General features: G+C 57.8%; 51 protein-coding genes (2 of these 51 running past the window's edge). 27 read left to right on the top strand and 24 right to left on the bottom strand.

Translation table 11 applies throughout. From position 1 onward, the window contains the following. From grpE to exaC, 4 genes are all read left to right on the top strand, one after another. Positions 1–583, top strand: the 3' portion of a protein-coding gene (grpE, locus tag O146_RS0108830) for a nucleotide exchange factor GrpE (RefSeq protein ID WP_023018453.1). The gene continues 140 nt to the left of window position 1, outside the view; only the last 583 of its 723 coding nucleotides appear in the window; its start codon lies off the left edge, out of view; it ends in the stop codon at positions 581–583. A 25-nt stretch (positions 584–608) separates the two neighbouring features. Next, a complete protein-coding gene (gene dnaJ, locus O146_RS0108825; RefSeq protein ID WP_021351977.1) occupies positions 609–1,799 on the top strand; it encodes a molecular chaperone DnaJ in 1,191 nt (396 codons plus the stop codon). Between the two features lie 30 nt (positions 1,800–1,829). Further along, positions 1,830–2,291, top strand: coding sequence for a heat shock protein transcriptional repressor HspR (locus O146_RS0108820; RefSeq protein WP_027018236.1), 462 nt, complete (start codon positions 1,830–1,832; stop codon positions 2,289–2,291). A gap of 233 nt (positions 2,292–2,524) precedes the next feature. Next, a complete protein-coding gene (gene exaC, locus O146_RS0108815; RefSeq protein WP_027018235.1) occupies positions 2,525–4,039 on the top strand; it encodes an acetaldehyde dehydrogenase ExaC in 1,515 nt (504 codons plus the stop codon). A gap of 6 nt (positions 4,040–4,045) precedes the next feature. On the opposite strand, the gene O146_RS0108810 is transcribed toward exaC, so the two are convergent. Then, positions 4,046–5,326, bottom strand: coding sequence for an alpha/beta hydrolase (locus tag O146_RS0108810; protein ID WP_027018234.1), 1,281 nt, complete (start codon positions 5,324–5,326; stop codon positions 4,046–4,048). Between the two features lie 2 nt (positions 5,327–5,328). Beyond that, the gene (locus O146_RS0108805; RefSeq protein WP_027018233.1) at positions 5,329–5,649 is read right to left on the bottom strand and encodes a hypothetical protein; all 321 of its coding nucleotides are present in this window, start codon (positions 5,647–5,649) and stop codon (positions 5,329–5,331) included. A gap of 112 nt (positions 5,650–5,761) precedes the next feature. On the opposite strand from O146_RS0108805, the gene O146_RS0108800 reads away from it, so the two are divergent. Next, positions 5,762–6,589, top strand: coding sequence for a nitrilase-related carbon-nitrogen hydrolase (locus tag O146_RS0108800; protein WP_027018232.1), 828 nt, complete (start codon positions 5,762–5,764; stop codon positions 6,587–6,589). 24 nt (positions 6,590–6,613) lie between these two features. On the opposite strand, the gene O146_RS0108795 is transcribed toward O146_RS0108800, so the two are convergent. Both O146_RS0108795 and O146_RS0108790 read right to left on the bottom strand, forming a co-directional pair. Continuing rightward, positions 6,614–7,258: an ABC transporter ATP-binding protein gene (locus O146_RS0108795; RefSeq protein WP_027018231.1), complete on the bottom strand. Its 645-nt coding sequence runs from the start codon at positions 7,256–7,258 to the stop codon at positions 6,614–6,616. An 81-nt stretch (positions 7,259–7,339) separates the two neighbouring features. Next, on the bottom strand, positions 7,340–9,379 hold the full coding sequence (locus O146_RS0108790) for a hypothetical protein (protein ID WP_027018230.1): 2,040 nt from the start codon (positions 9,377–9,379) through the stop codon (positions 7,340–7,342). Between the two features lie 378 nt (positions 9,380–9,757). On the opposite strand from O146_RS0108790, the gene O146_RS0108780 reads away from it, so the two are divergent. Continuing rightward, positions 9,758–10,372, top strand: coding sequence for a hypothetical protein (locus tag O146_RS0108780; protein WP_035000729.1), 615 nt, complete (start codon positions 9,758–9,760; stop codon positions 10,370–10,372). A 302-nt stretch (positions 10,373–10,674) separates the two neighbouring features. On the opposite strand, the gene O146_RS12240 is transcribed toward O146_RS0108780, so the two are convergent. Continuing rightward, on the bottom strand, positions 10,675–11,910 hold the full coding sequence (locus O146_RS12240) for a hypothetical protein (RefSeq protein WP_051619366.1): 1,236 nt from the start codon (positions 11,908–11,910) through the stop codon (positions 10,675–10,677). 300 nt (positions 11,911–12,210) lie between these two features. Here O146_RS12240 and O146_RS0108765 point away from each other — a divergent pair, with 300 nt between their 5' ends. The 9 genes from O146_RS0108765 to O146_RS0108725 all read left to right on the top strand — a co-directional run bounded on the left by O146_RS0108765 (position 12,211) and on the right by O146_RS0108725 (position 24,001). Further along, complete coding sequence (locus tag O146_RS0108765) at positions 12,211–13,608, top strand: sodium/glutamate symporter (protein WP_027018227.1); 1,398 nt, start codon at positions 12,211–12,213, stop codon at positions 13,606–13,608. A 227-nt stretch (positions 13,609–13,835) separates the two neighbouring features. Then, complete coding sequence (gene clpB, locus O146_RS0108760) at positions 13,836–16,394, top strand: ATP-dependent chaperone ClpB (protein ID WP_027018226.1); 2,559 nt, start codon at positions 13,836–13,838, stop codon at positions 16,392–16,394. 57 nt (positions 16,395–16,451) lie between these two features. Next, a complete protein-coding gene (locus tag O146_RS0108755) occupies positions 16,452–17,282 on the top strand; it encodes a sulfurtransferase (protein ID WP_021351988.1) in 831 nt (276 codons plus the stop codon). A 9-nt stretch (positions 17,283–17,291) separates the two neighbouring features. Next, entirely contained in the window at positions 17,292–19,043 is a 1,752-nt protein-coding gene (locus O146_RS13040; protein WP_244266832.1) for a type III secretion system chaperone family protein, read from the top strand. Positions 19,044–19,060: 17 nt separating this feature from the next. Beyond that, positions 19,061–19,618 carry an orotate phosphoribosyltransferase gene (gene pyrE, locus O146_RS0108745; protein WP_021351990.1) on the top strand — a complete coding sequence of 186 codons (558 nt, stop codon included), beginning with the start codon at positions 19,061–19,063 and terminating at the stop codon, positions 19,616–19,618. Beyond that, positions 19,618–20,319 carry a TrmH family RNA methyltransferase gene (locus tag O146_RS0108740; protein ID WP_021351991.1) on the top strand — a complete coding sequence of 234 codons (702 nt, stop codon included), beginning with the start codon at positions 19,618–19,620 and terminating at the stop codon, positions 20,317–20,319. The genes pyrE and O146_RS0108740 overlap by 1 nt, the downstream gene beginning before the upstream one ends. Positions 20,320–20,430: 111 nt before the next feature. After that, complete coding sequence (locus O146_RS0108735; protein ID WP_027018224.1) at positions 20,431–21,636, top strand: glycoside hydrolase family 76 protein; 1,206 nt, start codon at positions 20,431–20,433, stop codon at positions 21,634–21,636. A gap of 58 nt (positions 21,637–21,694) precedes the next feature. Further along, the gene (fbaA, locus tag O146_RS0108730; RefSeq protein WP_027018223.1) at positions 21,695–22,729 is read left to right on the top strand and encodes a class II fructose-bisphosphate aldolase; all 1,035 of its coding nucleotides are present in this window, start codon (positions 21,695–21,697) and stop codon (positions 22,727–22,729) included. Positions 22,730–22,771: 42 nt separating this feature from the next. Next, positions 22,772–24,001 (top strand): FUSC family protein, encoded by a 1,230-nt coding sequence (locus O146_RS0108725; RefSeq protein WP_021351994.1) that lies wholly within the window; start codon positions 22,772–22,774, stop codon positions 23,999–24,001. Between the two features lie 40 nt (positions 24,002–24,041). On the opposite strand, the gene O146_RS0108720 is transcribed toward O146_RS0108725, so the two are convergent. Continuing rightward, on the bottom strand, positions 24,042–25,010 hold the full coding sequence (locus O146_RS0108720; RefSeq protein ID WP_027018222.1) for a hypothetical protein: 969 nt from the start codon (positions 25,008–25,010) through the stop codon (positions 24,042–24,044). Between the two features lie 106 nt (positions 25,011–25,116). Between O146_RS0108720 and O146_RS0108715 the strand changes: the two genes are divergently transcribed. Then, a complete protein-coding gene (locus O146_RS0108715; RefSeq protein ID WP_021351996.1) occupies positions 25,117–26,409 on the top strand; it encodes an adenylosuccinate synthase in 1,293 nt (430 codons plus the stop codon). 6 nt (positions 26,410–26,415) lie between these two features. Further along, positions 26,416–27,936 (top strand): formate-dependent phosphoribosylglycinamide formyltransferase, encoded by a 1,521-nt coding sequence (purT, locus tag O146_RS11730; protein WP_081820624.1) that lies wholly within the window; start codon positions 26,416–26,418, stop codon positions 27,934–27,936. Here the strand turns inward: purT and O146_RS11725 are convergent. The 3 genes from O146_RS11725 to O146_RS0108695 are packed head-to-tail and all read right to left on the bottom strand — an operon-like array spanning position 27,933 to position 33,034. Beyond that, positions 27,933–30,404, bottom strand: a complete 2,472-nt coding sequence (locus O146_RS11725; RefSeq protein WP_425265835.1) for a serine/threonine protein kinase — start codon at positions 30,402–30,404, stop codon at positions 27,933–27,935. The two genes, purT and O146_RS11725, sit on opposite strands and share 4 nt — an antisense overlap. Beyond that, on the bottom strand, positions 30,405–31,511 hold the full coding sequence (locus O146_RS0108700) for a glutamate ABC transporter substrate-binding protein (protein ID WP_081820623.1): 1,107 nt from the start codon (positions 31,509–31,511) through the stop codon (positions 30,405–30,407). After that, positions 31,508–33,034 (bottom strand): hypothetical protein, encoded by a 1,527-nt coding sequence (locus O146_RS0108695; RefSeq protein ID WP_155896259.1) that lies wholly within the window; start codon positions 33,032–33,034, stop codon positions 31,508–31,510. Before O146_RS0108695 ends, O146_RS0108700 begins: the two co-directional genes overlap by 4 nt. Positions 33,035–33,084: 50 nt before the next feature. On the opposite strand from O146_RS0108695, the gene O146_RS0108690 reads away from it, so the two are divergent. Then, positions 33,085–33,594, top strand: a complete 510-nt coding sequence (locus O146_RS0108690) for an NUDIX domain-containing protein (RefSeq protein ID WP_021352002.1) — start codon at positions 33,085–33,087, stop codon at positions 33,592–33,594. Positions 33,595–33,698: 104 nt separating this feature from the next. On the opposite strand, the gene O146_RS0108685 is transcribed toward O146_RS0108690, so the two are convergent. From O146_RS0108685 to O146_RS0108670, 4 genes are read right to left on the bottom strand one after another with little or no spacing between them, the layout of a single operon-like run. Next, on the bottom strand, positions 33,699–35,261 hold the full coding sequence (locus O146_RS0108685) for a phospholipase D-like domain-containing protein (RefSeq protein WP_027018218.1): 1,563 nt from the start codon (positions 35,259–35,261) through the stop codon (positions 33,699–33,701). Between the two features lie 3 nt (positions 35,262–35,264). Beyond that, on the bottom strand, positions 35,265–36,089 hold the full coding sequence (locus O146_RS0108680) for an exodeoxyribonuclease III (protein ID WP_027018217.1): 825 nt from the start codon (positions 36,087–36,089) through the stop codon (positions 35,265–35,267). A 35-nt stretch (positions 36,090–36,124) separates the two neighbouring features. Continuing rightward, entirely contained in the window at positions 36,125–37,195 is a 1,071-nt protein-coding gene (locus O146_RS0108675) for an N-acetylglutamate synthase, CG3035 family (protein WP_027018216.1), read from the bottom strand. Between the two features lie 9 nt (positions 37,196–37,204). Further along, positions 37,205–37,822: a peptide deformylase gene (locus O146_RS0108670; protein WP_021352007.1), complete on the bottom strand. Its 618-nt coding sequence runs from the start codon at positions 37,820–37,822 to the stop codon at positions 37,205–37,207. 16 nt (positions 37,823–37,838) lie between these two features. On the opposite strand from O146_RS0108670, the gene O146_RS0108665 reads away from it, so the two are divergent. Genes O146_RS0108665 through O146_RS0108655 form a run of 3 tightly spaced genes read left to right on the top strand, consistent with a single transcriptional unit; the run spans position 37,839 to position 40,214 of the window. Further along, complete coding sequence (locus O146_RS0108665; protein ID WP_027018215.1) at positions 37,839–38,108, top strand: DUF3263 domain-containing protein; 270 nt, start codon at positions 37,839–37,841, stop codon at positions 38,106–38,108. A gap of 10 nt (positions 38,109–38,118) precedes the next feature. After that, positions 38,119–38,970, top strand: coding sequence for a LytR C-terminal domain-containing protein (locus O146_RS13120; protein ID WP_155896258.1), 852 nt, complete (start codon positions 38,119–38,121; stop codon positions 38,968–38,970). Beyond that, positions 38,970–40,214: a glutamate--cysteine ligase gene (locus tag O146_RS0108655; RefSeq protein WP_027018213.1), complete on the top strand. Its 1,245-nt coding sequence runs from the start codon at positions 38,970–38,972 to the stop codon at positions 40,212–40,214. The genes O146_RS13120 and O146_RS0108655 overlap by 1 nt, the downstream gene beginning before the upstream one ends. An 8-nt stretch (positions 40,215–40,222) precedes the next feature. On the opposite strand, the gene O146_RS0108650 is transcribed toward O146_RS0108655, so the two are convergent. Genes O146_RS0108650 through O146_RS11710 form a run of 8 tightly spaced genes read right to left on the bottom strand, consistent with a single transcriptional unit; the run spans position 40,223 to position 49,777 of the window. Continuing rightward, on the bottom strand, positions 40,223–40,621 hold the full coding sequence (locus O146_RS0108650) for a monovalent cation/H(+) antiporter subunit G (protein WP_021352011.1): 399 nt from the start codon (positions 40,619–40,621) through the stop codon (positions 40,223–40,225). 2 nt (positions 40,622–40,623) lie between these two features. After that, entirely contained in the window at positions 40,624–40,899 is a 276-nt protein-coding gene (locus O146_RS0108645) for a monovalent cation/H+ antiporter complex subunit F (protein ID WP_021352012.1), read from the bottom strand. Between the two features lie 3 nt (positions 40,900–40,902). After that, a complete protein-coding gene (locus O146_RS11720; protein WP_279625089.1) occupies positions 40,903–41,484 on the bottom strand; it encodes a Na+/H+ antiporter subunit E in 582 nt (193 codons plus the stop codon). Continuing rightward, a complete protein-coding gene (locus tag O146_RS11715) occupies positions 41,477–43,255 on the bottom strand; it encodes a Na+/H+ antiporter subunit D (RefSeq protein WP_023018428.1) in 1,779 nt (592 codons plus the stop codon). Before O146_RS11715 ends, O146_RS11720 begins: the two co-directional genes overlap by 8 nt. Beyond that, the gene (locus O146_RS0108630; protein ID WP_021352015.1) at positions 43,248–43,754 is read right to left on the bottom strand and encodes a Na(+)/H(+) antiporter subunit C; all 507 of its coding nucleotides are present in this window, start codon (positions 43,752–43,754) and stop codon (positions 43,248–43,250) included. The genes O146_RS11715 and O146_RS0108630 overlap by 8 nt, the downstream gene beginning before the upstream one ends. Further along, positions 43,754–46,813, bottom strand: a complete 3,060-nt coding sequence (locus tag O146_RS0108625) for a Na+/H+ antiporter subunit A (RefSeq protein WP_027018212.1) — start codon at positions 46,811–46,813, stop codon at positions 43,754–43,756. The genes O146_RS0108630 and O146_RS0108625 overlap by 1 nt, the downstream gene beginning before the upstream one ends. A 50-nt stretch (positions 46,814–46,863) precedes the next feature. Continuing rightward, entirely contained in the window at positions 46,864–48,261 is a 1,398-nt protein-coding gene (locus O146_RS0108620) for a M20/M25/M40 family metallo-hydrolase (protein WP_244266830.1), read from the bottom strand. Positions 48,262–48,286: 25 nt separating this feature from the next. Next, complete coding sequence (locus O146_RS11710; protein ID WP_051619363.1) at positions 48,287–49,777, bottom strand: M20/M25/M40 family metallo-hydrolase; 1,491 nt, start codon at positions 49,775–49,777, stop codon at positions 48,287–48,289. 356 nt (positions 49,778–50,133) lie between these two features. Here O146_RS11710 and groL point away from each other — a divergent pair, with 356 nt between their 5' ends. The 4 genes from groL to ppk2 all read left to right on the top strand — a co-directional run bounded on the left by groL (position 50,134) and on the right by ppk2 (position 53,838). Next, complete coding sequence (gene groL, locus O146_RS0108610; RefSeq protein WP_021352019.1) at positions 50,134–51,780, top strand: chaperonin GroEL; 1,647 nt, start codon at positions 50,134–50,136, stop codon at positions 51,778–51,780. A gap of 595 nt (positions 51,781–52,375) precedes the next feature. Then, positions 52,376–52,573, top strand: a complete 198-nt coding sequence (locus O146_RS0108605; protein ID WP_023018423.1) for a hypothetical protein — start codon at positions 52,376–52,378, stop codon at positions 52,571–52,573. Positions 52,574–52,658: 85 nt separating this feature from the next. After that, positions 52,659–52,781 (top strand): hypothetical protein, encoded by a 123-nt coding sequence (locus tag O146_RS13115; protein ID WP_023018422.1) that lies wholly within the window; start codon positions 52,659–52,661, stop codon positions 52,779–52,781. Positions 52,782–52,938: 157 nt separating this feature from the next. After that, entirely contained in the window at positions 52,939–53,838 is a 900-nt protein-coding gene (gene ppk2, locus O146_RS0108595) for a polyphosphate kinase 2 (RefSeq protein WP_021352022.1), read from the top strand. A gap of 9 nt (positions 53,839–53,847) precedes the next feature. Here the strand turns inward: ppk2 and O146_RS0108590 are convergent, their stop codons facing one another. The 3 genes from O146_RS0108590 to O146_RS0108580 all read right to left on the bottom strand — a co-directional run bounded on the left by O146_RS0108590 (position 53,848) and on the right by O146_RS0108580 (position 55,848). Then, positions 53,848–54,174, bottom strand: a complete 327-nt coding sequence (locus tag O146_RS0108590; RefSeq protein ID WP_051619362.1) for a rhodanese-like domain-containing protein — start codon at positions 54,172–54,174, stop codon at positions 53,848–53,850. Positions 54,175–54,344: 170 nt separating this feature from the next. Next, on the bottom strand, positions 54,345–55,040 hold the full coding sequence (locus tag O146_RS0108585; protein ID WP_244266829.1) for a hypothetical protein: 696 nt from the start codon (positions 55,038–55,040) through the stop codon (positions 54,345–54,347). A gap of 331 nt (positions 55,041–55,371) precedes the next feature. Beyond that, entirely contained in the window at positions 55,372–55,848 is a 477-nt protein-coding gene (locus O146_RS0108580) for an inorganic diphosphatase (RefSeq protein ID WP_018120783.1), read from the bottom strand. 174 nt (positions 55,849–56,022) lie between these two features. On the opposite strand from O146_RS0108580, the gene O146_RS0108575 reads away from it, so the two are divergent. Both O146_RS0108575 and tilS read left to right on the top strand, forming a co-directional pair. After that, positions 56,023–57,360 (top strand): D-alanyl-D-alanine carboxypeptidase/D-alanyl-D-alanine-endopeptidase, encoded by a 1,338-nt coding sequence (locus tag O146_RS0108575; RefSeq protein WP_021352025.1) that lies wholly within the window; start codon positions 56,023–56,025, stop codon positions 57,358–57,360. Between the two features lie 162 nt (positions 57,361–57,522). Further along, positions 57,523–57,671: the start of a tRNA lysidine(34) synthetase TilS gene (gene tilS, locus O146_RS11705; protein ID WP_244266828.1), read on the top strand. It continues 949 nt past the right edge of the window; 149 of the gene's 1,098 nt are visible here — the first part of the coding sequence; it begins with the start codon at positions 57,523–57,525; its stop codon lies off the right edge, out of view.

Raw genomic sequence — 57,671 nt, 5'->3', positions numbered from 1 at the left:
AGCCGGTGCGGAAGGTCTGGCCGATGACGTCGCTGTGGAACCAGAGGTTGATGAAGTCGAAGAGCCAATCAGCACTGCTGAAGACGAAGCAGCAGAAGCCGAAACTCCTGAACAGGCACTGCAGCGAGAGTTGGACGAACGCACTGATGACCTCAAGCGGCTGAATGCGGAATATACCAACTACCGCCGCCGCAGCGACCGGGAGCGCCAGAGCGTTTCTGAGTCCGCGAAGGCTTCGGTACTGTCCGCACTGCTGCCAATCCTGGATGATCTGGAACTGGCCAAGCAACACGGTGACCTGGAAAAAGGATCCCCACTGGAGAAATTCGGATCTAAATTCCGCGAAACCTTGAAGGGCCAGAACCTGGTGACCTTCGGCGAACCAGGTGAGGCTTTTGACCCGGAGATCCACGAGGCTGTGCAGGATCTCTCCAGCGGTGGCGAACAAGTCGTCGGCACGGTTCTGCGTAAGGGCTACAAGGTGGGAGACCGCCTAGTGCGCAACGCCATGGTGATCATCGCTGATCCAGAAGGCGCACAGTCTAGTGCGGACGAGTCCGCGCAGGCAGACGACAATCAGTAAACAATGAGGAAGGAGGGGACGAACCATGTCCCAGAGTGAATGGGCCGATAAGGATTATTACGGGGACCTAGGCGTTTCCTCCGATGCCTCAAAAGCTGAAATCCGTAGCGCCTACCGTAAAATTGCCCGGGAAAACCACCCAGATACCAACCCGGACGACGAGCAGAAACTCGCCAAGTTCAAGGCGGCAGCGTCTGCCTACGACGTGCTTGGCGACGAGAAGAAGCGCAAGGAATACGACGAGTTCAAAGCGATGCTGCGTGCCGGGGGCGGCAGGTTTGGAGGCGCCGGCTTTCCCGGCGGGTTTCGCCGCTCGTCGCAAAGCCAAGACGGCTTCTTCTCGGGAGGGGCGCCCGGGGCTGGCGGATTTGGAGGAGCATTTGAAGACGGCGGTCTGGGTGACATCTTCGGCGGCCTCTTTAACCGCGGCGGTGCTGGTGGGCACCAAGCTCGGCCGACGCGGGGCGCCGACGTCGAGACCTCCATTACGCTCGACTTTCGAGAAGCTGCGAAAGGCACGACGATCCCGCTAGAGTTGCGGGGCAACGCGCCGTGCACTACCTGCCACGGCTCCGGATCAAAATCCGGTAAGCAAGCCACCTGCGGACAGTGCAACGGCACCGGTTACACCAGTGAAAACCGGGGAGCATTCGGCTTCTCCCAGCCATGCTCGAATTGCGACGGCACTGGTTCCAAGATCCCCGACCCCTGTGAGACCTGCTCGGGAAGCGGAACCGTGAACCGGACCCGTTCGATTACCGTGCGGATCCCGGCCGGTGTCGTCGACGGGCAAAAGGTGCGTTTGGCAGGCCAGGGCGAAGCTGGGCCGCAAGGCAAACCATCCGGCGACCTGTTTGTGTCCGTGAGCGTGCGGGAAGACAAGGTCTTTTCCCGCGAAGGCGATGACCTGCTGATCACGGTGCCAGTGTCCTTTGCGGAGCTAGCACTCGGCGATACGATCACGGTGCCGACCCTGGATGCCCCGGTTCGGGTGAAAATCCCGGCAGGTACTGCTGACGGCCGCACCCTGCGGGTTCGTGGGCGCGGCATACCGAAATCTTCGGGAAAACACGGTGATTTGCACGTGAAAGTACAGGTCACGGTGCCGACGAATTTGGATGATGCTGCAAAATCCAGCTTGCGCACCTACGCACAAGCAGAAAAAGATTCCGGTTTCGATGCCCGCGCCGGTTGGGCCGGGAACCCGAATAAATAACGACAAGCGACCACAGGAGGTGACAACACCATGGCGAACGATTCGCACGAGGAGTTCCGTGAAGAATATCGCGAGGTCTTCGTTATCTCCGTGGCTGCTGAATTATCCGGCATGCACGCGCAAACTCTGCGCACGTATGACCGGATGGGGCTGGTCTCACCCGCGCGCACCCGTGGTGGTGGGCGCCGGTATTCGCAGCGTGACATCGCGATGCTGCGCAAGATCCAGCAATTATCCCAAGATGATGGCGTTAACTTGGCCGGAATTAAAGCCATCATTGAACTGACCGAACAACGTGATGCGCTCGCCGAAGAGCGTGACGCGTTGGCGGCAGAAGTGGAAGAATTGCGCGGACAGCTGCGCGCTGTCTCCGCAGCAAACCGTGCTCCCGCGAACGCAAGCAAAGGCGAGTTGGTGCACGTCCCGCGGTCTTCTGCCGTGGTGATGTGGGAACCGCGCTCGTCCCGCCGCGGGCGTGGACGCCGGAATTAGCCCAGCCAACGTGCCCCCTGATAACCCCGCAGAAACCTGGTGAATTTCCACCCTCTGGTTTCTGTGGGGATATTTTATTCTGCAAAACCTTTCTTTGTGCCCCAGATCACGCTATGATGTCTTAGTACATCGGCACGCCGTTGTGACCGCATTCATAATGTGCGGGGCAAATGTGCAATACACCGCGCATTAGCTGCAACGGCTGCACCATCTGGAAGAAAGGTGTCACCCTCATGACCGTGTACGCAAGCCCGGGCGAAGAAGGCTCCATCGTCGACTTCAAAAAACGCTATGACCACTTCATCGGTGGCGAATGGGTAGCGCCCGCAGAAGGCCAATATCTGGAAAATATCTCACCGGTCAACGGCAAAGTTTTCTGTGAATTCGGCCGCGGTACCAAAGCAGACATCGAACGTGCATTGGATGCCGCGCACAAGGCAGCGCCAGCTTGGGGGAAAACCTCAGCGGCAGAGCGCTCCAATATTTTGCTACAGATTGCCCAGCGTATTGAGGACAACCTGGAAGAACTCGCGGTAGCAGAAACCTGGGAAAACGGTAAGGCTGTACGCGAAACCCTGGCGGCGGATCTCCCGCTGGCCGTAGACCACTTCCGCTACTTTGCCTCTGCTATCCGCACCCAAGAAGGCCGCCTTTCACAAATCGACGACGACACCGTCGCCTACCACTTCCACGAGCCACTCGGCGTCGTCGGCCAGATCATTCCGTGGAACTTCCCGATCCTGATGGCAGCCTGGAAACTGGCCCCGGCCCTGGCCAGCGGTAACGCCATCGTATTGAAGCCAGCAGAACAAACCCCGGTCTCTATCCTGTACTTGGTGGACAAGATCGCGGATCTGCTGCCACCTGGTGTGCTCAACATCGTCAACGGCCTCGGCGACGAAGCCGGTGTGGCGTTGACGTCGTCGGACCGCATCGCGAAGATCGCGTTTACGGGATCCACACCCGTCGGCAAGATGATCAACAAAGCTTCGGCAGAAAAAATCATCCCAGTTACCCTGGAGCTTGGCGGAAAATCGCCGTCGGTGTTCTTCCCGGACATCATGGACAAAGACGACGAATTCCTGGACAAATGCCTCGAAGGGTTTACCATGTTCGCGCTGAACCAGGGCGAGGTGTGTACCTGCCCATCGCGCGCATTGATCCACGAAGATATTGCCGATGCTTTCCTGGAACGTGCACTTGAGCGGGTCAAGCAGATCAAGATCGGTAACCCGTTGGATACCGAGACCATGATGGGAGCCCAGGCATCCCAGGAACAGATGGACAAGATTGTCTCCTACCTGAAGTCCGGACCAGAAGAAGGCGCAGAAACCCTGATCGGTGGCAACGTCAACGAGGTCATCGGCGGCGGCTTCTATATCGAACCAACCGTGTTCAAAGGCACCAACGATATGAAGATTTTCCGCGAAGAAATCTTCGGGCCGGTGCTGTCCGTGGCCACATTCAAGGACTACGATGAGGCCATCAGGATCTCCAACGACACTGACTTCGGTCTGGGCAGTGGTGTGTGGACGCGCAACGGCAATATCGCTTACCGTGCCGGACGTGATATCCAAGCCGGTCGTGTGTGGGTGAACCAATATCACAACTACCCAGCGCACTCGGCATTCGGCGGCTATAAGCAGTCTGGTTTGGGCCGGGAAAACCACCTGATGATGCTCGGACACTACCAAGAAACCAAGAATGTGCTGGTCTCTTATGCCGAAAACCCCGTCGGTCTGTTCTAAATCTGGTCACTCTGGGCCTGCCAAGCCCCGGCGGCGCGCGAGTTCTGTAAAACCGTCGAGGTAGGCTTCATCATCGAAAAACCCGCTGTGATCGCGCATCCCGTTCCCCGGCCAGGGCTGGGCACCAAAGGTGGGTGCGGCTGGGTTTACCCCAAATAACCCGCCATTGGAATAAGCCATCCCGCTGACTGGATCTAGTGCGCGCCGGGCAGCATGAACCTGCGGATTATCACCCCGCAGGTTCATTTCTTCTGTGCTGGCCAGACCCGTGCCAGGCGAACCAACGAATAACACGTCGTCGGCACGCATCGGTGCTGGGCCACCAGCCGCGTTGCCGACCACCACCGATCCATAGGAATAGCTGACGACCGTGACGTGGTGGTTCGGGTAGCGCTGGTCGACGTCGGCAAGAAACTCCCGTAACTGCGGCCCCGCGGTTTTTGCTGCGCCTGTAGACGTACCGCTGAGCAGTTGATCTGGGGCATCGTAGCCGTAGACCACACCCGTGCCACCCATCGCCGCTGCTTGGGTGCGGGCGCGATCAATTTGTCCACCGATGCTGTCATTACCGTCCGAGCCCACGCCGGGAACGAATACCACCAGGTTATCGGTCTCCTCCGGAGGTGGGCCGACCATGCCTGCCCAGTGCTTATCGGATACTTCCAGCAAGCGCAGATCGGGGTGATCCAAGGTTTGCGCTAAGAGCGGATCGGGCGCACGGCAGGCTTGGATGGTGTGAATATCATCAACGTCCAGGTCGACGGCACCGTCAGGTCGGGAACCGCCAAGTGCGGAGGGCAAAAAATCTCCCAAACGGTGCGGTAGGTGCTGCGAGCCGAAGCAAGCGGCCTCAATAGATAAGGCACATGCGGCGTCGATGCTTTTGCCGATGAGCTGGATGGCCTGCAGTACTTGTGATATCGCCGGGCCAGCAGGTAACGCATTCACGGTTGCGGTCGCGATGCGTTCCAGGCGCTCGGCCCATTCCATGTGCCCGGCGAAGGTTTCAACGATCCCGGCGATGGTGCGCATATTGCGAGTTGCCGTGGTGATGGTGTCGATGATCTCACGGGCACGATCAATACCAGCTCTGGCTGCATCGCCGTCGAATTCTAAGCCCAACATACTGGTGATTTCACCGGAGAGTTGCTGTTGATCGTGCTCGAGGGTGCTGGCACGGGAGCGGATTCCGGCGGCAGCAGCGAACATTTCTTGCGCGGTAGTGATGCCGCTGGGCTGCGCAGCGCTGGATTGTGCGGTGCTGGGCTGTGCGGTGTTTAGAGCCATGATCAGTTTCCTTTCGATGCCGACAGCGTGTGGTTGAGGTGATGCGCCATGGCCTCGTCGTCTTCCGCGAGTGCGCAGAAGGTTCCGCGCATCTCTGTGAGGTGGGCCTGGAGCCGACTATCGATGTCCACGGCGGTGTCATACCAGCTGCCTTCCGCATGACGCAGCGCAGCCAGGGTTGGGGTGGAAGCCGCAGTGTTGGCGGGGTGTGTCGTGCTGGTGGACCCCATGCCAGTCGCATCTGCGATACGCGGGGCGAATCGATGCCGGGCGTGCGTGGCGAGTAGGTCAAGAGCAGAATCGGTGAATCGCAGAAAGTTCATGGGTGCGAGTTTGCGCGGGACAGCGCTGTGGGGCCAGCCGGTGCGAGCAATGCCTGTGGATAAATGAAGTTATCCACAACACAGCGCGGTGGCGCGCGATTAGACTGGCATCATGAAGATCGCACTAGTACAGCTGACCTCTGGACCCGACGTGCAAGCGAACCTGGCGCTGGCCAAAGATAAAATTACCGAGGCCGCAGACAGCGACGCGCAGCTGGTTGTGCTGCCGGAAGCGACGTTTCAAGCCTTCGACTCCGGGCGCCTGGACGGTAACGCCAACGAATACGCCGAGTATTTCACGGAAGAAATCGCCACGCTTGCCGACGAACTCGGCGTGACCGTCGTCGTCGGCATGTTCCGCCCCGCCGATACGGTGGAGGTCGACGGGAAAACCATCAACCGCGTGTACAACTCCGCCCTCATTACAGGCGGCGGAAGCAGCGAGTTTTATGACAAGATCCACACCTTCGATGCTTTCGCCTACCGCGAATCCGATACCGTGCACCCGGGGGATACCACCGTGGTGGTTGATGTTGCGGGACACAAAGTTGGCGTAGCGACCTGCTACGATGTGCGGTTCCCAGAGCAATTTAAAAAGATGGCCGATGATGGTGCCGAGTTGGTTGTGCTGCCTACTAGCTGGGCGGATGGCCTGGGCAAGCTGGAGCAATGGCGGGTGTTGACGAGCGCCCGTGCACTCGATGCCACGGTGTATCTCCTGGCGGCTGGTCAAGCCCGCCCCGGTGGTGCAGATAAGGGTGGGGAAAAATCCGGCCCGACCGGGCTGGGGCATTCGCGGGTGCTGAGTCCTACTGGCGAGTTATTAGCCGAAGCTGGTTACGACGACGAGATCCTGTATGTGGAGCTCGACGATATTGCTGGCGAAATAGCGAAAGCCCGGAAAGCATTACCGGTGCTGCGCGGCACGCGTGAGCTATAGCCGACTATAAAAAGCGATAGTCAGCTATAGCCGTATTTCTGCGTCACTGAATTCGGTGACGGCGGGATCATGCGTGGAGATGAGTACGGTCGCGCCGTCGTCGGCAAGAGTGCGAAGATGCTGGAGCACGACGTCGCGGTTGGCAGCGTCTAAAGCACCGGTGGGTTCGTCGGCAAGAATGAGCGAGGGGGTGCGCAACAGCAACCTGGTAACAGCGACGCGCTGCTGTTCACCACCGGATAATGCGTATACTTCCCGGGACGCATAACCTTCGAGGCCTACCGCGGTTAAGGCTGTGTCGATAGCGTGCAGCCCCGGCTTTGTAGCAGTGCCTAGCAGAGTTCGCTGGTGGCGCGGAAGTGCGAGAATGAGATTGCTGCGTACGGTTTGTTCTGGGATGAGGGCGTAATCCTGGAATAAATAACCGATGGTAGTCCGTCGCAAGGCTCGAAGCTTGCTTTTCGACAGTGCGGTGATGGGGGTGCCTGCAAATTCGATAGAGCCAGAGTCCAGAGTATCGAGTCCACCTATGCAATTAAGCAGAGTGGATTTTCCAGACCCGGAAATTCCTGTTAGGGCGGTGATACGTCCAGTAGCAGCCGTGGCAGTGAAATGGCGGAATAGTTTTTTCGAGCCGAAACTTTTATTCGCATTGTTGATTTCAAGCATGGGCGATTTCTTTTCTGGTAGCAGGCAGTGAGGTTGTGGCCCCCGGCATCAGCGCGGCATTAGCCCGGAATCAGGCAGGCATTACGTGCGGTGGCGGATTTGGGCGCGTTCACGTGCAATGATGGTGAAAAATACAGTAAGTGTGGTGCAAACGGGAATGGCGAAAACGAATAGGGAAGTCAAAATCGACGGTGCTTCCAAACGTAACATCCAGCTCATCGGGGTATTGATGGCTAAATAATCTTGGTACGAGAAATACCTGTGAACTAGCCAGATAGCAATGGTGAACACATAGAGAAGTTCTGTGATAATTAACCCGCGGAATTTTCGTGCTACAGGATAGCCCAGAATCTCATAAACCCGGAGTCTGTGGTGGTGGCGGTTGAAAAACAACACGGTGCTAGAAATTGCGGCAATGAGGATAATGAATATTGCCACCAGCGTGGAAAAAGTCGTGTTGCGCAGATCAGAATATAGCGACTTGTTGGACTGAGCCCAATAATCAATCATGGGACGGCTGGCTAAGACGTACTTTCCAGCAGGAGATTCATGGCGTAATTGTTCTACGGCACCGTGATCCGTGAATAGAACTTCGGTACGGGTGAGAGTGGCACTGATGTTGTGGTCGCTGAGCGGCTCCAAGCCTGGAGGCAGAATTACGAGTTCTGGTGAATGCAGCAATGGAGACTTAGTCAGCGAACCGCTAGGATTGAAATAATCAAAAACCGTAAATGGTTGGCTATGGTATTCGACCCTGGTGTGTTGTACAGGATCGTAGTCGGTGTTCTCTGCGAATTCTGCTTCCCCGGCGAGACCTTCGCGAATTTCTGTCACTACTGCTGCATCAGCTGCTGCGGGAAGATAAATAATAGTTTCATTTTTCTTGGCAGCATCGGAAAGCACTTCCTCAGAAATCGGGGTTTCTTGTCGCGCGAATTCCTGGTTGGCCAGTATCCGACCGGTTGTGGAAAATTCTAACGAAGACTGCCAGAAGCTATTGATGAATAGTAGTTTTTGCTCGTGATCGAGCCTGCGTAGTTCGGGCCCCAATTGCTTCATATCATCGCCAATTCCGCCGGATACTAAAGCGCTGAATACATCGCTACGCTTGGCCCATTCCTGAGAATATTCTGCATGGCGGTTGGTTTCCTGGATAAACATGACAAGCGATGCGATTGACACCAAGCCAAAAAACAGTGCGACGATGCGAATGCCATGGGCGGAAAAAGACAGTGGACGGGAAACAAGGTTGCCCTTGAGCGCACTAAGAACGTTGGTGCGTGTGATGACGACAAATGCTGCGGCATAACCTGTTACAGCACATAAAATTCCCAGGACTGCGAAGATAAGCACGGTTGCGGAATATAGCTGCCACTGTGCGAAGCCATTGTAGCCGTGGAGGAAGAAGGCGGTGCCAGCACTAACCACAATGGCTGTGCCAGCTATCGCCGGGACGCTGGAGCGCCAATCACCGACAATGCTGAAACTGTGTGGTAACCCGTGCACACTGTGGATAGCATAACGGCGACTGCCGAGAATGGCATGCAGCCCAGCAAGGATAAAAGTCAATAAGCCAATGATTAAGGCCGTCAGTTTCACCGGGGTTGGAATTGTTGCCAACAATGAACCATCAGCTGTTGGCGCAGTAGTGTATCCGTGTTTGTGTGCTAGATCTACAAATTTCTCTTTGATATCTGGTGGGCCATTGAGGTAATAAATTCCGCGAACGTCTTCGCTATCCAGGCGAGAAAAACTGGTAGTGGTTCTGGTTTTTTGCGGATCAAAGGGCTGCGGATTTCTCCTTCCCGCTAACCATTGTGCAACCTGGTTATCGGATGTATCACTACCTGTGGCAATAGCTAAATGAGTGTGTTCTGCAGCGAGATCACCATCGACGACATCAAAGACGATTGTTGCGTCATGTTCGTCGACGAGGTTGTGTAGGTCATTGCGAAAGTCAGTGGCGATGGGAACCCCGGAGACACCGTCGATGACCACAGTGGCTTCGTTGAATGGCAGCAGCCTGTCATCCAGGAAGCTCGCCGCGGAAAATGCGGCGATCGGACTAAGCAGAAAAGCGAAGCATAAGCTTAGCGACAACAAATTGAATTGTCGTTTCATGTGATCATCTTTGGTGAGTCAGGGAGCCTTAGAGCAGTCTGTTATATTCCTTATAGTGTGATCTGCGAATTCTGCCTAAGAATCCTCACGTGAATTCCTCTCTTCTGTGGGAATGTCTGGATCTGACGCTGTTTATGTTACCTGTCACAACTGGGCTGGTCTAGTCTAACTTTAGATTTTTTAAAATCTCATCCTATCGGTCTTGATTATGGCTCTTTCTCTTTGATTTAGCCTGTCTGTAGAGTGTTTTTTCTGGATGTTTGAAGCGGTAGGGTTATTATTTTGTTTTTGGAAAAATTCCAAAGGGTTGCAAATACTGGTGAGCTGTGTAACTGTTTTATTGAAGCTCAATAACATTTGATCTTTAGGGGGATTTTCATGAAGCTTCATGTGAAGATTTTTGCTATCGCATCTATTTGTAGCTTAGGTGCAGGGGCTGTCCCGGCAGTAGGGCAAACCCAAACGCGTCCAATGCCAGCTGTTGAAACTGGAACTGTGCAAGATCAATTATCAGGTGAAGAGCTCCGTCAAGCAGAAGAAGACCTTGCACAAGGTTTTGAAACTTTGTTCACTGAGGTGGTGTATGAAACATCCGATGGTCGGTGGGACGTTAACGAAGTTGCAGCAGAGGAATATGGCCTGAGCGTTGAAGAGGCTAAACGGTTGGCTAGCTATATGGAGTCTGGAGATTTTCCAGAGACAGGTGACGGGCACGCTGGATATGCTACGCGTGATCTAGAGTCCTATGCGAGTTGTGTGGTATCTAATATTTTGCCAATTCCTGTTGATCCTATTACCTTAAGAGACGTAGGAAAACTTTTACGTGATAAGCAGTGGCGGGCGGCCGCAGAAAAAATTATTGCGAATGCTGCTCTGGATGGAGCACAAGGGTTTTTGGAGTTTGGAATTAAGGGAGCTTTGTCTAATCCTGTGTTTTTGGCTGCTCGGCTTGCGCTATACGCTGGTTCGTGTGCAGTGGCTGAACATCTTTAAATGACACTGTTGCTGTGTGATGAGTCTGGATGGTGAGTAATGAAGTGGTCGCATCCGAAACCGCGTGTGCCACCCAAATGGGTTTCTGTGGTGCTGGTTCCATCGTCTTTGTTATTTTATTTTATTTATACGAGTCTGACTGGTTATCGGCATCGTGCGGAGAATGTAGAGCCTGTGCCCTGGGAGGAAATTGATTGGTCTGAATTTCCTTTTTATTTCACGGCTTCGGTTGTTGTCTATTATTTCATTTATCTGCCTATACAGATATGGCGTCTGCGTCGATGGCAGCGCAAACACGGTGACTAACCTTTGCTTTGTGCACCCGGAACCGATGAGGTATCCACACCCGTGCGGCCCCAGCTTTGGGTCTGCACGGTAGCTGGATCCAACCCAGCAGCAGCGAAAGCTGCCAACATGCCGTCAACCTCTGCTTCTGGCCCTAAGACCAGCACATCGTGGTTGGACCAGTCACGGTAATGAGCGATCGTAGCCTCCGGGTCCTTGTCCACCGACAAGCTGGCAGATGCGTGTGATGCCTCGGGGCCGGTGCCGTCGGCAAGGGCTTGCCGCAACTCACGTTGACGCTCGCGCTGCGGTTTCAACCAATGCGGGTCAGCATCATGACGGGTAAAAGCATGCACATCCAACCACGGCGTGAGATTATCCAGGCTGTTAAGCGTGGCCATCTCATAATGCTGGCCGGGAAAATCATTAATCACCAGCGCTTGCACCGGGGCATGCTGCTCGCCGTGGGCATCAAAAGCAGCGAATAATAAACAGCGCAGGGTAGCCACCGCGGTCCCAAAAGCAATGACGAGGCTTTCACGATGCGGATCCAGCTCCAGCTGGCCAGCCGGGTTGCCCAGTGTCCACTGATCTCCGGGGCGCGTCATCATAAACCTCCGCGAATACCCCGACGCGCCAGGAAGCAGCGAGACATCGCGAACGTGAAATTCCAGTGTGCCGCAGCCATCAGCAGGGCGGGCAGCCGCCAAAGTGCGCCATACACCCGGCATCAGCGTGGTAGCTACAGAAAAATACTGCCCGGGCTCATAATCAACCGGCAGACCACATTCCAGGCGCACGATGCGGGTATGGGCATCAACGCGCTCGACATCGACCACCTGCCCCATGTGCGCAGGCGGAATCCCCGCCACATCCGCCTCGTGCGCAGCAGCGGACATGCACTCGACGATGTCGTCGACAAGCGCACCGGCCTGCTGCAGCACGTCGTCGGCAAGATCGATTTCTGCTAAAGCCTGGCGGGTGGCGGTGGCGAAAATAGGGTAGGTATCCGGTGGGAAGCCGTGCCGACGGTGCGAGCGGCCCAGGTCAGCGAAATACTCATCGAGGTCCGGGGCATCGAAGGCTGCGGCGAAAGACTCGGCGAGCCCGCGGTGGGCCTGCGAAGCATCCATGGGGAAGGACTGGCGGGCGTCGGGAAGTGCCGCGAAAAAATGGCGGTGCACCGCATCCCGGAACGTCGCAGGGTGGGCGCGCAGGTGCGTGGCGAGGCTGGCGAGATCCCGGATAGTCATGTCCTCCACAATATCGCGCGGACCAGGCTGGGCAGGCTGTGCGGTGCTGGTCTGGGTGGGTTGGCTGGACTGTGGTGGTTGTGCAGTGATCGTCGTGCAGTGATGGTTGGTCAGCGCTGAGCGAGTAGTGGATAGCGGTGGGTAGCACAATTACGGCATGGGTACTATGATCATCTCGTCCTCGTGCTGTGTTTTGATCGCCGTATCAGGCTCGGCTTCGTATAGATCACATGTTGTCTTGCCGGACAGGCAAGTGTCGCAGGATCTCGTTCACCCTCACTCTGTAAAGGCAGGTGTTTCATGGAAGGCTTTTCCGCTTACGATCTCATGCTCGACGTTGGCTTTATCTCGTTGCTGATGATTATCGGTAACGTATTGCGCCACCGCATCAAATTCTTCTTCCAGGACCTGCTGTTGCCCGCACCAGTCACCGCTGGTCTGCTGGGCTTGTTGCTGGGGCCCAACGTTTTAAATATCGTCGGGTTTTCCGAAAACCTGGGCAGCTACACCTCAATCTTGATTGCCGTGGTGTTCGCGTCCATGGCTTATTCCATGGAACTAGGTGGCTCCGTGCGCAAGGGTGCGCGCAATATGTGGGCCTATTCCACGTTCATGTTCACCGCACAATGGGGCCTGTTCGTTGTGCTGGGCGTGTACCTGTTCGCGCCGGTGTTTGATACTCCGGACTGGTTTGGCATGATGCTGCCGGTCGGTTTCACCGGCGGTTTTGGTACCGCAGCTGCCGTCGGTGGCGCGCTGGAAGGCGTGGGTGCGGCCGAGGCATCCTCGCTGGGCTTTACCTCTGCAACCGTGGGCACCCTGGCCGCGATCATCGGCGGTGTGATCGCTGGTAACTGGGGTATCCGTCGGAATAAAGTCTCCCAGCTTCCTGGTGAGCTGCCAGAAGAACTGCGCCGCGGCTACATCAAAAACCTCAGCGAACGCCCATCGATTGGTCGTGCCTCCACCAACCCATCGGCCATCGAGCCGCTCGCGCTGCACCTGGGCTTTATCATGTTGACAGTGCTGACCGCCTACGGCATCAACGCCGGAATCAAGAGCCTGTGGGAAAACGTTTCCATTCCGTTATTCGCCATGTCTCTGGTGGTGGGTCTGCTCTTCCGCGCGATCATGAACGCGATTGGCGCTGGTGAGTACCTGGATAAAGACACCGTTTCTTCTGTATCTGGTGCCTCGACCGACTACCTGATCGCCTTCGGTATCGCTGCGATTGTCCCGGCTGCCGTGGCCTCTTATTGGCAGGCACTGTTGCTGCTGTTCGTGCTGGGTACCATCTTCTGTACTTTCTTCTTGCTGTGGTTCCCTGCGGAATTCTTTGGCGCTGCCTGGCTGGAGCGCGGCATCTTCGGTTGGGGCTGGGCAACGGCGACGGTGGCAACCGGTATCGCCATCCTGAAGATTGTCGACCCGAAGCTGAAATCGGGCACGTTGTCGGAATACGGCGTGGCTTATGTAGGTTTTGGCCCATTCGAGATTGGTATGACGGTGCTGGCTCCGCTCGCCGTGATTTACGGAATGACTGCCGGGCTGGGTTGGTTGGCGTTGGCGATTGCTATCGCGGTGTACCTGACCGCCAAATTCGGTGGCTGGATGCCGGTGCGCGGTGCGATCATGGCTAAGGGCGTGGTCGACGTCAACGGCAATGGGCCGGATCCTGCGATGTCTGGGAAGGTCTAGGCGAGGGGTAGCCGTATATGGTTGCCCCGGTCGGACGACTGCCCCGCGCGGGCGTTGCCGCGAAACTTTAGTGATCATCACTCAAGTTTCTGGTAAAAAATTCCACGAAATCCTAACTTGAGTGGAATAGACTCAACTCATGGTGTGTTGTATCCAGTGAAGCCCCTGAAACGGTGTCACAATAACGGTGACGAAAGCAGGGAAGAACAGGGAGGATATGACACACCATGAGTTCTTTTAACCCCACGACAAAAACCCAAGAAGCCCTACAATCCGCGCTGCAAACCGCCTCGGCGGCAGGCAACCCGGACATTCGCCCGGCACACCTGCTGCAGGCGATCCTCAGCCAAGAAGAAGGCATCGCCACCCCGGTATTGAAGGCCACCGGAGTAGACCCAGACACGGTGCGCAAAGAAGCCACCGAATTAGTAGAGGGCTACCCCAAGGCCGAAGGCGCCGGCGTGGCCAAGCCGAACTTCAACCGCGATGGGCTGAACGTTCTCACCAAAGCCCAAGAGCTGGCCGGTGAGCTTGGCGACGAATACGTCTCCACCGAAGTGCTGTTGGCAGCCATCGCGGCCTCGAAAACTGATGCCGCGCAGCTGCTAACTTCCCGCGGCGCTACCTACGACGCCATTAAAGGCGCATTCCCAGCCGTGCGCGGAGCCGCGAAAGTGACCACGGAAAACCCGGAGGATTCCTTCCAAGCACTGGAGAAATACTCCACGGATCTGACGGCGCAGGCCCGCGAAGGCAAGATTGACCCCGTCATCGGGCGTGATTCGGAAATCCGTCGCGTCGTGCAGGTGCTATCCCGCCGCACGAAGAACAACCCGGTGCTCATCGGTGAGCCGGGCGTCGGCAAGACTTCCATCGTGGAAGGCCTGGCCCGCCGCATTGTCGGTGGTGACGTGCCAGAATCGCTCAAGGGTAAGCGCCTGGTCTCGCTGGATCTCGGTTCGATGGTTGCGGGAGCGAAATACCGCGGCGAGTTCGAGGAGCGGCTAAAAGCCGTGTTGGAAGAAATCAAATCTTCCGACGGCGAGATCATCACGTTCATTGACGAGCTGCACACCCTGGTTGGTGCTGGCGGTACCGGCGAAGGCTCGATGGATGCTGGCAATATGATCAAACCGATGCTGGCCCGTGGCGAACTGCGGCTGGTGGGTGCGACCACACTGGATGAATACCGCAAATACATCGAAAAAGATGCCGCGCTGGAGCGTCGTTTCCAGCAGACCTACGTCGGCGAGCCTTCGGTGGAAGACACCATCGGTATCTTGCGTGGCCTGAAGGAGCGCTACGAAGTTCACCACGGCGTGCGCATCCAGGATTCTGCGCTGGTGCAGGCCGCCGAGCTGTCCAACCGGTACATCACCAACCGCTTCCTGCCGGATAAGGCCATCGATCTTGTCGACGAAGCCGGCTCCCGGTTGCGCATGGAGATCGATTCCTCGCCGCAGGAAATTGATGAACTCGAGCGCGTCGTTCGCCGAATGGAGATCGAAGAGCTGGCGCTGAAGAAAGAATCAGATGCTGCCTCCAAGGAGCGGCTGGCACGCCTGCAACAAGAGCTGGCGGACCAGCGCGAATCGCTCGGTGAGCTGAAAGCCCGCTGGGCGAACGAGAAAAAGGCCATCGATGATGTCCAGGCACTGAAGGAAGAACTCGACGACCTGCGTCGGCAAGCAGAAATCGCTGAGCGTGAAGGTGACTACGAGAAAGTCTCCACGCTGCGCTACGGCCGCATCAATGAGCTGGAACGCGAAATCGCTGTGGCCGAGGAGAAAGCCGCGGAGCAGGCGCGCAGCAACACCATGCTCAGTGAGGAAGTCACCCCGGACACTATCGCTGAGGTAGTCTCCGCCTGGACCGGCATCCCGGCTGGCAAGATGCTGCAGGGTGAGACGGAAAAGCTGCTGGATATGGAGAATATCCTGGCTCGCCGCGTCGTCGGCCAGAAAGACGCGGTGGTGGCGGTCTCGGATGCGGTGCGTCGTTCCCGCGCGGGCATCGCCGACCCGAACCGGCCGACCGGCTCCTTCCTATTCCTGGGGCCAACGGGCGTCGGCAAGACCGAGCTAGCGAAAGCGCTGGCGGAGTTCATGTTCGATGACGAATCCGCGATGGTGCGCATCGATATGTCTGAATACGGCGAGAAGCACTCGGTTTCGCGGTTGGTCGGTGCCCCTCCGGGATACGTCGGCCACGATGCGGGTGGCCAGCTGACCGAGGCCGTGCGACGTCGCCCCTACACGCTGGTGCTTTTCGACGAGGTGGAAAAGGCCCACTCGGATGTTTTCGACGTGCTGTTGCAGGTACTCGACGAAGGTCGGCTGACCGACGGACAGGGTAGGACCGTGGACTTCCGCAACACGGTGATCATCCTGACCTCGAACTTGGGTGCCGGTGGCAACCGCGAGCAGATCATGGATGCGGTGAAGGCCGCCTTCAAGCCGGAGTTCATTAACCGCCTGGATGATGTGGTGACCTTCGAGCCGCTATCCAGCGAATTGCTGGAAGGCATTGTGGATATTCAGCTGGATACGCTGCGCGAACGCCTGGCTGGCAAACGCCTGAGCCTGAGCGTGGATGCGGCGGCGAAGGCCTGGTTGGCTGAGCGCGGTTACGATCCCGCCTACGGTGCGCGTCCGCTGCGCCGGTTGATCCAACAGGCCATCGGAGACAAGCTGGCGCGGCTGGTGCTGGCCGGTGAAGTTGTGGAAGGCGATGCCGTGCAGGTTTCGCTTGCCGACGGCGGCGAGGAGCTGGAGATCTCCAGTTAGCAGGCATTGTGTCTGCTAGCACACGCCGGGACGCTTTTACCCTTAAACTGGGTAACTATGAGCGTCCTGGTCAGTGCCGAAGAATTACACGAAAAAATCCACCGCGGAGACAAACTCACCCTGCTTGCCACTACTTGGGTACCCGGGCAGGGGAATAGCTTCCGCCAGTTTCGCGCCGGGCATATCCCCACAGCCCAGCACGTTAATCCAGCAATTGCGCTGGCTGGGCTTCCTGGGTCGAAAGCTGGGCGTAACCCGTTACCAGATCCGGCGCGGCTGCAAGCCAACGTCAACCGCTGGGGCTTGCGGGAAGACCGCCCAGTCGTAGTTTATGACGATGGTCAGGGATTTTTTGCCGGTCGTGCCTGGTGGGTGCTGCGCTGGGCAGGAATTAAAAACGTCTCCATCTTGGATGGCGGCTTGGCGCAGTGGCACCGCGCAGGCTTCGATACGATGTGCGGCCCGGGCAATATCGCTATGGGTTCCGCGCTGACTATTCGGCCCGGGTCTATGCCCGCAGCCACTATCGACGAGGTACGTAATTTTGACGGCACACTGGTTGATACTCGCTCCTTCTGGCGTTATTCGGGGCGCCAAGAAAATTTGGACTTGAAAGCCGGACATATTCCCGGTGCGGTGAACGCTTCTATGCGGGATTTGTTGACTCCGAATCGCTTGGCCAAGTCACAAGAAGAAATCCGCGAAGTCTTCGCCCAAGCTGGTGTGACTAGGGGAGAAGGCACGGTGTTTTATTCCGGTTCAGGCAACCATTCTGGCCTGGCCCTGGCCTTGGCGGAGCATGCCGGTATTACTGGAGCCTCGCATTATGTGGGCGGTTGGTCGCAGTGGTCGGCGAATGCTGCCAATCCTGTGGAGACTTCGCGTTAAACTGACTGCATGCCGTATGTTCTACTGACTCTGGCCGTCATCGCCGGTGCCGCCGCCATATTTTTGTGGTACCTGGATTCGAAGCAGCGCCGCGCCCAGCAGACTGAGCAGCCGCCAGCTGCTGTGGAATCGCCTGGTCAGCCAGAGCAAACTGGTGCGAGCGCGGAGCTTGCCGACGCTCCGAGTACCGACATCGCTAGTGCCAACGTCCCGGGCGCCAGCATCCCTAGTGTCGACATCCCAGACGCCGAAGAATCTGTTGCCACCGATACTGAATGGTCAGCGCAAGCCACTTATGGTGATGCGCTACGCCGGGGTCGGGTGCTGGATGATGAAGAACTGGCCACCGCGGAACAATTGCCACAGCAGGATTTGGCAGAGCAGGATTTGCCACAGCATGATGAGGAATCCGCTACAGAATCCGCCGCTGACCCGATAGCGGAGGCGAACGCTGGGGTAGATAATGCCGAGCCACTTGTTGAGCCACGCTCTGAGCTGGATGCTGAGCCACATATTGAGTCTGACATAGACAGTGATGCTGAAGCCGAATCAGCGCTGGAATCTGAGCGGCAGCCAGAGCCAACAGAGGACTCAGAGACCCCAAAAACAGCAGAGACATCAGAAACAACAGAGACCCCAGAAACAATAGAGACAGCACCGAAACCGGAGCCAGGTTTAGCATCCAATGAGCTGCTTTCTGCTGAAGAAAACCGCAGTGATGCCAGTGATGCTAGTGATGCCAACGATCTAAGCGATGCAGCTGCTGTTCATGCAGATGGTGTCAACGGTGCAGATCATTTCGAAGAACGTGACGATGCAGCTGAGCATCCGACCCCTGTCGCCCCCGTCGCCAAGCCTGCAGGACCACGCCGCGATTCCATCATCCCAGGGGCGTTGCGCAGGGAGCGTCGTCAGTGGGCGGAAAAGAATGGGTTCAGTTTTAGCAAGCACGACGAATATCTCGTCGACGAATGGACCCGCGGCGCTGCAGCTGGTGGGGCAGCACCGAAAGATATCGTGCAGGGTTCGGCTTATGGGCATGAGATGGTGCTGATGGATCTCGGTGGCGTCAATGTTATGGCTATGCGCACCGGAGCCGCCACGGAAATCGTGGTGGATTTTCGCCGTGTGGACCGTGATCAGCGCAATGACCGTACAACCGGGGAAGCGGTTTTCGATGATTTGCTGGAAGTCGGACACATCGCGGATTTCACGGTCTATGCCACTGATGCCGCCGTTGCTAGCCGCATGATTGATGCGCGCGTGGTCACTGCCTGCGATAGCCTGCCGGAAATCGTCACCGCGGTGTGGATGGAATCGGATTGGGTGCTGGCGCAAACCGATAAAGGCTCGCATGCTTCAGATTGGGACGAAATGCTGGCGCCGCTCGGCCTGCTTGCCGACGTCGCCCGCGTGCTACCACCGCGTTCCATGGCGAACCAAATTTTAAAATTCGAAGGGGCGGACCCCACCCGGATGATGGGGCCGAAACAGCCCCCGGCCTTTGAGAACAACCAGTTGCTGCACGTCGTTCCCGACCCGCAGGATCATCCGCCAATCCAACGACCAAGCGAGCCCGTCGAATTACCGACCCGCAGCAAAGCCGAGGCCCGTGGGTACCTGGAACCCTACGCCCTTGGGGTAGATGAAGTGGATGCGATTGCCGATGGCGTCGATAAGTCACAAGAGGGCGGACATCGGAAGCGTCCGCACGTTAAACGCGACTTGTCTGCCGGGCCATCTATTTTTGGCGACGAGTGAGGACTACAGTGGTAGCTATGACTGAGCAGCAAAGCACCCCATCCAGTACTGATCTTTCTCGCCTCGCTGAACTTGTCCGCGAACTTGCCGTGGTTCACGGTCGTGTCACTTTATCGTCCGGTAAAGAAGCGGATTACTACGTGGATTTGCGTCGCGCGACGCTGCACCATGAGGCCTCCCGCCTGATTGGATCGTTGCTGCGGGAAAAAACCGCGGACTGGGACTACGTTGCCGCCGGTGGTCTGACTTTGGGTGCGGACCCGGTGGCCACCTCGATCATGCATGCCGACGGCCGCCCGATCGATTCTTTCGTGGTGCGCAAAGAAGCTAAAAAGCACGGCATGCAGCGCCGCATCGAAGGCGTGAATGTGGAAGGGCAAAAAGTGCTAGTTGTGGAAGATACCACCACTACTGGTAACTCCCCGCTGACTGCCGTCGCTGCGTTGCGTGCGGCCGGAGCGGAAGTTGTTGGTGTGGCCACCGTGGTGGACCGCGCTACCGGTGCTGCTGATGCCATCCGTGCCGAGGGGCTGGAATATCGCAGCCTGTTGGGCTTGGATGACCTGGGGCTGTAATGGGCGAAAGCGCAGCCGAAAATGATCCAGTGACTAAGCCGGAACGCGCCACCGCACCGGAGGACAAAGGCCCAACGGAATGGGCTGAAGGTCGGCATGGTGTGGGCCCGTGGGAAGGCCCGTTGCCGGATGATCCACGCTTGGATCCGGAGTTGCTTGCTGAAGGCGACCGCCGCAACGTCGTCGATGCTTATCGCTATTGGAAGCGTGAGGCGATCATCGAGGACATTGATACCCGTCGGCATGAGCTGCATATCGCGATCGAGAACTTTGAAAACGATGCGAATATCGGCACGGTGGTGCGCACTGCGAATGCTTTTGCTGTAGATACTGTACATATTGTCGGTAGGCGCCGGTGGAATCGTCGTGGCGCCATGGTTACGGACCGCTACCAACACCTACAGCACCACAGCGATGTTGATGGGCTAGTGGCCTGGGCGGCGGAGAACGATCTGACCGTCGTGGCTATTGACAACACTCCCGGGTGCGTGCCATTGGAAACCGCCGAATTACCGCGGCGTTGCTTGCTGGTATTCGGCCAGGAAGGCCCTGGGGTGAGCGCGGAGACGAGTCAGGCGTCGGTGATGACGTGTTCGATTGCGCAGTTTGGTTCGACGCGCTCAATTAACGCAGGGGTGGCCGCAGGCATCGCAATGCATGCGTGGGTGCGGCAGCATGCGGATCTGCGCCAAGCTTGGTAAGGGTGCTGGCTGCATCAATAATTTGTCACTTATCCCTCACCAGAGAACCGTGATGTATGCTACAAATGATTGATTTCTCCGGTTTATAGCTCTGTGAGTGATGGAATAATAGTGCAAGAAAAATGGTCCCACCGGGCGGATCTCGCAGAGACCGCCATCAACGATCGACATGCTGGCCCACTATGGTCGCTGCCACGCACCAATCTCGCCCGGGTGAGCTGGCCGGCGCTTTTTAAAGAGCGCCTGTTTATTCATTGGCACTATTGGTGGCAGGCGCACTACCTGGATTGCCAGGTTGATGCTGCGCTGCGGCAACCCACGAAAACCCGCAGCGCACGCATTGCTAATACCATGCGTGGCATCAAACTCCGGCAGCTGCGCGGGTTGGAACGCAACAAATACTACGATGACAAAGCTTGGTTGGCACTAGCTTTCGGGCGCATAGAGAACGCGGAAAAGCTGGGTACCCCGCCACAGTTGCACGCATTGCGTTCCAATCTGCGTGCCGGGTTGGATGAATCCCTGGGGGTCGCGCCCTGGCGCGATAACCGATCGACGTTTTATAACGTGCCCACTAATGGTCCGGTGGCAATCATGCTGGCGCGCACCGGTTACTGGCAGGAAGCCATTCATATCGTCGACTGGGTTTTCGATAACCTGCACAATGATGATGGGCTGATCATGGACGGGATGCGTATGCGCATGAACGGACCGGAGATCGTGCGTGATATTCACCCGTACTGCCAGGGGGTGATGCTTGGTGCCAGCCTGGAAATTGCGTTGCAGTTGCGTAAAGAACACGGCATCCACAGCCTGGAAGATATTCAGTCGGTGCATGAGGCTGAGCGTGCCGACGAAGCCATGCCATATATCAGCCGGATCCGTGGCTTGGTGCACGCGATTGCGCAGCACATGGCCACCCCAGCGGGAGTGATCGACTGGGATACCGGCGACGGCGATGGCGGCTTGTTCAAGGGGATTTTGCTGCGTTACCTTGCCGACGTCGCGGTGCGTTTGCCTGATGATTCGCCAGCGAACCGCGCGACGCGCAAGCTTGCTACTCGGTTGGTGCGGGCGTCGGCGGAGTCGGTGTGGACCCACCGTTTGGAAGTTGACGGACTGCCGGTTTTTGCTACGGACTGGACCAGCGATGCGCTACTGCCACATAATTTTGGCCTGGGCCCGATGTCGATCCGGGAGAAAGTGGGCGCTGTGCGTATTGCAGAGCGCGATTTGTCGGTGCAGCTTTCCGGGTGGATGGCGCTGGAGGCGATGGCCCGGGTTGCGCTGGCCGAAGGGGATCCGGCTGCAGGTTAGTGTTCGCTCAGGCATAATTGGGCTTCGAGACTGCAGATCCAACGTTGGAGGATGTTTTATGCCTATCGCCACCCCTGAGGTTTATAACGAGATGCTTGACCGCGCGAAGAAGGAGCAATTCGCTTTTCCTGCGATCAACTGCACCTCTTCCGAAACCATTAACGCCGCACTACAGGGGTTTGCAGAAGCCGAGTCTGACGGCATTATCCAGTTCTCCCTGGGTGGTGCGGAATTCGGCTCTGGCCAAGCAGTGAAAAACAAAGTTGCCGGTGCAAAAGCCCTGGCCGCATTCGCGCACGAGGCTGCTTCGTACTACGGCGTGAATATTGCGTTGCACACGGATCACTGCCAGAAAGAACGTCTCGATGACTTCGTGCGCCCACTGTTAAAGATCTCCCGTGATCGCGTAGAAGCCGGCGAGCAGCCACTGTTCCAGTCCCATATGTGGGACGGGTCGGCTATCCCTATCGACGAGAACCTGGAAATCGCCCAGGAGCTGCTGGCACAGTCGCGCGCAGCAAATATCATCCTCGAGGTGGAAATCGGTGTGGTCGGCGGTGAAGAAGACGGCGTGGAAGCCAAAGCAGGTGCTAACCTGTACACCACCCCAGAAGATTTTGAAAAAACCGTCGATGCGCTAGGCACTGGCGAAAATGGTCGCTACCTGCTGGCTGCCACTTTCGGTAACGTCCATGGCGTCTATAAGCCGGGCAACGTCAAGCTGCGCCCAGAGGTATTGGCCGAAGGCCAGAAGGTTGCTTCCCAGAAGCTGGGGCTTGCCGACGGTTCCCAGCCCTTCGATTACGTCTTCCACGGCGGTTCCGGTTCCGAGGCCGCCAAGATCGAAGAATCCTTGCGCTATGGTGTGATCAAGATGAACATCGACACCGATACGCAGTATGCGTTCACCAATCCGGTTGCACGCCACATGTTTAGCAACTACGACGGCGTGTTCAAGATTGATGGAGAAGTCGGTAACAAGAAGGTCTACGACCCACGCTCTTACCTGAAGAAGGCAGAGCGCTCCATGGCTGATCGCGTCATTGAATCCTGCCAGGTGCTGCGCTCCGCAGGCCAGACCACCGCCCGCTAAGCTGCTCTCGGCTAAGCTTTTTAGCAGGTATTTTCGGCGCCTATGGCAAATAACAGGGTCTCCACCCGCGAACGACTGCGGCATTTAGACCATTCGCTGACCTCGCGCATTCTGCGCGTGCGCAAACGCTTGATCTTCATTGTGCAGGCCGCGTTTGGTGCGGGGTTGGCGTTTTGGGTTGCGCAGACGTTTTTCGGCCACGAGATCCCATTTTTCGCCCCTATCTCTGTGGTGGTGGTACTTGGCATCTCCGGTGGCAACCGTCTGAATAAAGCCCTGGAAATGTCGGTCGCTGGTGTGGTTGGTGTCGGAGTTGGCCAGCTTTTGGTGCACACCCTGGGCACCGGCGATTGGCAGATTGCCGCTGGGGTAGCGATCTCACTGGTGGTCGCGGCATTTTTATCGAAATCACTGCTGGTGAGTAACCAGGTCGCTATTGGTGCGATCTTGATCGCCACGATCATGCCGCAAGGTGGCGGCACCGAACGCATGATTGACGCTGCCATTGGTTCGGTGATCGGAATCATCTCCATCGCGTTGATTCCTAATTCTGCGTTGCGTGATGCCCGGCATGAGATCGCGAAAGTTCTCTCCGTTGCATCGTCGGTGCTGCATGACGTTGCAGAAGGTGCGGAAAAGGGAGATTCAGAGCGTATCGAAGATGCACTCCAACAGGTGCGCGGTACGCAATCGAATATTGATCACATGCTGGAAGCCACGGCTTCCGGCCGGGAAATTGCGGGGCTTTCCCCATTTCGCTGGGGCTCGCGCAAACACTTGCGTTCCATCGAACGCATCCTCACTCCCGTCGACAATGCCACCCGGAATGTGCGTGTGCTGGCCCGCCGCTGCATGGTTTTGAGCGTCGATGGCGACAAGATTACCCCGCGGTTAATCAATATCATTGATGAGTTGGCAGAGATCGCGTTGGAGCTGTCACGAATTTATGAAACGAGTGCGCGGGTTAGCCAAGCCCATGAAATTCCGGGGATTGTCAACCGCCTGCGCATCATCGGCGCGCGCACGGACCTTTCCGTGATTAGCGATGATCCGGTGCTTTCGGAATATGCGATCCTGTCACAGGTGCGGTTTTTAACTGTGGATCTTTTGATGGTCACCGGAATGTCGCAGGAGTCGGCGGCAGCAGTGCTGGCACCAACCTCATCCACACCGGCCTACCCGCCGGAAGTCTGGGAGATCGAAGACATCCAGGATAACGCGCACAATGCGGCGAATCGTTACGACGATTCCGAAAACTCCCAGAAAGAGTAGAAGAGAGTAGCAGAGGGTAGAGGACGCGGCGCCCCGGAACTCACGGACGGATGATTTGTAAATCCCGCAAATGCCGGTAAAAAGTTACTCGTTTTTGCGGGCGTTTGCTGCGCACTCCGTCGACGTGTACCGCCATTTCCGGTCCACCGGCTTGTACCGCACGCCCAGTGACTAATGAATGCGGATCTAGCTGGCTGACGCTCGCCCCGGGGTTCTTTTTCTTGCGCCAGCGTGCAAACAATCCACGGGGTTGTGGTGCTGCGGTGTGCACTGCCGCAGCAATGCCAGGTGCGTTGAGCATTGGCACTAAGCGGGCGCCGTACGCCAGGGAACGGCTGGCGTTATCTGCGCTGCCCTGGGCATCTTGCTGCAGCAAAGTGGCATCGTCGACGATAATTTCCCCGGTCATGGCGGATGCGTCCCACTGGCTGATAGCAGCGGAACCAGCCACGGCCTGTCCGGCATCATTGCGGATCAGTGGGACGGGTTTGACCTCGCCAGTCAACGCCAGTTTGAGCGCGGCAGCCGGATCAGCGGGAATGGACCAGTTTTGTGCTGCAGTGCTGGCGGTGCTGCTAGCGGCGTTTTCGGTGGCCGGGCCAGAAACGTTTTTGCTGCCGGTAGTGTCTACCGCGCTGTTCGTCGGTTCCGCCACCGGGACGAATCCGATCTGTGGCCACAATTGATCCGCCCGCAGCAAGCGGGTGAGCACCGCAGACAAGGCGGCGTCTGAACCAATCACGATTATCCGCAGCGGCATCACTGGTTGTTGTGGTGCTAGTTGTGGGGCAGCCATGTGTTCTACGCGCGGTTGCGCTTGGATCTCCTCCAACGAAGGAGTGGGATCTACCGGTAATAATTCCGTAGCATGCTCGGATAAAAACTTCAGATCACCCCGGCCTGGCACAGCTGGCAGCGTAAAAATCTCCACCCCGGAAGAACGATATAAAGTCTTGGGCAAAACCAGTTCGGCTGCAGCTTCCCCGCAACGCAGAATCAGCACACGCATGCCAAGCATCGTAACCGACGTTAAAAAAATTATCGCAGGTGGGGCAATTCCTAGTAGGCTATGAGGCTGATCAAACTACTGACCGCAGGGAAGTGATGAGGCAGGTATGGCAGCGATCGTCATCGTCGGCGCCCAATGGGGCGACGAAGGCAAAGGAAAAGCCACAGACATTTTGGGCGGCCAGGTGGATTACGTCGTCAAGCCTAATGGCGGCAATAACGCCGGCCACACCGTCGTCGTTGGCGGTGAAAAATACGAGCTCAAGCTGCTTCCGGCAGGAATCCTATCGGAAAATGCCACCCCGGTGCTGGGGAACGGTGTGGTCATCAACCTGGAAGCATTGTTTGAGGAAATTGACGGCCTGGAATCCCGTGGAGCAAACGCCTCGCGGTTAAAGATTTCCGCCAACGCGCACCTGGTTGCGCCGTACCACCAAACACTCGACCGGGTGCAAGAGCGCTTTTTAGGCAAACGTGCAATCGGCACCACCGGCCGCGGCATTGGCCCGACGTACCAGGACAAAGTCGCCCGCGTCGGCATCCGCGTGCAGGATATTTTTGATGAGTCCATTTTGCGGCAAAAAGTGGAATCGGCGCTGGATGTGAAAAACCAGATGCTGGTGAAAATGTATAACCGCAAGGCCATTGAGGTCGAGGACGTCGTCGGCTACTTCCTGTCCTATGCCGAACGCCTGCGCCCGATGGTGATTGACGCCGAACGCGAGCTCAATGAGGCCTTGACTGCCGGAAAACACATCCTGATGGAAGGCGGCCAAGCTACCATGCTGGACGTCGACCACGGCACCTACCCGTTTGTGACCTCGTCGAACCCTTCCGCAGGCGGCGCGTGCGTCGGCTCCGGCATTGGCCCGACCCGCATTGATACCTCACTGGGCATCATCAAGGCCTACACCACCCGCGTGGGTGCGGGGCCATTCCCGACGGAACTTTTCGACGAATGGGGTAATTACCTGCAAGAAACCGGTGGTGAGGTTGGCGTGAACACTGGCCGACGCCGCCGTTGTGGTTGGTACGATTCCGTGATTGCACGCTACGCCAGCCGCGTTAACGGGTTTACGGATTACTTCTTGACCAAGCTTGACGTGCTCACTGGAATCGGAGAAATTCCGATCTGTGTAGCCTACGACGTCGACGGCGTGCGCCATGACGAAATGCCAGTCTCGCAATCCGAGGTACACCACGCCAAGCCAATCTACGAAAATATGCCGGCTTGGGACGAAGACATCACGGGCTGTTCCACCTTCGAAGAGCTGCCACAGCGCGCACAGGATTACGTGCTGCGCCTAGAAGAACTGTCCGGAACGCGCATGTCGTATATCGGCGTCGGCCCGTCGCGTGAGCAAACCATTGTGCGCCACGACGTGCTGGCGGGAAAATAGGCTGTCATGAGTGAGAAAACGGAAGCTGCCGAAACCACGGACACGCCCAACACCATCGGTACACCGCTGAGCTCAAATGCCACCCGGGTGTTGTTGCTGGGCGCGGGCGAGATTGGTCGCGAGCTAGCGATCAGTTTCCAGCGGTTGGGCCTGGAAATCCACGCCGTCGACAAGCGCAACGGCGCGCCGGGCCACCAGGTTGCGCAATATTCCTACGTCGCAGATGTCACTGACGCGGCGGCCGTTCTGGAATTGGCAAAGCGTATTGAACCGCACTATGTGATCCCGGAAGTGGAGATCGTCGCGGTAGAAGCGCTGCGAGAGATCGAAGAAGCAAATTCTGCCGTGGTAGTGCCTGGGGCGCGGGCTTGCGAGCTGACCATGGAACGCGAAGCTATCCGTCGTACCGCCTCAGAACAATTGGGCTTGCCGACGACCGCCTATGATTTCGCCTCCAGCCCGGAAGAACTAAAAACCATTTTGGATGAGATGGGCTACCCGTCCATCGTGAAACCCGCGGTTACCTCAAACGGACGCGGGCATATGGTGGTGCGCTACGGCGATGAAGTGACCGAGGCTTGGCAGACCGCTTCTGCGGAAGCGCATTTCGACGGTCGCGTGATAGTGGAGCGCTTCGTCGACTTTGATTATGAAGTTACCCTGCTAGCGGTGCGTTCGATCGACCCGAAAACGGGCGAATTGGCCACGTGGTTTGCCGAGCCTATCGGGCATGATCACCGCGACGGTGGACTGATTGATTCCTGGCAACCGCTGCAGTTGAGCCAGGTAGCGATGGAAAACGCGCGCTCTATTGCCGCCCGGATTTCTAATGAATTGGGTGGGCGCGGAGTTTATGGCGTCGAGTTGTTCGTCGCCGGTGATGACGTGTATTTCTCTTCGGTATCTCCACGGCCGACGGATACCGGTATGGTTACCATGGCCACGCAGCGCTATTCGCAGTTTGATTTGCATGCACGGGCAATTTTGGGTCTGCCGATCGATGTGACACTCACTTCGCCGGGAGCTGCCCGCATGCTGTGTTCTGAGGTGGATGCGGACACGTTATCTTATGGCGGGTTGCAGGATGCCTTCGCACACCCAGAAACTTCTGTGCTGTTGTTCGGGAAAGCAGGTAGTTACCCGGGCCGACGCATGGGAGTGGTGTTGTCGACTGCTGATAACACCGATGCTGCGCACTTGGTGGCGCGGGAAGCCAGTAGGGAAATCACCATTGCTGCTGACGATGATTCTGTCACTGCTGGCACAGAGGGCTCTAGTGCAGGAAAAGCTGGTGCAGAAGACGCTGGTGCAGCTGGCTCCGGTGTTGGCGGTGGCGCTGATACTGATGCTGGAGGTGGCACTGGTACTGCACAGGAAACAAGCGCTGCAGCTGCCACGACGCCGGAATCACGTGCTGCGGCAGACGGTGCAGCTGCGGTTGAATCTGGGAGCAAGACTGGGCCCGAAACCGCTGCGCTAACTGAAACTGCCAGCGACAGCAGCCCTAACAGCGACAGCAGCCGTTAGAACCAGGTCGCCGGGCGGATCATGTTCGCTAAATCCACCAGCGCGTAGCGGTGCCGCGGAAACGGTGCCACTCGTGCCTGCGCCCGCAGCGTGTTGTACAAGCCAGAGCGTAAACCGTGCTGGCTAAACGTGTGCTCGAAAAGCTCGTGTGGCGAGGCCGACTGCTCCAAATCTGCTTCCCGCAAGAAGTTCAGTGCGGAAACCAATACCGCGGTTTTGATTTGTAAAAAGCGCGGCTCATTCGTTGGGATGGATTCCAATCGACGCGCAGCCCGCCGAATATACGGTTCATTCAACGGGCTGGCCAACAGCTGCAAGATCGTCGTCAAGACCGCCATGCGGTGGTGACGGGAAGCAGGGGAAACCCGATCTAAAACCTGCACTGCCAATTCCACCTGTTTTTCGGCCATTAACTGCCGGGCCAAACCGAATGCCGAAGACACCGTCGCCGGGTTAGTTTCCCAGACTATGGAATATAAACGTAGTGCATGAAAGCGCAGCGAGGCCGGCTCATCGGTGCGGTGCTCCCAAATTTCGGGGCGTGCTAAGAAAAACTCATTGGGGATGTTTGATAGCGAATCCGGGGTGCCCGTTGTGGCACGTGACAGCTCCGGCGGAAGCAAACTCAAATGGTTCCGGCCTTGCTCTTCGAGCAATAACTCATCGACTGCGGCCAGCGCGAGCTTCGGGGCTGCTTCGCCGGGAAGCAAAAACATTACCGAGGAAAAATGGTCTTGCGCATCGCGGTAATCGTCCAACAGGGTTGCAGTAACCCCGGAATACCAGCGAAAACGCCAATCGCTAGCCATATCTTCTTCTAAGGAACGCAACCATTCCCGCGCCTGGGTAGTCAGCCCCAAGTCCAGCATCGCTCGCACCACGCCCAGCGGGATTTCCTTCGAACCGACGTATTCATTAGTGTGCATCGCTTGCCTTAACGTTTCTAATGCTTCCTGCGGCTCAGTATAGGAAGAACCAGAAAGCATAGACGCGCCTGGGTCGCTGCGGTCGATCAACGGGACTGGTAGAGCAGAGACAACCTCGGCCGCGGTGATGTGCACGGACCGTTCGATGCCATCGATGAGTTGATCGGTGCGGAATACGGCGTGCTTGGTGCCAAAAGTGGTACGTTGCGGGGAAAACAACGAGTGCTGCGCTGGGTGCTGGATGCCGTCGCGAATGGCGATTACTTCCCGCAACACCCCATACAACTGGGTGCGCAGTTCTTCGATGGAAGAAAACCGGTGTTTGGGATCGTGTGCGGTTGCCCGTTGCAGTAGGCGATAAAACGACAAATAGCGCCGCAGCGTGGGTTCTTCCGACGGTCCGGGTAGCCCGGGAAGGTAGATGCCGTCTTCCGAGGGTAGGTTGAGCGTGAGTGCCGCCAAGGTGCGCCCAATGGTGTAAATATCACTGGCGATGGACGGTCCTTGCGTAGACACCTCGGGGGCCTGGAAGCCCTTGGTGCCGTAGATATAGCCGTAGGCGCCGATTCCCGAGACCGCACCCAGGTCGATGATTTTGACCTGGTCTTCGCTGATGATGATGTTATCCGGTTTCAGGTCGTTGTAGACCACGCCGCGAGCATGCAGATATTCCAGCGCAGGCAAGATTTCTAGGATATAAGCGATGGCGATATCGATGGCGACGACGTGATTGGGCTGCGAATTCCGGCGGTGGCGCAGTGAAGGCCCACCGACGTATTCCATGACGATAAACCCGCCGGGCACGCGATCGTCATCAATGAAATTGAAAATCTTCACGATGCCGGGGTGGGTAATATCTGCTAAGAACTCGCGCTCGGCTTCCGCGGCGGCGGTTTCCTCGGCCGATTTTTGCGATTGCATCCCTTTGAGCACCACGATGCGCCCGGAAACAAAATGGTCGTTTGCCAGGTAAATCCAACCCATGCCACCGTGGGCGATCACGCCCAAGATTTCGTATTGCTGGGCGACGATATCACCGGGGTTCAGCTGCGGTGCCGGGATTTTCTTTTTTTCGATCGCCTCGTGTGGGTCAATCAGGGCTTCTTGTGGATCCGTTGGCACCACGAAGGGCAGGCGCACCATGCGGTCGGCGACTGCGCGTGCGGTGCGTTGGGCACGGCGACGTTTGCGGAAGGTGGATAGTGCTTGCCGACGAGCCCGTGTGGAGGTGTCTTCTTGTCTTTCAGCGCGCTGCTTTTGGGCTTTTTCGTCGCGGATTTTCTGCAGGTCTTGTAGCAGCGAGGCGATATTGTCTTCGTTGCTGCTGTAACCGTCGTCGCTGTCGCCATTGCCGTACTCGCTGCCGTCGTCGTTGTCATCCTCAGCGAAAGGATCAAATGGGACCGCGGAGGTCGCCGGCTCGGCCTCGGGCACACGGCTGGCTTCCGTGTGCGCGGTCGCCTCTGTACGTTCCGTGGCCTCAGTATGTTCTGCAGCCTCTGTATGTTCCGTGGCCTCGGTGGGGGCAGATTTCTCAGTCACTTATTCACCATCCTCTGGGCGGTAGTGCAGCGGTGGCGGGCCCGCCGTCGGCAAGCGTCCCGCAAACCAATGACGGAACAATTCCCACCAGGTGCCATCGGTGCGGATGCGCTCGAGCGTGGAATTGACCTGGCGCACTAGCCCTTCTGCCTCAGCAATCTCGTCGGCATGTGCGCTGCGCGCTGGTTTGGGCATGCCAACGCCGTAAATATCAGAGTCCACCGCAGGGCCAACGATTTCCGTGTATGGATCCTGGATTTCCAAGCCGGAAAGGATCACATCATCCACCAGAATCGCATCAGCTTGGTTATGCTGCATCGCATACAAGCAATCGGCCCAAGTTACGGCCTTTAAGATATCGGCTTTCGGGGAGTGCAAGCGCGCAAGGTTGATGCCGGTGGAATTATCCGTCACGCACACCGTGCGCGAGGCGAGATCTTCCAGCCGGTTGACCTCAGAATTCCGGTTGACCAGCAGGCGAGTATTCGTCGACAAGTATGGCGTAGAAAATTCCACTTCCTGTTGCCGCTCGGGGGTGATGGTGAGCGTGGAGAGCAAAAAATCTACTTTTCCGGTGCTCAAGGTATGCACGCGGTGCTGCGATTCGACGAAGCGGAAATCGACGGCGTTGCGGTCACCGAAAATATCCTCGGCTATTTCGTGCGCGAGGTCGACTTCGAAGCCAGACAACTGCCCGGTGGTGGCATCACGGAAAGACAACAAGTTTTGCGATTGCTGGATGCCGACGATCAAATAGCCACGCTCCACAATCGACGGGATGCGCTCTGCCGCGGTGCGACCGTCTGGTTTCAGCGAGCCACGAAGGGCATATTCTTCGACTTCCGTTCCCTGACGGGTACCGGCTTTTTCTACACGTGCGCCGGCGGGTAGCGGGATGCCGGTGGCGCTATCGCGCGGGATGCTTAGGGCGTCGTTTCTGGGGGTGAAGTCTGGCACAGCGCAGGCGGATAATACCAGCCCGAGCGCGGTGAGAGCCGCGACCAGCCGAAGCGGGCGGAAGCGGTAGCGGTCAGTATCGGAACAACTCCCATGGCAGCGAGAAGTATGGCAGCGAGGAGCACGGTGGTGAATGACACGGGCGATCATAGGTATTCCACCATTCGTGGACGAATTCCCAGCCAGATGGCAATTGCCGAGAGCACCGAAAACAGGCTTACCGCAGCTGCTACCAAGTTCAGCGCGGCTAGGCTCTCGCTCAGGTAAGAGCGCATAGAATCACGTGCCGTTGCGATCAGCTCAGTCAAGGCAGCATCGAGTTTCTGGAAGGCAGCCGCCGAGCTCATGGTTTGGTTCGTTCCTGTGCTTGCTGCGTCCGGCGACGAATCCGTCGCTAAGGCCAAAGCTTGCTCGTAATTACCGGAATCCAATGCGCGCAACAGGTGGGCCTTAGCTTCATCCCATTCCTGCAAAGCCGTCCGTGCTTCGTCGATGGTGGCTGCATCGGATGAATGCAGCGCGGTGGAATTGCTGTAATCAGTCAGTGCGTCCGAAATATGCTCATTCGTGGAGGAAAATTCCAAGGAGGGGTTGTAGTTCGTCCGACGCTGCACCAAGGCCAGAATCTCTTCTGTGCGGGTGCGCTGGGCATCAATACGGGCCTGCGTGAGTGAATCCCAGGGAGTGGATGATTCCGTGAAACCCTGGCTGCCTAAATGCCAGGTGTATACGTTGGTGCCAGAAACCCAAGCCAAAGCCAGGGCCATCAGTAACGTTGCCCCCAAGAAACCGCGGTTGAAACGACGCCTGCTAATCCGCCACAACCAGTACTGGGCCAACCCCAAAAACACCAAGGCCGCGACTAAACCGGACAGCGGAACCCACTGTGGGCGAGTTAGCTGATCCTGTTGCTCCGAGACGTTATTGGCCGATAGTCGGAACAGTGAGGCCGCAGCGGGGAGGATGTCATCACGCATCATCGCCGAGGCATTCGACATATATGCCGCACCGACGGCATTTCCGGCGCGATTATTAGTGCGTGCGGCTTCCACCAACCCGGTGTAGACCGGCAGCTGGCGCTGGATCTGCACAGCTAATTGCCGGAGGTAGACATCCTCGTCGTCCGAATCCAATACAGCTGCGGTAGCTTCGCTGGCGGCGGAATCCACCGCCTGCAAGTATTGTTTGCGGGTTTCTTCCGGCTCTACTCCTGCTTGCACAAAACCAGTGGTGGCGATGGTGTCGGCCAGTGAGAGCGACATATACAAGTTGTGTGCCGAATTGCTCATCGGCTCAGTGGAGGTAAGCAGATGGTTGAGCTCGGTTTGTCGGTTGGCCACGGAATTTGCCATTGACAACCCGGCAGCGAGCAGTGCGGCGGTGAGCACAATCATGCCGACGGCCATTTTGCCCGGAGTAGTACCGAAAAACCCGAAGATGCGGGAGATGATCTGCGTAGAACCCGAAAAGGAGGAATGGAAAAATCGCCGCAGAAGTGACATGCCAGGTGCGTCGGTGGTTTTGGCTTCATCGAGCCAGTGGTCCTGGGCGTGGGCGGGAACGGGTTCGACGCGCAGCGACGGGCCACGGGAGGTGCGGGCAAAGTTGGCCGACATCTCATCTTCTGCATCGATTGGGCGATCGAGGCTTGTCGCGGGCCTATGACCGTTCATTACCCTAGACTAACGCACGTGATGTGTGCTGGGCTACTAAAATAGACGGCATGTCAGATACACACCGGGGAAGTGGCGACGGTTGGGCGGCCGGGCCGAACGGCAGCAAGCTGTGGGGACGGTTCGGCGCTGCCGGGTTGTTTTTGCTTTCCGACGATTCCACCGTGCTGATGCAGCTGCGCGCGCCGTGGACCTCTCAGGGCGGCACATGGGGCCTTCCTGGGGGAGCCCGCGACGGACACGAGACTGCCAGCCAGGCTGCGGTGCGGGAGACCTTCGAAGAATGCGGTATCGAGGAAAGCGCGGTGACAGTGCTGCGAGAGATCGTGACCGCGGGCCCGCTGCCAGGGGATCCGGAACGCCCGGAACTAGCCGGGGAATGGACCTACACGACGGTGCTGGCGAAAACCGCTGATGGCAGCGAGTTGCCGACCTTCCCAAATGCAGAATCCGATGATTTGCGTTGGGTTCCGGTAGCGGAGCTGGAACAGCTGGATCTGCTCGCGCCGTTTGCTGATTCCTTGCCTGTGCTGCGCAAGGCATTGGCGGAGTTGCGTTAATGCGTTTGCGCTAACGCGGTTGACCACTGCGTTTACGCTAACGGGCTTGGCTAGCGCGGTTGGCTAACTCGGTTGGTTAAGGGATCTGCCCTGGCCAGCCGGTGCTACTGCAATGCGGAAGTCAGCCGCATGACATTATCCACGTAACGACGGATAAATCCGCGCTGCTCCCACTTTTCTAAAGTCAGTGGGCGGCTAACCGCACGGTACGTCGCGGCTAGCTCGTTGAGATCATCAATCAGCGAACCAGACACCACAAACAATGTGGATTCGTAGTTCAAGCCAAACGAACGCATATCCATATTCGAAGAGCCCAGCATGCCAACAGCATGGACGCTATCGCAATGATTGTCTTCCGGGTCCGCCAACGCGAACTTTGAATGCAACACATACGGCGCGGGGAATTGGTAAATATGCACGCCGGCTTCCAACAAGGCTTGGTAATACGACGATTGCGCATGGTGCACCGTGAACTGGTCGGCGCGTTCCGAGACATACAATTCCACGCGCACGCCACGGAAGGCAGCGCTGGTCACGGCTTCTAACAGGGATTCGTCCGGAATGAAGTACGGCGAACACAGCACCAGGCGGTTTTTTGCGTGATGTACTACCTGGTTAAACATGCGCAGGTTCGGTTCCGAGCTGTAGCCCGGCCCCGAAGGAATCATCTGCAAGACATTGGCGTCCGAAATATATTCGGTTTGCGTGGTGGGCTGCGGGCTGGCTTGCGTCGTGACCTGCGCCGTGCCCTGCGTGGCGTCGTGTGCGGTGGGTTGGCGTGTTTCGGGGTCCAGCACCTCATCGGATTCTAGATACCAGTCAATGGCAAACACCGATTCCATCGAAGTGACAATTGGCCCGGATAGCTCGACCATATAATCAATCCACTGCCGACCCGCGCGCACGTTCTTGCGAATCCGGTAACTGCGGTCAATCAGGTTCAGCGACCCCATAAAACCGACCGTTCCGTCAACAATGATGATCTTGCGGTGATTGCGCAGGTCAGGGCGGCGAAAACGCCATTTCCATGGCTGTAACGGCATCATTAAATGCCAGTCGACGCCGATCGCATCCAAGCGTTTGCCCAACTTCCGGTAGCCCGGGTATTTCAAACTACCAATCTGGTCAAACAACAAGCGCACCTTCACCCCGCGGCCGACGGCGTCGGCAAGCGCCTGATAAAACACGTCGGTGGTCTCGTCCCAGGACTGGATATACACCTGCACGTGCACATAGTCGGTGGCGGAGTCAATGACCTCCGCCATGCGCTTGATTGCCTGGTCATAGTCAGCGAGCAAACCACGTTGGTCGCCAATGACCGCCGGGAACCCAGTCAGTCGACGATTGAGAGCGATCATGGACGCAACTTCGCGGGAGTTGCACAGGTGCGGCGGCATATCCGGTAATTGCCCCTGTGCGTCGTTGAGCTGTTCGTTCGCGTTTTTGTATACCTCGTGACGGCGCCGGTTAATAAACGGCGAGCCCATCAGGAAAAACAGCGGTAGACCCAAAAATGGAATCAACAGAATTGCTAGCAGCCAGGCCGTCGACGATGACGGGCGCCTGCCCTCTGGCACGAAGCCAACAGCCAGGATTTTGATGGTGTAATCCAGGATAAAAAACGCGGCCTGCCACCACGTCACATCGATCGACAGCGCCGGTTCCACGGTTTAACGAACCTCGTCGAAGTCACTCGCTTGAAAATCCACCACCACCGGCGCGTGGTCCGAGGCACCTTTGCCGTGGCGCTCATCGACATCCACAAACCCCGAACGAGCTTGTTTCGCTAACTGCGGTGAGGCCAGCTGGAAATCAATGCGCATGCCCTCGCCCTTGGCAAACCGCATGGAAGTGTAGTCCCAGTAGGTGTAGCGCGCCTCGGTGAGTTCGCGGGTGATTTCCCGGGTACCGGCTTCCTCCAACATCTGGAAAGCCGCGCGCTCTGGTTCGGTGACGTGGGTGGCGCCGTCGAACACACGCAGATCCCACACATCCTCGTTGCGGGGAGCGATATTGAAATCGCCTGTGAGTAGGATTTTTTTGTCAGCGTCTTCGCTAAGCTGGCCGCGGAGGTAGTCGCGTAAGGCGTAGAGCCAGAACAGCTTGTATTCGTAGTGACGGTCGGTAATCTCGCGGCCATTGGGCACATAGAGCGACCAGACCTCGGTGTCGGTATCGCCGATGCGGGCGCCGATCGCACGGGCTTCTATGTTTTGCGGTTCGCGCGGGTCTTTATGAAACCCCGGTTGGCCAGGGAATTCCCGGCGGACGTCGTGGAGCTCGTGACGGGAAATCAATGCCACACCGTTCCACTGATGAAAACCACAGTGGGCAACGTGGTAACCGGCTTCCTCGAACACCTGGTAAGGGAACTTGTCATCGGCGCATTTGGTTTCTTGCACCGCCAGCACGTCGATCTTATGGCGTTGCAAAAAATCCAACACACGGTCGGTGCGTGTGCGAATAGAGTTCACGTTCCAGTTAGCGATCCGCATGGCGCCTTATTTTACCCGCGCACGCGCGCGGACGCTCAGCGCGGGCTATCGCCCAGCCACAGTGCGCAACGATGTCGGTGATGCTCGAGGAACCCCAGGTTGTGATACAGAGCAATCGCGGGGGTATTTGTGGATATGACCTGCAGGTAAGCCGAATCCGCGCCGTGGCTTTTGCCCCAAGCCAGCATGTCCGCCCCGAGCCGGGTAGCCAAGCCACGGCGGCGCCAATCCGCGGCGACTTGCACAGCAGAATAGCCCAGCCATTTCTGGCCGTTTTCGGATTCGGTGAGCGTAGCACGCGTGATGGCCACTGTTCTGCCGGTAGCTGGTTCCAACAATCGGGCAAATCCCATGGTGCCCGCGATGCGCCCGGCTAGCAGCTGCAGTGCGTGTTGCGGAAGCTCGGTGCCGCGGAAGGTGTACAGGTCAAACCATTCCTGGTCCGGGGCGTCGTCGACGCGGAAGAGGAGCTTGTCGACGGCCTCAGTGCTTGGTGATGCAGGTTCAGCGTCGGCAAGCGAGCGCGTCATCACCAAGATTTCGGGGCCTAGATCCCATTGTCCCTCTGGTGCGCTGCGCAGCAGACGCTCGGCGGGGGCACCGATGCGCTCGGGAATAAGTAGGCGCGGCGGCAAGCCATGGGAACGGTAGAACTCGAAGATTTCGGAGATCGGCACTGGAACGAAACCGGCCGAACGCCCAAGCGGAACCGCAGAATTTGAGCGTTCGGTAATGCCATCACCAGCCCGCATGAGCCATTGGCCATCGGAAGAAACCTGGTTGTGAATACCCGGGAAGGCGGCGGCGGTGGCCTCTTCTACGGCACGGATTTCCGAATTTCGGATCCGTCGTGGTGAGAGACGTTTGACCACATAGATCTCCTCGCTGGGAATGGTCACCGAGGGTTTTTCTGAGGGATAACCGCCGATCTCTTGGGGGCGTACCACCAGGGGTTCTAGTTCCAGCACATGCCCAGTGACATCGGAATACACCGGGGCATTGCGGTTACCCAGCGCGCGCCGCACGATGACGCGATCACCGACAGACACCTCGTCACTGCGGAAAATCCGCGACTTTGTGCTGCGTGGGGCGTTCGGGTGGTTCATGGGCGGAAGCTACTGCTCGTCGTGGCCGAAGGGGTCGCGATCTTCACCAGGCATCCAGGTCAACCCCGGTTCGGTCCAACCATTGGCCTTGATGGTCTTTTTGGCTGCTCGCTTATAGCGGCCGGTAAGCATATCGGTATACAGGAAGCCATCGAGATGTCCGACCTCATGCTGCAGGCAGCGAGCGAAAAAGCCGTAGCCTTCGATGGAAATTTCCTCACCATTTTCATTCAGGCCGGTCACCCGCGCCCAATCTGCGCGGCCCGTTGGGAAGCCTTCACCCGGCACGGACAAGCAGCCTTCGTCGTCGCTGCCGTCGTCGGCGGGCATGGTTTTAGGAATCTCGGAGGTTTCTAGCTTCGGGTTGATAACACAACCACGGCGCATGCCGCCGTCTGGCTTATCGCTGCCGTTCGGTCCGTCAACATCAGGGCATCCGTAGACGAAGATGCGCAGACCGACACCAATCTGGTTGGCAGCCAGGCCGACGCCGCGGGCAGCGTCCATGGTCTCATACATGTCTTTGATCAGCTGCTGGATCTCTGGGGTATCCAGTGGGGTATCGACGATGGTCGTGGGATTATGCAGCACGGGGTCGCCGTGGATAACAATGGGGCGCACAGTCATGCCTTACAGTTTAACTATGACCGAACACCAAACGCTCACAGACGGTGGCCTTTCCGATTGTGACAGGGAGCTTTTGGATTTCACCGAACACGCCCCGCGGGCAGCCGGGGCGAAAGAAGAAGCTATCCGAACTCAGTTGGGAATGACCCCGGTGCGGTATTACCGGCGGCTGAATATTTTGTTGGATTATGCTCCCGCGATGCAGGAATATCCCTTGTTGATAAAGCGTTTGCGGCGCGTGCGTAATCGGCGCGCCGTGACCAGTTCCGATACTTCGGAATATTAGAGTGGCTAGTGTGACGAATGTATACCACGGTGATGAGGCGAACATGAACTATTCCGACGCTCGCGGCCCGGAAAATGCTAGCGGGGCAGGTGCTGGGGGAGCTGCCGGATCAGGAGCTAGTGGATCAGGGGCTGCTGGATCTGGCACGAGATCTGGTCTGCCATTGCGTGGCCTAGCGATGGTGTTGATTTCCGTAGCAATTTTGCTGGGCCTGTGGGGCATTTTCGCACTCACCAGCTCAGACGAAACCACCGCGACGAATACTGCGAACAACGCGCAAAACTCCGCCGCAGAGCAAGCCGGAGGCGACAACAACGGTGCTCCTGCAAACGGCGGCCAGGGCGATGGGCCCAACGGTGCGCCTGCCGACGGCGAGCACCGCGACGGCGCACACCCTGGTGATGCTGACCGCGACGGTGTTGAAGACCCAGCCGGGGCGCAAGAGCACCCCCATGAAGGCGGCCACCCAGAGGGCGCGCCGGGAGCAGAGCGTCGAGAAGCACCGGCTGGCCGTTCTGGTGGAGCCGGCGCTGGCGCTGGCGCAGGCGCTGGTGCCCCGCAGACTTTCGACGTCACCGTGCTGAACAACTCGACGGTGCCTGGCCTGGCCCACCGCGTGACCCAATCACTAGAGCGTGAAGGCCAGAAAACCCGCGAATCCGGTAACCTGCCGGGCGGAGAAAAAGTGCTGCGCGAAAACACCGTCTTCTTCCCAGCTGGTAATGCTGCGGCAGAGCAGCGCGCCCGCGAACTTGCCGACCGCGTCGGCGGTGTTGCCCGGGAAAACACCGCTTATCTGCCTGGTGAAGCCACCGAGAATAACGGCCTGACCATGGTCCTTATCGGAGAGGTTGCTCTGTAATGGCAGGTTCGTCTGAGACACCGAAAGAGGTGTTTAAACGTTCGGAACGCCCCACCGTCGGCATCGAATGGGAAGTCGCACTTATCAACCCAGAAACGTGGGATCTTGCGCACCAAGCTGAAGCGGTGATCAATACCGCGCAGCAGATTCAGCCGGACATTCATCTGGAAAAAGAATTCCTGCAAAACACGATCGAGCTGGTCACCGGAATTTGCGATACCATTCCGCAGGCCGTGGCGGAACTCGATCGCGATCTTGCAGTGATCCGGCAAGCAGCCGAACAACACGGGTTATTGCTGTGGGCGTCGGGGGGCCACCCGTTTTCCGATTTCCGCACCAACCCGGTGAGCGCGAAGATGACTTACGCCGAGATCATCGAACGCACCCAGTACTGGGGTAGCCAAATGCTGATTTGGGGCACGCACGTGCACGTTGGCATCCGGCATGAAGACCGCGTTTGGCCCATTATCAATGCCCTGATGACGAAGTTCCCGCATCTGCTGGCGCTGTCCGCGTCTTCGCCGGGGTGGGATGGCATTGATACCGGTTATGCCTCCAATCGCACCATGCTGTATCAGCAATTGCCTACCGCGGGCCTACCACCGGCGATCACGACTTGGGAAGAATGGCAGAGCTACATGCACGACCAGGCAGCCTCCGGAGTGATTAGCCACACTGGTTCGATGCACCTGGATATTCGCCCGGCCTCCAAATGGGGCACGATTGAAGTGCGGGTTTCTGACGCCGCGTCGAACCTGCGCGAGCTGTCCGCGGTAGCAGCTTTAACGCATTGCCTTGTGGTTTATTACGACCGGATGCTTGACGACGCCATCGTTGATACTGCCACCGCTGAAGACGCCACCGCTGGCGGCGATACCGCTGCTGGTACTGGTGCTGGTGCTGTTACTGAAACCAACAACCCATTGCCCAGCCTGCAGCCGTGGCACATCGCAGAAAACAAATGGCGCGCCGCCCGCTACGGGCTGGACGCGCTGGTAATCACCTCGCGGGATACACACGAGCGCTGGGTGAAAGATGAACTAGCGGACCTGGTGGAAGAGCTAGCACCTATCGCAGAAGAACTCGGCTGCAGCCGGGAGTTACAGCTGGTGGCAGAAATCGTCGACAAGGGCGCTGGCTACCAACGCCAGCGGCAACGCTTCGCACAATCCGGGGGAGACTGGAAGCAAGTAGTGGCTGCCACCGCAGAAGAGATGACAACCTGGCGGCCGCTGGAAAACTAGGCTGCGCGTTAGCTTTTGCGGGGGTCTTTTTTGCGCAGCGTGCGCTTGGCCGGGCGGTCGTTGCGCGACATCGTGGCATCTGCGCCGTAAAGGCCTTCACGGCGCCCAATGCGACCAAGGCGTTGCGCGGTAACCGGGCTGGTTAGGAGCGCGAAAATCACCAACAAGAACAGCACCCCGATATCGGATTGCCACCCGGTGTTATAGCCGTCGCCAGCCACCGGCAAGTGGATACCCGCACCGACTATGCACATGATCAAACCGACGGTCTGTGGTTTCGTGACCGCGTGCACCCGCGACATGGTATCGCCGAAACGAGCGACACCCACCGCAGCAGAAAAGACGAAAAATCCACCCGTAGTGAGCAACACCAGGGAGACGACGTCGGCAAGCAAAGCCCAATTCATAATTAGCTCACATCCCTCTTCCGGAAGCGGGTGACGGCCACGGTAGAAATAAACGCGAGCATTGCGATCACCATCATCGCGTAAACCACCGTGGAATCCGAGGTCCATGCGATGTAGGTGGCGGCCGCGCATTGCATCATCGCGACCATCCCGTCGAGGCCCAGAAGCCGGTCCAATGAGTTAGGGCCGACGATGATGCGCCAGACCGTGATCGCCAATGCTGCGCTGATCAATAGCGCAGGGATGATCAGCAGCGTGGTATACAACTCTGGATCCATGGGCTAGGTCCTTTCGAAAATCTTGATCATCCGGGCCTCCAGGGCTTTCACCCGGGCCAGCTCTTGCTCGATGCGCTCGTCGTTATCCGCGTTGAGTAAGTGAATTGTCAACGTACGGTTCGCAATATCAATATCCGTCACCGCACCGCCCGGCTGCAGGTTGTATAACGTCACCGCTAACACCAAGATGAATTCGTTGGACACACGCATCGGGGCCGTCACAATAGCGGTTTTTGGCAGCTGCTGCGGGCGCAATGCCAGCCAGGCTACATTCAGCGAGGCGCTGAGCAGCTCAAAGAAAAACTCCACTAGGAACCAGGCCAGTTTGTGCCAAGAGATGTGCAAACCAGCCACGGGCATGGCTGGCAGTGGTAGCAAGTAGACCACGAGCGTGCCGACGACTAGCCCAGCGACGATATTTCCCCAACTAATCTCGCCGACCAAGATGATCCACATGACCATCAACCAGGTGATAAACGCTGGGCGGAAGCGGTTGCGTAAACCTTTCGGGACGCGCTTTTTAACCGGGCTTGCCGGGCTTTTTCGGCTGCTCGTTTTTCTCGCGTGTTGGTTCCCATTAGGAATCGCCTCCCTGAACGGATTCAGTGGCAACCGGGCTAGAGCTTGGGGTGGTCTGTGAACTGGTGCTGGAGCTGGTGCGCCCGGCCCCTGCATTGCCGCTTTCTTCGCGGCGGTCTTCGCCGTCGTCCAGCCGCTCCAGTTCCAAGTTGCGTGTCGGCTCGCCAGGGTCCGTGCCCAGTACCGCGGTGCGGTAGATGTTGACGTCTTGCGCGGAGTTCGCCGCGCGATCCGTGATGCTGGCGATGGGGCCGGCAACGACGCTGATCGCGCTGGATGCGATGACCAACATTGCGGTAGCCGCGAGCATGCCAAATGGTGTGCGGCCCACCGATTCGCGCTCTGAAAATTCCACTTCCTGGGTGATGTCCGCCAGTGGGGCAGGCCGGGCCATCGCCATGTTGCCTTCCGGGGCGTCCTTGCGGTCACGTACAAAGCCTTTGGACCAGACCATGATCATTACGTACAGCGTCAACAGCGATGTGATCACCGCACCCCCGATTAATACCCAGGACATCCAGGTATTGGCCTCGGCACCAGCATGGAAAAGCATCACTTTGCCAAGGAAACCGGAAAACGGTGGGATGCCGCCCAAGTTCAGCGCCGGGATCAGGTACAGCACGGTAATCACTGGTGCGGTATACATCAGCGAACCCAACCGGCGCAGTGACGAGGTGCCGGCGTGGCGTTCGATCAGGCCGACGACTAAGAACAGTGCGGTTTGCACCAGAATGTGGTGCACCATGTAGAAGATCGCACCGGATAGCCCTTGCGAGCTGCCCAGACCAATGCCGAAGATCATATAACCGATGTGCGAGACCAGCGTGAAAGACAACAATCGTTTAATGTCATTCTGCGCCATTGCGCCCAGGATGCCGATCAGCATCGTGGCTAACGCAACCACCATCAGCAAAACGTCCAGGCTGCCATCGGTAAACACAGTGGTGCGCATGCGGATTATTGCGTACACACCGACCTTGGTCAGCAGCCCCGCGAACACTGCCGTGACCAACGACGGAGCTGTAGGGTAGGCGTCCGGAAGCCAAGAATCTAGCGGGAAGACCGCGGCTTTAATGCCGAAGGCAACCAGCAACACACCAAAAATGGCGGCTTGCGTGCCACCCGGAATATCTTCCATCCGCTGGCCAATCTGGGCCAGGCTCACCGTACCGACGGCCGCATAGGTTACGGCAATGCCGAACAAAAACACCATGGAGCTGGCCATAGAGACCATCACGTAACCCACACCGGCACGCACGCGCGATGGGGAAGCGCCCAGCGTCATCAAGACATACGAGGCCACCAGGAAGATTTCGAAGCCGACGTACAGGTTGAACAAGTCTCCGGCCAGGAAAGACAAGTTCACGCCCATCGTCAGCAGCATGTAAGACGGCAAGAAGACCGCAACGGGCTCATCCTTCGTATCATCACGGATGCCCTGCGCGATGGCGAACCACATCACCGCAAACAAAATGATGGAGCTGACGAACAGCATCATCGTCGACAAGCGGTCAGCGACCAGAGTGATGCCCAGTGGAGCGTCCCAACCGCCGATTTGCAGGGTTTGGATGCCTTCGCCGTCGACGACGATGAGCATGGTGGCCGAGAGCACCGCGAGTGCCAACAGGGTGAAGAACACGAAGGCACGCCGTACGTTGAGCATGCGTGGAAACAACAGACACCCGGCTGCTGCAAGCGCGGGCAGGATCACTGGCAGCGGGATTAAATACGGCATGTACGGCAGTACTGCCTCGGTAAAGGGCTCTAGTCTAGTCATCGGCGCCTTCCGTTCCTGTGGCGTCTTCGACGGGCTTTTCAAATGACTCCGGGCCGAAGCGGTCGCCTTCTTCGGTGGCGCGGCCCGTCTTCGGGTCGTCGGAGGCATCGTGGTCTGGGCCAGCGGCCGCGTTGATCGGCCGGGCGGCAATTGCTGCGTCTTCGTGGTCGTCCTCGACGACGTCGGCAGAACGGTAGCGGTACTGACGGTAAGCCAGGGAAAGCAGGAAGGCTGTGAGCGCCATGGCAATCACGATCGCCGTCAGGATCATTGCCTGGGCCAGCGGATCGGCTTCTTGCTCGCCGTACAGCGAGGACTCACTACCTGTAATGGGAGGCGAGCCGGCGGGGCCGCCAGCTTGCAGGATCAGCAGGTTCGCGGCGTTACCGATAAGCAGCAGGCCGAGCACAATCTTGGTGACTGCACGGTCAAGCATCAGATAGACCCCGGCGGCGACCATCACCCCGGAGGCGAGTAACAGAAATAGGTTTGCTTCCATTAGCTGCGGCTCCTTTCTCCGGATGTGGTGCGGGCTGTAGTCGGTGCTTCGGTTCCTGCTTGTTGGTTCTGTTCAGCCCTAGCTTTTTGCTGCTTGCGTTTGGCAGCCTTTTGCTCGTTCCTGCGCTGTAGGTTCTTGTGCTGCAGGTTCTTCGCGCGATCGCGCGCACGCTGCTTACGCTCTTCGTCTTCCAGATCCAGTTGCGTACCCAGAGCTGTGAGCACATACATGGTCATGCCGATCACGATCAGGTACACCGCGGCGTCGAAAATTAACGCTGAAGGTAGTGACACTGCACCGATCACGGGGACATCAACGGACGCATAGTATGAGGTCAGCGGGGGATCACCGAAGGCCATCGGTGCCAGTGCAGAACCTGTCGAAAGCATCAGGCCGACGAAGAATAACCGTGCGGGGTCGACAGGCAAGGTCTCTTCCAATTCCGCGCGACCACCGGCGACATAACGCAAGGACAGCGCAAGAGCCGCGACCAATCCACCAGCGAAACCGCCACCGGGGGCGTTATGGCCGGCGAAGAAGAAGTAGACGGACAGCGCCATCATCGATGGGAAAAGCACGCGTGTGGCCACGTCAATCATGATCGAGCGGTTTGCTGCACGCTCGGTTTCCACCTGTGCGGCCAACCAACGGCGGGATACCGCGGTGAGGATTGGCCGACGTGAACGCCTGGTGAAAGAGTTTGTGCGGTAGATCAGCGATGCCACACCTAGCGAGGCAATGATCAGCACAATGGTCTCGCCCATGGTGTCCCAAGCACGGAAGTCCACCAGGATCACGTTCACGGTGTTTAAACCGTGCGAGATTTCTTCTGCGAGCTTTGGCATTGGCTCGGAAATTGCTGGGGCGGTGCGCGCGTTCATGGCGAACAACGCGACGGTGACCACGGAGAATGCGACGGCGATGGACAACCAAGCACGGAAGCGATTGAACTGTGGAGTGCCACGCCATTCCACGTTGGTGGGCATTTTCCGCAGCACCAGCATGAAAATGACCATCAGCACGGTTTCCACCAGTACCTGTGTCAAAGCCAGGTCCGGGGCACCGTACATGGCAAAGATAAATGCCAGGAAGTACCCAGTAACACCAACCAAAACGACAGCTGAGAGACGGTTGTGCATAACCGTTGCTGCAATGGCGGCGACGATAATCGCGATTGCGGCTCCTGCCTGCCAAGCGGATTCGCCGAGGTTAAGGCGGATATTCGTGCGATCACCCAGCAAGAGCGCTATCAATGGCAATACGGCGAGGACGACAAAGATGACGCCCAGGTTGTACTGCAGAGAACCGCGCTGGGTAGAAGCCGTTAAGCGCAGCGAAATCCGGCGCAGTTGGTTCAGGATGGCGTAATAAGCATCGTTCGCATTGCCCAGTGCCGGGTAATCGAAATGAGCTTTGGCCAGGGCACGGCGCTGCCAGTGCAGGATGCCACCGACAGCCAAAATACCGGCAGAAATAGCCAGAGGCAGCGTCCAGCCATGCCAAAGAGCTAGATCTGTGGCGTGCCCGGCAGCGGGGTCACCGTGGCCGGTGGCAGCCAGGTGTGCAAATTCTGAATCCAGGTGCTGGTTAATCGCGTTCGAGATAATGCCTGGTTGTAGACCGAAAAAGATCGTCAAAGCGACCAGTACCGCCGGTGGGCCCCACAGCAGCACCGAAATTGGTTCCATTGTGGTGACTTCGTGGCAGATGCCACCACCGGTCGGGTGCGTTGGTTTTTTGCTCGCGAAGGCGCCGTAGATCACGCGGATCGAATAAGCCACCGTGAGCACAGAACCAACCACGATGAACACCAAGATTAGCTGGCGCGGGGTACCGACCAGTAGTTCTTCATGTAGCACGGCTTCCAGGGCAGCTTCCTTGGCGACGAACCCCAGCATTGGGATTACACCGGCCATTGAGGCTGCAGCCAGGATTGCGATGATTGCCAGCAGCGGTTGTTTGCGCCCCAAGCCAGAAAGATCGAAAATATCGCGGGTTCCGGTGGAATGGTCGATCGCACCGACGACCATAAATAGAGTGGCCTTAAATAGCGAGTGCGCCACCGTGAGCGCTAAACCTGCCAGCAGGGCCTCACGGGAGCCAATGGCAACCACCGAGGTGATAAAGCCCAATTGAGATACGGTTCCGTAAGCCAAAATTAGCTTCAGGTCGCGTTGTTTCAACGCCATCCAGCCACCGAGCAGCATGGTGAATAAGGCCAACGGAATGATCAGAGCGTGCCAGGTGGCAACCTGTGCGAAATCTGGGGCGAGCCGGGCTACCAGATAAATTCCCGCTTTTACCATCGCTGCCGAGTGCAAGTAGGCCGAGACGGGAGTTGGCGCGGCCATCGCGCCCGGCAACCAGAAGTGGAATGGTGCGATCGCGGATTTAGACAGCGCACCAACGATCACCAGCACAATGGAAATGCCGATATGCGGTACATCCGTGAGTTCTGCGGAGGCAGCAAATGCGCTGAGCTCGGAAAAACTCCAAGTTCCGGTGGTTTGGCCGAGCAATACGATGCCAACCAGCATGATCAAACCACCGAGCACGGTGACCATCAAGGCCTGACCCGCAGCACGGCGAGACGAGGCGCGCTCGCCATAATAAGAAACCAGCAGGAAGGACAGAATAGAGGTGGCTTCCCAGAAGATATACAGCAACAGGAAGTTGTCCGAGCTGACCAGGCCGATCATAACGGTGGCAAAAGCCATCATCTGCCCGGCGAAAAGGGCAAGCCGGCGGGGAGTGGAGTTGAAATAGCCCCAGCAATACAGCATCACCAGGGCGCCCACCCCGGTGATGATTAGCCCGAACAAACCGGATAAAGCATCAAGCCGGAAATCCAGAATCAGTTGAATTTCCGGCACCCAGACCAGGGAATACTCCAATGTGCCATCGCCGGTAAAAGTGCCGTGTACGAAGTGCTGCAGTAACCAGAAAAAACCCACTGCGGGTACGGCTGCGAGCAAGGCGAAAGCCGACCGGCCCAACCAGTGGATCAGAAGCGGCGCCAGAATTGAGGCGCAGGCTAGGGAGCCAAGCAGGATGAGCACAATTATTCCGCCTCCCAGTTATTGCGCGTGGGCTAAAGACTTTTTCAAGCTTAGCGGAAATGGAGACGCGTCAACAGCAGTGCTTCTGCAAAAGCCAAGCGTTCAATCTCTTCCGGATCCACGGATTCGTTGCTCGAGTGAATAGCCGAAGCCGATTCCGCTACCCCATAGAGCCCGAACTCAGCGTTCGGGAATTTTTCTGCCAATTTCACCGTCAACGGGATTGAGCCACCCGTGCCGATCATTTCAGTGTCTTGCTCGTAGGCCTGCGAGATGCAATCGCTGAGCAACCCAAACAGAGGGCCGGAGGTATCGGCGGCAAAAGATGGATTCGCCGAGGTGATATCAACATCGATGTGCGCGCCCCAGCTGATGTGCGCGCGTAAGTGTTCCGCGACCTTTTCTGCGGCGTCTGCCGTATCAACCCCTGGCGGTACCCGTAGGTTGAGCTGCGCCGAGGCAGTGGCAGGTACGGCGTTGATGGCTTCTTCTACCGGGGTAGAACTAAAACCGGTGATGGTAACCGCCGGGCGGGCCCACACCAGATCCGCCATTTCGTCGTCACCAGCGCCCAGCATGTCGACGCCATCGAGCAGACCAGCGGCATCGCGCGCTGCGTCATCTTCGGCCGGATATGGGCTGCCTTCCCAATGACGATGTTGCCCCAAGCCGTTGACGGCGACTTGCCCGTCGTCGTCATGCAGCGCGGCCAGCACCCGCACCAGCGCGGCCACCGCATCCGGAGCCGCGCCGCCGAATTGCCCGGAATGCACTGGTGCTTCCAGGGTGTTCACCGTGACGGTCAGCTGCCCACCGCCACGCAGGCTGGTGGTGAGCGTCGGCAAGCCAGCTTGGCCAGAGGCAGTATCGGCGATGCAGATTAGGTCGGCGTCGAAAAGCTCCGGGCGGTCGTCGACAAGATCTTTCAGCCCCTGCCCGCCGCGTTCCTCAGAGCCTTCACAAACCAGGATGATGCCGGCATCGCAGCCGCCGGTGGCATCAACCGCGCGGATGGCAGCCAGGTGCATCAGCACGTTACCTTTGCAATCCGCCGACCCGCGCCCGTACCAGCGCCCGTCACGCTCGGTGAGAATGAACGGATCAGACTGCCACTCTTCCGGGGTGGAAATATCGACGACGTCGTGGTGGCAATACAACAGCACCGTCGGGGCATTGTTCTTGGCGGCGCGCTTGCCGACGACTGCCGGCGAGCCGTCGCTGGTGGTGATGATTTCGGTGGCCAGGCCGCGCTCCACCATGAGATCGCGGATCATCCGGGCCGAGCGAGCCATGTCTTTGGCGTGGTCGTCATTGAGTGCGAGGGAAGGGATCGCACACAGCTGAGCGAGGTCACCGAAGATGCGTTGCCGTTGGCCACCAATGTGATGGCGCAAAGCGTGCTCCAGGTGGTCGTGATTTGGGTTCGAAGGGTCGTGGTAACTGGACACGATGTAATCCTTGTGATCTTTTTGTTTAATTTTGCGCTGATTCCTGTGCTTGTTCCTGAGCCTGTTCCTGCGCCCGTGCTTGTGCTTGTGCTTGTGCGCTGAAGCGGGTGATAAACAGCGCTTCCGTGGTAGCCAGGCGAATGATTTCTTCCGGGTCCACGGACTCATCTGGCGAATGGATGGTGGTTTGCGGCTCGCACAGGCCGTAGACGGCGATATCGGCATCTGGGTTGGCCTCGGCCAAAGCAGTGGTCAGCGGAATCGATGCACCGTTGCCGGTATTGCGCACCTCTGCACCAAAAGCAGTAGCCATGGCGGCTTGGAAAGTCTCGAAGGCCTCGGATTCCGTGCTGGTGGAAAACGGGCTGAAGACGTCTTCTGCCGTGACCTCAATCTGGGCGTCGAAAGGCACCGCATCGCGGATCTGCTGGGCGGCAGCCTCGACGACGCCCTGGGTATCCAGGTGGAATGGCACGCGCAGATTCACCACGGCTTCGGCGTGGTGGGTAACAGCATTGACGACGTCGCTGGTGGGGCGTGAGCTGAACGCGGTGACCGTCGCGGCTGGTCGAGCCCACAGCTGGGCTGCGATTTCTTCGTCCGTACCTTGGCCGTGCAGGCCGACGCCGTCGAGCACGCCCGCATCAGAACGGAAGGTGCCTGCGTCGTAGCTAGCGCCTTCCCAGTACCACTTTGCATCCTCGGTTGGTTCGAAACCACGGATGACGGTGTGGCCGTTGTCGTCGAAAAGCGAATTCAGCGCGCGCATCAGAGCCAAGGTGGCGTCGGGAGCCACGCCACCGAACAAACCGGAATGCACCGGGGCGCGCAGTGTGTCGACGGCTACCTTCAGCTGTGCACCTCCGCGCAGTGCAGTGGTGATGGTCGGGGTACCGGCGGCGACGTTGCCACCATCGGCGATGAGCATGACATCAGCTTGGAACAGCTCCGGGCGCTGCTTGATCAGCTTGTCTAGGCCTTCGCCGCCTTGTTCTTCTGAGCCTTCCACTAACACCCGCAGGTTGATGCCCAGGTTTTTCAGTCCCACGGTGTCGTCGACTGCGCGCAGTCCGGCCAAATGCATGGCTAACGAGCCCTTGCAATCGGCGGCGCCACGGGCATACCAGCGGCCGTCGCGCTCAGTGAGGGTGAACGGATCTGCAGTCCATTCGGCCGGGTCACCGGCCAGAACGACGTCGTAATGTGAATACAACAAAACGGTGGGGGCGCCGTCGATTTTTGGGGTGGAAGCCAAGTAGGTGGTCGAGCCGTCGGCAGTTTGGATGGCGCTGACCTCCAGCCCGGCGTCGACAAGCGCGGCATCGACCCAGTTGCCGGCGTTGGTGTGCTCTTGTTTCAATTCCGCATTGTCTGGCAAGTACACGGAATTAAAGGCAATGATTTCGGACAACTGCGAAAAGATCTCCGCGCGTTGGCCCCGGATATGTTCTGCGAGGGCGGTTTCGGTCTCGTTTGCCTGTGCAGCAGCCTTAGTTTCAGTGCTAGTTGTATTCATGCCCGCTAACCTAGCAGGAATTTCTGGGCAGGAATTCCGGGATTGCTGTGTGAATGCGGGAAAAGAAAATGTGCGAGAGGAACCTGTGAACGGCAGCCGCGTAGGCAATGGCATCGGCAGCGGCATGGGCAGCCGTGGTCATAGGTAGCCATGGGTAAGCGCAAACCTTGCACTCGCCAGGTCCGAGTGCCAGAATGGTTGCTAGCACTTCCGGTAGTGGAGTGCTAAACCACTACTAATAGACCTATCACGCAGGTGAGAATGGTGCACACTCACACCATTCGTGCCGTCGCGGGCGCCTGGCGTGATCGTTACCGTGAGTGTTGTCCTTCACCAATAAAAGGAGCACATAACACATGGCAAAGCAGATCGCTTTTGACGAAGAAGCACGCCGTGGCCTAGAGCGCGGCCTGAACACCCTGGCCGACGCCGTCAAGGTCACCCTTGGACCAAAGGGACGCAACGTCGTTTTGGAAAAGTCCTGGGGCGCGCCGACGATCACCAACGATGGTGTCTCGATCGCTCGCGAAATTGAGCTGGATGAACCTTATGAAAAGATCGGCGCAGAGCTGGTCAAGGAAGTAGCCAAGAAGACTGACGACGTCGCCGGTGACGGCACGACCACCGCTACAGTGTTGGCGCAGTCGCTGGTGAAAGAAGGCCTGCGTAACGTTGCTGCTGGTTCCAACCCAATGGGAATCAAGCGCGGCATCGAAACCGCTACCAAGGCGGTTGTGGAACGTCTGCTGGAATCCGCCAAGGAAGTAGAAACCCAGGAGCAGATCGCGACCACCGCGGGGATTTCCGCAGCGGACCCTGCCATCGGCGAAAAGATCGCCGAAGCCATGTACACCGTAGGCAACGGCCAGGTGAACAAGGATTCCGTTATTACCGTCGAAGAATCCAACACCTTTGGCGTGGACCTTGAGGTCACCGAAGGTATGCGCTTCGATAAGGGCTATATCTCCGGTTACTTCGCTACCGACGTAGAGCGTGGCGAAGCTGTACTGGAAGACCCATACATCCTGCTGGTTTCTGGCAAGATCTCTAATATTAAGGAATTGGTTGGCCTGCTGGAAAAGGTCATGCAGTCCAACAAACCACTGCTAATCATCGCCGAGGACGTCGAGGGTGAGGCTCTGTCCACGCTGGTGGTCAACAAGATCCGCGGCACCTTCAAGTCTGTGGCTGTGAAGGCGCCAGGCTTCGGTGACCGTCGCAAGGCCACCCTGCAGGACATGGCTATCCTGACCGGCGGCCAGGTTATCTCCGAAGAGGTCGGACTGTCCCTGGAGACTGCCGACATTGCTCAGTTGGGTACCGCACGCAAGGTTGTCGTCACCAAGGACGAGACCACCATCGTGCAGGGTGCTGGTGAGCAGGCACAGATCGACGGCCGCATTAAGCAGATCCGCGCGGAAATCGAGAACTCCGATTCCGATTACGACCGTGAGAAGCTGCAGGAGCGCCTGGCGAAGCTGTCCGGCGGCGTTGCCGTGCTGAAGGTCGGTGCTGCTACCGAGGTTGAGCTCAAGGAGCGTAAGCACCGTATCGAGGATGCTGTGCGTAACGCTAAAGCTGCCGTCGACGAAGGTATCGTTGCTGGTGGTGGCGTCGCCCTGCTGCAGGCCGCTTCCGCATTGGATGCACTGGACCTGACTGGCGACGAAGCCATTGGCGCCAAGATCGTCCGCGAAGCACTGTCTGCGCCACTGAAGCAGATCGCCTACAACTCTGGCCTGGAGCCAGGCGTGGTAGCGGATAAGGTTTCCCGCCTGAACCCAGGCGAGGGTCTGAACGCCGCTACCGGCGAATACGTCGACCTGATGGCTGCTGGTATCAACGACCCAGTCAAGGTCACCCGCTCGGCTCTGCAGAACGCTGCGTCGATCGCAGCCCTGTTCTTGACCACCGAGGCCGTGGTTGCGGACAAGCCAGAACCAGCAGGTGCTGACGCTGCTGCTGGCGCTGACCCAATGGGTGGCATGGGCGGCATGATGTAAAACAGTCGCTGTTTAGGCTGCTGCAAAATAGTCGCTGTTTAGACTGGCAACGAGCTAACGGTGTTAGCGCACCCCGGGCACGTTGTGTTTTGGGGTGTTGTTGTAGTCGAAATCGCGTAGGCGCCGTTTCCTGGGGAATCCAGGGAGCGGCGTTTTTGCGTGTCGGTTGGGTTTTGGATATCGGTTGGGTTTTTGGATCCTAGGGGGTGCGTCACTGCCACCCCACCCATAATGGGGTAAGTCACAAGAAGTTAACGTTTGGTCGGAAAGCACTCGGGTTTATGATTTGGAACGTAAAGTGCTTGCGGTTGCTTGCTGGAAAGTTTCTGAAAATTGAATAAAATAGGCCTGTGGGCTGGGGTTTTGTTTTGGTTAGCGTTTCCTAGCGTTGTGGAGGTGTCGCTGGTTGTTGTGCAAATAAGCAGAGAAGGAAAAACTAATGGGTACAACACCTTTTTTGGGGGCCGTATAACCTGATCTGAAGCTTGACAATTTATCATTCTGTGACACAATGATTCTCATGACGCTCTGGGGCGTCGGGAAATTGAACATCCACCCCTGGGATTGCCGGGGAAATTCTCATGAGGAGAAATTCATGAACGTTGAAATGATTCAGGATCAGCTGAACAACGCAGTTACCTTCTTCAAGGCTTTCGAGAACATCAGCAAGGGCTTGGAATTCTTCTACACCCCACGGGCTGAAGGCAAAGAAGCTACCGGTATCTATGGAGCTATCAAGGGTGCCTTTGAGCCACTGAGCTCCAGCTCCTCGACCGCTCCAGCTGCTAAGTAATCATCTCACGGCCAAGCTGCCGGTAATTCTTGTGAGTGATTAACCATCACTCATTTCACTTCATATTTCTTCCAAGGAGATAAACATGAACACTCTTGTAGAGACTTCCTCCAACTTCGTTGAGATGTCCGTTAACTTCAAGGACATCTTCGGCGCTTTCAAGAACATCGTTGAAGGCTTCGAGGGCCTGGCGAAGCTGGCTAAGTAATCCCACAGGCTAGATAGCCACCAGGGTTAAGCTCTCTCTCCTATCCGGAGGGGGAGCTTTTTGCATGCCAGAGAAATTTGCAGTGAACAATGTGTAAAGACTTAGTGTTTATCCCAACACTTGCGACAGAAAACACACAGCGGGCTAGACTGGCACCATGGCAGCCGACATTGAAGACGATCTCCCCACCATCGACCTCGCAGAAACCGACGGCTACATCGTCGATGACTCCGACGAAGACGATCCCTCACTGATCACCCCCAGCGGCGAACCCGTCGACACGTGGCGGGAAAACTATCCGTATGACGAGCGCATGACGCGCGAAGAATACGAACGCACGAAACGCGCACTGCAGATCGAACTGCTGAAATTCCAAAATTGGACCAAAGAAACCGGCCAGCGCCACATCATCCTTTTCGAAGGCCGCGACGCCGCAGGTAAAGGCGGAACGATCAAACGCTTCAACGAGCACCTCAACCCCCGCGGCGCACGCACCGTCGCGCTCGAGAAGCCGTCGCCACGCGAATCCACCTCCTGGTACTTCCAGCGCTATATCCAACACTTCCCAGCCGGCGGCGAGATGGTATTTTTCGACCGCTCTTGGTACAACCGCTCCGGAGTGGAGCGCGTCATGGGCTTTTGCACCGAATCTCAACATGCCGAATTTCTGCGCGAAGTTCCGATGCTGGAAAACATGATCTTAGGATCCGGAATTTCACTGACGAAGTTCTGGTTCTCGGTGACGAAAAAAGAGCAGCGCACCCGGTTTGCCATCCGGCAAATTGACCCGGTGCGCCAATGGAAACTGTCGCCGATGGACTTGGCTTCCCTGGACAAATGGGATGATTACACCAACGCCAAGGAAGAACAATTCCGCTACACAGACACCGAAGAATCGCCCTGGATCACTATAAAATCTAACGATAAAAAGCGCGGGCGCATCAACGCCATGCGGTATCTGCTCTCCAAATTCGAATACACGAACAAAGACCACGACGTGGTCGGCGAACCAGACCCGCTGATCGTTCAACGCGGCCGCGATCAAATCGGGGACTAGCGCTAAAAATTAGCGCTCCATCGGAAGCTCAGCGTCCTTCCATGCCATCGTGCCCCCGGCAACGCTAAACGTGGTGGCACCGGTTGCCTGCGTTAGGTATTCGCAGGCCTTGGCAGAACGGCCACCGGACTTACAAATGATGTAGACATCCTGGTCAGTGTTGATCTGGCTGGCGTACTCTGCGAACTCGCTCAAAGGAAAGTTCACCGTGCCGATGGCATGCCCCGCGGCGTACTCGTCGCGTTCGCGCACATCGATAAATTGCGCGTTGGCGGGAACCTCGTGCACAGAAACTTCGTTGACAGTTACTTCTTGCGTGTTGGCTTCGTTGCTCATGACACCAGCCTAGTGCGAAAAGCTTGCTCTCGCGGTGTAACCGTGCGGTTACCGCCGGGCGCAGGTACCGGGCGCGGATTGGTGGTGCGGACGGTTGCCACTGCGGGTGGTATGGCGGTGCACGTGGCGGGCACCGCGGGTGGTCTGGCAGTGTTCGAGCCCGCGTCGGCTCAGTCCCACAACCGATGCCATAACCATGGTGGGCGCGCAAACGGGCGCTTGCGTTTGGCAATGGCTCGCACGTGTTCCGCCACGAACTTCGGGTAATGGCTAATTGTCGTCGCAGTGTAATGCAGCGGCGTCCATCCGCGATGGACGGCATCGTTGAGTTTGTGGCGGTCCAACTCAAACTGGCGACGGTTTTCCGCATGGTGATAGGCAAAGCCGTCGACTTCGATGGCGATTTTGTAGTCCTCGAGTACCAGATCCCAGTGGTAAGGGCCGATCTTTACGTTATTTCGGACTGTGAAATGCTGCTCTAGGGCGCGAGTGAGTTGACGTTCCGGCACGCTATCGGTGCCGATAATAGCGTCATCGAGAGCGCGTTTGACTTGGTGCGGGAAACGCCGGAATTCCTGTTTGTGCGCGTGCAATCTCCGGCGCCCGTCCTTGCCGGAGTAAAAGGCTTCCAGGAAGGCGACGGCGTCGTCATGCGGCATTGCTTCCACGGCTTGTAAAGGGTTGCAAATATTGACGCCGTCCCAGGTGAGCGCACCTTTCGGGAGGGCGCGTCGAGACCTAAAATAGCTGCTTGCGGGCAGCGACGATTCACGCAGGAACTCCAACGGGAAACTCAACGGTTGGTCGAGGTGTTTGCAGGCAGCCGACGTGCCGTCGAGTGCGCAGTCCGGCCACTGTTCGCTCATGATGCGCGCGAGTTGTTCCGGCGTGGGCTTGCCAGACAAGTAAAGCCCGTTGGCGATGCGGATCGCGCCGTGCCGTGCCGCTTTTTGGCCGGCATTCCTCCCCCGAAAAATGTGCACTCGTATTCCCCCGAAAGCTTGTGAATTTGTGTTTTTGGTGCATTTTTACAAATAGTGGGCCTGAAACCTCCGATTTTCGCGGCCTATTTGTAAAAATGCACCAAACTCACGAATCAGGCCGCACGAAACGCACGAGCCGCACCCCACACGCCCCCCCCGAAGCACGCTCACGCGCGGCTCGCACCACCCCATGCTGGCTACAACAAGCTACAACCTAGCCCTTGTAACGCTCCAGCGCCTCAGCGTGGATCTTTTCTGCCTCAGCCTTGTCGCCCCAACCGGAACCGGTGACTTCCTTGTTTGGCTCCAGGTCCTTGTAACGGGTGAAGAAGTGCTCGATCTCGTCCTTGGTGTGCTGGTCGACGTCGTCAATGTCCTGGATGTGCGCCCAACGTGGGTCGTCGACCACGGCCAGCAGTTTGTCGTCGCCACCGGCTTCGTCGGTCATCTTGAATACGCCGACGATGCGCGATTCCACAACCACGCCCGGGAACACTGGCTCTGGCAGGATGACCAGCGCATCCAACGGGTCGCCGTCTTCGCCGAGGGTGTGGTCGATGAAGCCGTAGTCAGCCGGGTAGGCCATTGGGGTGAACAGGTAGCGGTCCAGGTAGACCTTGCCTGATTCGTGGTCGATCTCGTATTTGTTGCGGGAACCGCGTGGGATTTCAATGGTTACTTCAACGCTCATTGCATCCACCTTTCCTGGTGCGAGTTAGTGAGAATTCAACGGTCATCTTCAATCACTTCTGCAGCCGGCGTGCTTGCCAGCTGGCGGGGTCAGTGATTGCAGTCGTTTGCACAGTTTACCTGCCTTGGCCAGCCGGGCGGGTGTCGTGCGGTATCCGCGCTAGAATCGAACGCCATGAAAGTTTTCTGGTGGGTATCGGTAGTAGTCGCCGTCGTTGTTGTTGCTGCTACGGCGACGGTCGGTGTGGCTTACCACCAGGCTTATAGCGAGGTGGAATCTGCGCCGGCCTATGAGCTCGCCCCTGCGGAGCTGCCGGTTACGCCCGTTGACCCTGCGCTTGCCGACGCCAACGGCAACGCCAGCCCTGCCGCTGGTTTTCAGCCACCGGCGATTGCTGGTTCGGTGGGCGCGTCCGTGTTTGATTTAAACAGCCAGCACTTGGTTTATGAGCACAATGCACAGCAGCAGTTTGTGCCTGCTTCGTCTACGAAGGTACTCACCGCGACTGCTGCGTTGGCCACTATGGACCTGGATAAGCGCCTGCACACGGTGATTGAGCAGGACGGCGGGCGCGTGGTGATTCGTGCTGCCGGTGATGTGTGGCTGGATGATGCTGATTTGGATGCCGCTGCGGCGGTGATTGGCCAGGCCGATTCCGTGGAGATCGACACCAGTTTGTGGGATGGGCCCACGCAGGCGGAGGGTTGGGATCCGGCGAATGTTGCCGAAGGTTATATTGCCCCGATGGAACCAGCCATGTTGCATGGAGCACGCATTGGGGCGACTACCGGTGACGTGCCGCGTTCAACCTCCCCGGCGTTTGACGTTGCCCAGGCGTTGGCGGATCGGGTTGGGGCAACCCAGGTGGGCATTCACGACGGCGCGCCGTCGATGCCGGAGGTTGCCGTGATGAAATCACCGATCTTGCGCGAGCGGCTGGAGTTGATGATTAAGCACTCCGATAACGTCATGGCAGAGGCCATCGGCCGCGAAATAGCCATTGCTCGTGGTAAACAACCGGCGACGTTTGCGGATGCTACCTCTGCTACTTTGCAGGTTTTGAGTGAAATTGGCGTGGATGTCACAGGTGCAGCTCTGCGGGATAATTCTGGTTTGTCTTCGGATAATCGCTTGACCCCGGCGACGTTGCTGCAGTGTTTGCAGGTGGCGGCCCGTGGTTCGGGTGCGGATGTGGCCGAAACTACCGACGCTGCATTTACTACCGACGCTGCAGCGGCGGATTCTGGAAGCGTTGGGGATTTACGTAGTTTGTTGGATTTGCTTCCCGTCGCTGGTGGTGATGGCACGCTGGACGATCGTTACGCTGAGCTTTCTGCACGTGGTTATGCGCGGGCAAAAACCGGCACTTTGACTGATACTTCGGCGCTGGTGGGTATTGTCACAGGAAAGTCTGGGCATACTTATGCCTACAGTTTGTTGGTGAATGATGCCCCCATTTTGCCTGCTCGGGCGCAATTGGATGAATTCGTTTCTGCTTTGCGTGAGCATTAGGTGGGGGGGGAGAATATGCGTGACGACGGCACACGATCGCACGACGGCACAGGACTGGGCGACCGTGCAAGACTGGACCACGCCACAGGTTCGGACGACGGCGCAAGATTGGATGGCAGAGTTGCGCCTTTTTGGCCCAGGCGGTCTCCGCATTTTCTGCAGGTGCGCACTGCGCTGCGGGGCGCTGTTCAGCGCTGGAGGGACGAGCACGGGGGAAACAAACACTGGGCGGATAAACACGGCACGGACGAGCGCTGGGCGGACGAGCATGGGGGCGTCGAATTTGTCATCGCAGTCAGCGGCGGCCCCGA

Source organism: Corynebacterium pseudodiphtheriticum DSM 44287 (assembly GCF_000688415.1).
Lineage (GTDB): Bacteria > Actinomycetota > Actinomycetes > Mycobacteriales > Mycobacteriaceae > Corynebacterium > Corynebacterium pseudodiphtheriticum.
Note: the sequence above shows the minus strand (reverse complement) of the source record. Positions and strands in the feature narration are given on the sequence as shown.

Excerpts from the sequence above, each read along its gene's own strand:
- dnaJ (WP_021351977.1), top strand. The coding sequence starts at position 609 with ATGTCCCAGAGTGAATGGGCCGATAAGGATTATTACGGGGACCTAGGC.
- O146_RS0108820 (WP_027018236.1), top strand. The coding sequence starts at position 1,830 with ATGGCGAACGATTCGCACGAGGAGTTCCGTGAAGAATATCGCGAGGTC.
- exaC (WP_027018235.1), top strand. The coding sequence starts at position 2,525 with ATGACCGTGTACGCAAGCCCGGGCGAAGAAGGCTCCATCGTCGACTTC.
- O146_RS0108810 (WP_027018234.1), bottom strand. The coding sequence starts at position 5,326 with ATGGCTCTAAACACCGCACAGCCCAGCACCGCACAATCCAGCGCTGCG.
- O146_RS0108805 (WP_027018233.1), bottom strand. The coding sequence starts at position 5,649 with ATGAACTTTCTGCGATTCACCGATTCTGCTCTTGACCTACTCGCCACG.
- O146_RS0108800 (WP_027018232.1), top strand. The coding sequence starts at position 5,762 with ATGAAGATCGCACTAGTACAGCTGACCTCTGGACCCGACGTGCAAGCG.
- O146_RS0108795 (WP_027018231.1), bottom strand. The coding sequence starts at position 7,258 with ATGCTTGAAATCAACAATGCGAATAAAAGTTTCGGCTCGAAAAAACTA.
- O146_RS0108790 (WP_027018230.1), bottom strand. The coding sequence starts at position 9,379 with ATGAAACGACAATTCAATTTGTTGTCGCTAAGCTTATGCTTCGCTTTT.
- O146_RS0108780 (WP_035000729.1), top strand. The coding sequence starts at position 9,758 with ATGAAGCTTCATGTGAAGATTTTTGCTATCGCATCTATTTGTAGCTTA.
- O146_RS12240 (WP_051619366.1), bottom strand. The coding sequence starts at position 11,910 with ATGACTATCCGGGATCTCGCCAGCCTCGCCACGCACCTGCGCGCCCAC.
- O146_RS0108765 (WP_027018227.1), top strand. The coding sequence starts at position 12,211 with ATGGAAGGCTTTTCCGCTTACGATCTCATGCTCGACGTTGGCTTTATC.
- clpB (WP_027018226.1), top strand. The coding sequence starts at position 13,836 with ATGAGTTCTTTTAACCCCACGACAAAAACCCAAGAAGCCCTACAATCC.
- O146_RS0108755 (WP_021351988.1), top strand. The coding sequence starts at position 16,452 with ATGAGCGTCCTGGTCAGTGCCGAAGAATTACACGAAAAAATCCACCGC.
- O146_RS13040 (WP_244266832.1), top strand. The coding sequence starts at position 17,292 with ATGCCGTATGTTCTACTGACTCTGGCCGTCATCGCCGGTGCCGCCGCC.
- pyrE (WP_021351990.1), top strand. The coding sequence starts at position 19,061 with ATGACTGAGCAGCAAAGCACCCCATCCAGTACTGATCTTTCTCGCCTC.
- O146_RS0108740 (WP_021351991.1), top strand. The coding sequence starts at position 19,618 with ATGGGCGAAAGCGCAGCCGAAAATGATCCAGTGACTAAGCCGGAACGC.
- fbaA (WP_027018223.1), top strand. The coding sequence starts at position 21,695 with ATGCCTATCGCCACCCCTGAGGTTTATAACGAGATGCTTGACCGCGCG.
- O146_RS0108725 (WP_021351994.1), top strand. The coding sequence starts at position 22,772 with ATGGCAAATAACAGGGTCTCCACCCGCGAACGACTGCGGCATTTAGAC.
- O146_RS0108720 (WP_027018222.1), bottom strand. The coding sequence starts at position 25,010 with ATGCGTGTGCTGATTCTGCGTTGCGGGGAAGCTGCAGCCGAACTGGTT.
- O146_RS0108715 (WP_021351996.1), top strand. The coding sequence starts at position 25,117 with ATGGCAGCGATCGTCATCGTCGGCGCCCAATGGGGCGACGAAGGCAAA.
- purT (WP_081820624.1), top strand. The coding sequence starts at position 26,416 with ATGAGTGAGAAAACGGAAGCTGCCGAAACCACGGACACGCCCAACACC.
- O146_RS0108700 (WP_081820623.1), bottom strand. The coding sequence starts at position 31,511 with ATGATCGCCCGTGTCATTCACCACCGTGCTCCTCGCTGCCATACTTCT.
- O146_RS0108695 (WP_155896259.1), bottom strand. The coding sequence starts at position 33,034 with ATGAACGGTCATAGGCCCGCGACAAGCCTCGATCGCCCAATCGATGCA.
- O146_RS0108690 (WP_021352002.1), top strand. The coding sequence starts at position 33,085 with ATGTCAGATACACACCGGGGAAGTGGCGACGGTTGGGCGGCCGGGCCG.
- O146_RS0108680 (WP_027018217.1), bottom strand. The coding sequence starts at position 36,089 with ATGCGGATCGCTAACTGGAACGTGAACTCTATTCGCACACGCACCGAC.
- O146_RS0108675 (WP_027018216.1), bottom strand. The coding sequence starts at position 37,195 with ATGAACCACCCGAACGCCCCACGCAGCACAAAGTCGCGGATTTTCCGC.
- O146_RS0108670 (WP_021352007.1), bottom strand. The coding sequence starts at position 37,822 with ATGACTGTGCGCCCCATTGTTATCCACGGCGACCCCGTGCTGCATAAT.
- O146_RS0108665 (WP_027018215.1), top strand. The coding sequence starts at position 37,839 with ATGACCGAACACCAAACGCTCACAGACGGTGGCCTTTCCGATTGTGAC.
- O146_RS0108655 (WP_027018213.1), top strand. The coding sequence starts at position 38,970 with ATGGCAGGTTCGTCTGAGACACCGAAAGAGGTGTTTAAACGTTCGGAA.
- O146_RS0108650 (WP_021352011.1), bottom strand. The coding sequence starts at position 40,621 with ATGAATTGGGCTTTGCTTGCCGACGTCGTCTCCCTGGTGTTGCTCACT.
- O146_RS0108645 (WP_021352012.1), bottom strand. The coding sequence starts at position 40,899 with ATGGATCCAGAGTTGTATACCACGCTGCTGATCATCCCTGCGCTATTG.
- O146_RS11715 (WP_023018428.1), bottom strand. The coding sequence starts at position 43,255 with ATGACTAGACTAGAGCCCTTTACCGAGGCAGTACTGCCGTACATGCCG.
- O146_RS0108630 (WP_021352015.1), bottom strand. The coding sequence starts at position 43,754 with ATGGAAGCAAACCTATTTCTGTTACTCGCCTCCGGGGTGATGGTCGCC.
- O146_RS11710 (WP_051619363.1), bottom strand. The coding sequence starts at position 49,777 with ATGAATACAACTAGCACTGAAACTAAGGCTGCTGCACAGGCAAACGAG.
- groL (WP_021352019.1), top strand. The coding sequence starts at position 50,134 with ATGGCAAAGCAGATCGCTTTTGACGAAGAAGCACGCCGTGGCCTAGAG.
- O146_RS0108605 (WP_023018423.1), top strand. The coding sequence starts at position 52,376 with ATGAACGTTGAAATGATTCAGGATCAGCTGAACAACGCAGTTACCTTC.
- O146_RS13115 (WP_023018422.1), top strand. The coding sequence starts at position 52,659 with ATGAACACTCTTGTAGAGACTTCCTCCAACTTCGTTGAGATGTCCGTT.
- ppk2 (WP_021352022.1), top strand. The coding sequence starts at position 52,939 with ATGGCAGCCGACATTGAAGACGATCTCCCCACCATCGACCTCGCAGAA.
- O146_RS0108590 (WP_051619362.1), bottom strand. The coding sequence starts at position 54,174 with ATGAGCAACGAAGCCAACACGCAAGAAGTAACTGTCAACGAAGTTTCT.
- O146_RS0108585 (WP_244266829.1), bottom strand. The coding sequence starts at position 55,040 with ATGAGCGAACAGTGGCCGGACTGCGCACTCGACGGCACGTCGGCTGCC.
- O146_RS0108580 (WP_018120783.1), bottom strand. The coding sequence starts at position 55,848 with ATGAGCGTTGAAGTAACCATTGAAATCCCACGCGGTTCCCGCAACAAA.
- O146_RS0108575 (WP_021352025.1), top strand. The coding sequence starts at position 56,023 with ATGAAAGTTTTCTGGTGGGTATCGGTAGTAGTCGCCGTCGTTGTTGTT.